The following is a 57,671-nucleotide window of genomic DNA, read 5'->3' as shown; positions in this document are numbered from 1 at the left end:
AACCAATCTTTTGCTTGCCCGCGCTGCCCAGCGACGCGGAGAGTTCGCGATGCGTGCTGCCCTCGGTGCGCGACAATCACGCCTGCTGCGCCAACTGATTACCGAGAGTCTCCTGCTGGCGGCACTCGGTGGGTTGGTAGGCATAGCAGTAGCGGAAATGGGAGTACGCGCGCTGGTAGCTTTGAGTCCACCAGCACTGCCCAGGGTTGATGCGATTCGCGTTGATACGGCGGTACTCATTTTCGCTTTCCTCATGACAACTTGCGTCGGAGTCATGGTAGGACTGATTCCTGCGCTTCAATCGGCGCGCAGCGATCCGCAAACAAGCCTGAAGCAGAGCGCGCGTCAAACCGCTGGCGGCAACCAACTCGTGCGACGCTTGCTAGTAGTCACGGAGGTTGCGCTTGCTTTGGTTCTCCTTTGCAGCGCCGGCCTGCTTTTGCGTAGCCTCGAGCACCTGTTCTCGATCGATCCTGGCTTCGATTCAACACACCTGCTTACCATGGAAGTGCAGGAGTCAGGACAACGGTACGTTCGTGACGATGCTCGCGCTCGGTTCTTCGAGCAAGCGCTCGAGGCCGTGCGCCATGTTCCCGGAGTGGAATCAGCAGCATTTGTAAACCAGGTGCCGCTGAGTGGTGATTACGAAGTGTATGGCATTGAATACGAAGCGCTGCCCCACGGACCGGAACCCGTTTTCCGGTACGGGGTGAGTCCTGACTATTTCCAAACCATGCACATTCCTCTCCGTCGCGGACGGTTTCTCACAGAACGCGACCGTGCGCAGGAACCTGTGGCTGTTCTCATCAGCGAGTCGCTCGCAAAACGCAGGTTCCACGGCCTCGATCCAATTGGACAACGTGTGCGGATGGGTCCCGATATAGCGCGTCCTAACGCGCCTTGGAGAATAATCGTTGGAGTAGTGGGCGATGTGAGGCAATTATCGCTGGGGGTCGCTGAAACAGATGCGTTCTATACCACGAACTGGGCTTGGACCGGTAACGTGCAGTCGGTAATCGTGCGGACTAGTGGTAGCGAAGGCGACCTCGCGCCTGCGGTACGAAGCGCAATCTGGTCGATTGACAAAGATGTGCCGATCACACGCATTGCGAGCATGCCGAGCCTGGTCGCGGCCAGCGAAGCAGAGCGCCGCTTCGCGTTGATGCTCTTTGAATGTTTCGCTTTGGCAGGCCTCATCCTCGCAGCGACCGGAATCTATGGTGTCCTCTCGGGCAGCGTAACGGAGCGCACGCGAGAGATCGGAGTTCGTTGCGCGCTGGGCGCATCGCGCAGCAGCATCGTTGCGTTGGTGGTGCGTCAGGGTATGACGCTCACCGGGATAGGCATAGCCATCGGTCTGATTGGCGCAGCGGCCGCGAGTCAGGTCGTCGCCGCCATGCTCTTCGGGGTGTCGCGCCTCGACCCAATCACGTACGCAGCGGTCATCGCGTTGCTCGGCAGCGTGGCACTGCTCGCATCCGGTGTTCCAGCCCGGCGGGCAGCGCAAGTGGATCCTGCAATCACCTTGCGAGCAGAGTAGGCCGACCTGCTGCAGCAGACCGGAGAGCTGTTACACTGCCCTTCGCCTTGGTTACTGCGCGTGATGATGAACATTCGGAACCGTCCTTGGCTCCGGGACTTTACGTTGTCGCAACGCCAATCGGCAATCTCGAAGACATTACGCTTCGGGCATTGCGAATCCTCCGACAGGTGGACCTGATCGCCTGCGAAGATACGCGCCATACACAAAAGCTGCTGAACCATTTTGAAATCAAGACTCCCACGCAGAGCTATCACCAGCACAACGAAGCCGCGCGCGCGAAGGAACTAGTGGAGCGAATAGCCGCGGGAGAGCGCATTGCGCTGGTTTCCGACGCTGGGATGCCCGGGATCTCCGATCCGGGAGAGCGGGTGATTCGCGCGGTGGTCGAGCGCGGACTCAACGTTGTGGCAATTCCGGGCCCGTCGGCGCTTATAGCTGCACTTGTCGCCAGCGGATTGCCCACCGAACGATTTCGCTTCGTCGGATTTCTACCGGCGCGCTCAGGAGAGCGTCGCAGTGTGCTCGAGGGTCTCGCGGATCTGACTGAAACGCTCGTTTTCTACGAGGCGCCGCATCGCATCGTCGAAATGATTCACGATCTGGACAACGCATTCGGCTCCGACCGGCGCGTGGTTATAGCGCGCGAACTCACCAAGGTTCATGAAGAGTTCTTGCGCGGCAGCGTTTCCGAACTCTCCGCCGAGCTTGCCCGACGGGACACAACTAAAGGAGAACTCACAGTCATCGTTGCCGGAAAATCCGGAAAACAGGAAGCGCCAAGTTCAAACCCAAATCTCGTCGAACGCATCACGGAGCTCATGAGGTCCAACCACCTCGACGAAAAAGATGCGCTCAAGCAAGTGGCTCGCGAGTTTGGACTTTCAAAAAGTGAAGCCTATCGAGAGTGGCAGAGAATGAAAAGATCAAGGAACAGGGGATAGAGTGCAAGGGACAGAATTCATTCCTACTTAGGAATTTTGCTGCTCTCTAATCTGTTTCCTGCAACTTCTCGGCTGCCTGGGTGTCTTTCTCTGCCTAATGTGAGAATCGCGATGCTCAATCATGGCCTGAAAATGATTAAGGCGCCAAGATGCGTCTCGCTGAAGGCATCATTTTTTCAGTAACTTACATCCGACAGTAAGAACGCATAGTTGGGAAGCAAAACTGCTGCTCGAAGTCAGAGTATTGGTGTGTCGTCCACCCATCACGATTGGGGAGCCCGTCGCGCACCTCATCCCCTTATTCCGTTAGGAATCGAATGCCGGGAGTATGAATGGCTGAAAATGTAATTGACCAGATCGTTGCCGATCTTCGGCAGCAAGCAACAACGTTGTATCCCAATCGCGGTGAGTTGCGAAACATCCGAGTAGTAGGCCATACACCCAAGAGCGATCACTTTATCTACGATCTGGTTGCGGACTTTGCCAATGGCGGAGAGCGCATGGCGGTGAAAGTGTACCGTTCCGGGAAGACTCCGCAGGCCGCTCGGAATCAGGCCACGGCCGAATACACTAATCTTCAGCGAGTGTACACGGCCTTTTCAGAGAACCAACTGCCTGGTGTTCCGCGTCCGCGAGGTAACTTCAGTGCGCTAGGCGCACTGGTCAGTGAAAAAATCCAGGGTGTGCCTCTGCAATCCATGATGATGAAGGCCGCGCTTCTCCCCGGCTACGACGACAATACGTCGCTGCGCGAAGCTGCCGGCAAAGCCGGTGAGTGGCTGCGCAACTTTCACAACCTCACTGGTGGGCCAACTCAAGTATTCGACGCACAGCAATTGCTCTCCGAACTCGAGAATCTCTGCCTGAACTGTCGCGGCGAGGGACTCGACAATGAAGCGATCCAGATGATTCTCACTGGAGCGAAAAATTCGCTTGCCAAGACCAGGAAAGCGATTCCCTCTTCAGCTGTGCTGAAAGACTTCACACCGCTCAGCGTTGTCGTTACGGAAAACGGAGTAGGCGTTAGTGACTACGGCAAGATGTCGGATCATGGAATCTCGTTCAACGATGCCGCCACCTTTCTGGCCTCGGTAGAGGCGTTGGAAAAGTACCCGTTCTGCAACCGCAACATCACCGGACCCGTGCAGGAAAGCTTCCTCGAAGCCTACGGCGCAAGTGGCGCCGATCAGGCCGTTCTGCGCGTGCTTAAAATGCGTGCGTTACTTTCGATGTTCGCTCAAGGACGCGGCGTGAAGGAGAGCGGTGTCCGCAAGAAGGTAATGTGGGCAACCGTCATGAAGCGCTTCATTCAGCAAGCTGCCAGCCGCTCGTTGGCTCCCGCTGCATAGACCGCTTCCGCATAGAGTTCGACTTCAACCAACTTTCAGAAATTCGTGCCGCGTTTCGCGGCACGACCGGAAATGAGCCCGGCACTGATGTGCCGGGACAGTAATTGTGGAATCGAGCCCCGCTAGGGGCGGCACCCCTCTTAGGCAAAAAGTTCGAACAAGCAAGTGGCGCCCTTACAGGGCTCGCGTCTCACCTCGAGCGCGCTCGGCACCGTTTGCCGGGCTCACATCTCTCGTGTCGCTAGAAGCGGCACGATTAAGAAACGAGTGCTCTGATACCATAAGGTATCGCCAGCCGCTGTCTCCACAACATTTCTCGAGCCGTCTTGTCGAGCGTTACTGCGTTTGGGGGCCAAACAGCAACGCATGGAGTCCAATGCCGTCTCAAAACCAAATCCTGTAACATCGCCTAGAGAACCTGGATCAGTCCATGGACGTTCACTTAATCGACGGCACCTATGAACTCTTCCGCCACTTCTTCGCGGTGCCTTCGGCAACGGATGCGAGCAGGCAGGAGATCGGCGCAACGCGAGGCGTGCTCGCTTCTGTTTTGTCGATGATTGAACAAGGCGCGGCTCACATTGGAGTCGCAACCGATCACGTCGTCGAGTCATTTCGGAACGAACTATATCCCGGCTATAAGACCAGCGAAGGTGTGCCTTCGGAGCTCCTCTCACAGTTTCCCATTCTGGAAGTGGCCTTGCAGGCGATGGGCGTGCTTGTGTGGCCGATGGTCTACTACGAAGCTGACGACGCGTTAGCTTCCGCCGCGTTTAACGCAGCGCAGGACGAGCGAGTGAGTCAAGTAATCATTTGTACTCCCGACAAGGATCTGGCTCAGTCTGTCGTCGGAACGCGAGTAGTCCAATGCGACCGCAGGCGCGAGATCGTGCGCGATGAAGCCGCGATCGTCGCCAAGTTCGGCGTGAGGCCGCAATCGATTCCCGATTATCTAGCCGTGGTCGGCGACAGTGCCGACGGGTATCCCGGATTGCAGGGATGGGGTACAAAAGCGGCTGCTCTCACGTTTTCTCAATACTTTCATCTGGAAGATATCCCCAAGGATTGGCGCGAATGGCATCCTTCGATCCGAAAGGCTCGTGCATTATCCGAGTCGTTGTTTGGCGCATGGAATGACGCGTTGCTGTTTCGCACTCTCGCAACATTGAGACTTGATGTCCCTGTCTTCGACTCGGTGGACGATCTTCGCTGGAAAGGGCCGAGAAAAGACTTCGAGGACTGGTGTCGCCGTATGAACTCGCCAACTCTATTCGGTCGCGCTGCTTCAGCCGTTTCAAATCACTCAACTGCTGCGGCCTCGAACGCCCGTTCGGCTAGTCCCGCCCACAGGCGGGACGCTAGCCAGTAGCCCAGGCGTTGGATTCAGCGTAACTTACAAACGAGAGCCGGATGGAATCTCGTTTCCAGCAAGTTTCGGTACCGAATTCCGATTGAAGGCCGTTGTCCTTTATCAATCGGGATATACGTGTTTCGCTCTTGAACAGTAATTTCGAACGCACGCACGTTGATTCCACAATTCACTATGGAGCAGAGAGCCAATAGAGAAACGGAATAAATCAGGATTCGGCAAGAATGAGCCGATCTGATTTCCCGATGTAGCTCTTCCTGCGAAACCAGTCTTCCATCGCGTTACGTAGCGCATCGAGTGGGACTAGTGCCCCTGCCTCGATCATCCCGTCGGAAATTGGCAATGTGTCGTCAAAGACGGCATCGTTGGTGAAGTTGCGCATCGAGAAGCTGTCGAGCCACTTCAACTCGCACGGCTTGCGCTTGCCGTCCTTCTCGTATTCCACTCGGATTCGGCGAGAGAACATGAAGCCTGATTACCCTGGAGGACATCCCTCGAGTTCTTATAACACTTCATCCCGTGGTCTCGCGGCTGTGTTCTCTGCGGCGCATGGCGTCGTGCCCGGAAACGGCGACAGAGTTTCTGCAAAGCGCTGGTGGATCGGCTGAATTTGCGTGAAAAGAGGTGGGAGGGGGTGCCAGGACCAGGGAACAGCGAATCACCTGTCCCTTGTACCCTAGAATAGATACAGATGTCCTTCACTGAACAATACGACGTGGTCGTGGTTGGCGCTGGCCACGCGGGCTGCGAGGCGGCAGTGGCGTGTGCGCGTATGGGGCTGAAGACCGCGCTCTTTACGCTGAACGCGGATCTGATCGCGCAGATGTCGTGCAATCCTGCAGTTGGCGGCATTGCCAAGGGACATCTTGTCCGCGAGGTTGACGCGCTTGGCGGCGTGATGGGGGAAGTCACGGACGCAGTCGGCATCCAGTTCCGCTTGCTGAATACTTCGCGCGGCCCGGCCGTATGGTCTCCGCGCGCGCAGTGCGACAAGCAGCAATACCGACTGAAGATGCGCGAGGTACTCGAGAGCCAGCTGAATCTCTATATCAAGCAGGCGGAAGTAGCTGAGCTCATCGTTGAGGAAGGAAACACAGCCGAGGGCGGCTGTGCCACAGGATCAAGAGTCACTACTGGAATCAAACTGCGCGATGGACGTCGCGTTCACGCTGGTGCAGTGGTCATAACAACCGGAACATTTCTCAACGGACTGATCCATTGCGGCGAGCAAACGTATCCTGCGGGACGTTCCGGCGAACCACCATCGCAATTGCTCGGGGAGTCCCTCAAGCTCCTTGGCCTGCGCGGATGCCGACTGAAGACCGGCACACCTCCCCGTCTTGATGGGCGTTCGATCGACTGGTCACGCTTCGCCGAACAGCCGGGCGACGACGATCCCACTCCGTTCAGCTTCCGCACAAAGAAGATTCAGCAGAAGCAGGTGCCGTGCCACATCGCGTTCACGACGGAAGAGACGCATCGCATCATTCGCGAGAACGTGCACCGCTCGCCGATGTATTCGGGACAGATACAGTCGATTGGCCCGCGCTATTGTCCGTCGATTGAAGACAAGATCGTCAAGTTTCCGGACAAGCTGCAGCACCAGCTCTTCCTCGAGCCCGAGGGATTGAACACGCACGAGATCTACGTGAACGGTATGTCGACATCGATGCCGATCGATGTGCAGCTCGCCGTAATTAAGTCTGTTCCCGGATTGGAAACAGCGGAGATGCTGCGGCCGGGATATGCAATCGAATACGACTCCATCGATCCCACGGAACTTGAGCGTACGCTCGAGACTAAGAAGATCGCGCGCCTGTTTCTGGCCGGGCAGATCAATGGCACTTCGGGCTACGAAGAGGCGGCCTGCCAGGGAATCATGGCGGGCATTAACGCCGCGTTGAAGGTCAAGGGCGAGAAGCCGTTCATTCTGGATCGCACAGAAGGCTACACCGCGATCCTGATCGATGATTTGATCAGCAAAGGAACGAACGAGCCGTATCGCATGTTCACTTCGCGCGCGGAGTTCCGCCTGCAATTGCGAATCGACAACGCCGACCGGCGGCTCACGCCTTACGGACGAAAGCTTGGCTTAATTTCCGACAACGCCTGGCGCGACTATCTCGCCAAGCAGGAGCGCGCGTCGGCGATGCAAAGGGTGCTCGAAACTACTAAGGCAGATCTCGAACAGGTTAGGAAGACTCTGCCAGGCAAGACTGCGGCTTTCAGCAGCGCTGCAGGACAAACCTATGCGCAATTGCTCAAGCGCCCGGAGTTGGCCATCGAGGACTTTGCGCCCTTGCTGTACGAACTGCTGCCATCGTTCTTCGAAGCCTGTAACGCGACTGAATCCCACCTTTCTTCGCAGGCTCGAAATGAACTGAAATCGATCGAGACCGAAATCAAGTACGCTGGATATTTGCAACAACAACAGCGCTCCATCGACCGGCTGAAGAAGGCCGAGGAACGCTCAATCCCAGAATGGTTCGACTACTCGCAGGTAAGCGGCCTGTCGCGAGAAATGAACGAGAAACTAACGCGAGTGCGTCCAAGGACATTGGGACACGCCAGCCGCATCCCCGGCGTCACACCGGCGGCCGTTTCGCTGATTAATGTGTACATAGAGATTCAGGCAAAGCGGATGCAAGTGAGATGAGCATTCGTTCGAAGCGACAAGACTCTCTTTTCACCACGGACTCACGGAGTACACGGAGAAGATGGGAAAACAAATTCCAATGATAGTTATCCCGTCGCGTATCGTAACTTCAAAATCATCGGAAGGAAGTTCACCCAAGGGTTTCCTCCGTGCACTCCGTGCCTCCGTGGTGAAATGGTTTTTTGCAGGTCGGACCACAAGCGCCAAGGATCATTCATGACCTCTACCCCGCCACTAGTCGGCGTCATCATGGGCAGTCGCAGCGATTATCAGGTTCTTGAACCTGCGATCGAAATCCTGCGCGAATTGCAGGTTCCGCATGAGAAACGCGTCGTCTCCGCGCATCGTACTCCCGACTGGATGTTCGAATATGCCTCGACGGCGGAGAAACGAGGGCTGCAGGTGATCATAGCCGCCGCCGGCGGGGCTGCGCATTTGCCCGGCATGGTGGCATCGAAGACTATCCTGCCCGTTTTGGGAGTCCCGGTTCCGGCAACCATGCTCAACGGAGTCGACTCGTTGCTTTCGATCGTCCAGATGCCGAAGGGCGTTCCGGTCGGCACCCTGGCTATTGGGCAGCCCGGAGCAGCGAACGCGGCTCTGCTGGCAGCGTCAATTTGTGCACTCAACAATCCTGATCTGCGCGAACGCATTCGCGCGTGGCGGCTTGCGCGGCAAAAAGAAGTGCTTACCATGGAGCTGCCTTCGTGAGCGCCATCCTTCCCGGCGCGACGATTGGCATTCTCGGCGGCGGACAGCTTGGGCGCATGACTGCAATGGCTGCACGTTCTCTCGGATATCGAGTGCAAGTGCTTGATCCTGATCGCTCGTGCCCTGCAAGCTTTGTAGTCGATAGCTGCTTTACTGCGTCGTTCGATGACGCTCATGCTGCCGCCGACCTCGCGCGTGGCTCCGACGTCGTGACGCTTGAGATTGAGCAAATTTCGCTGTCAAGTCTCGAAGAAGCGGCTCGACATGCTCCTGTGAGGCCGGAAGCAGCGGTGTTGAAAGTAGTGCAAGATCGGATTCGCCAGAAGAGCTGGCTGCAGAGCAGTGGCTTCCCGATTGGGGAATGGCGACCGATAACGAACGTTCAGGAACTTGGCGCTGCTGTTCAGCAATTCGGTAGGGACTGCTTCATCAAGTCTGCTTCGGGTGGATATGATGGCCGTAGTCAGATCCGACTGCAGCCATCCGCTACTGCCTCTTCGGCAGACGATCTTTGGAAGTTGCTTGGCTCGCGGCCCTGTGTGGTAGAGCGCGCATTGCCTCTGGAATGCGAGATCTCTGTGTTGGTTGCAAGGCGTCCGCATGGCGAAGCAGTTGTCTACTCACCGGCACTAAACCATCACGAAGATCAGATCCTCGATTGGTCGGCAATTCCCGCTTCGCTGCCGGCCGATCTATACAAGCAGGCGACCGATCTGGCGCTGCAGATTTCGCAACAGCTTCAGGTTGTCGGACTGCTGGTGATTGAGATGTTCCTGCTGAAGGATGGAAGGCTGCTGGTGAACGAACTGGCGCCGCGTCCACACAATAGTTATCACGCCAGCGAGCGAGCATGTGTCACGAGCCAGTTTGAGCAGGCAGTGCGCGCCGTTTGTGATCTGCCGCTCGGCGATGTCACTGTAATCAAGCCTGCGGCGATCTCGAACTTGCTCGGCGATGTATGGCTCGGCACGCATCCGCCGGCGTTCGATCGCGCATTGGCGATCCCAGGCGTGCGCCTGCATTTATATGAGAAGAGTGTGCCCCGTCCGGGACGAAAGATGGGACATCTTTCCGCGATTGGAGACACCCCACAACAGGCCGTGGATCGCGTGCTTAAGGCGCGAGCCGCATTGTAACGGTCGGACTGGTTACCTGGCTGTTACTACTGGAACTTGTAGGGGATAAACTTTGAGAAGAAACTAGGGTTAGTAGGCTTTAAGGAGTCCGAAATGGAGAAGAGCCCCACTCTCATAATCTCGGTTCCTGATGGAAGTTCCTCGCCGGTTGCCAAGTGCTCGGCCTGCCATCAGACGTTTCCGCTAAACACGGCCGCAACCATGGATCCCCTCGCGGGACAGCGCGAACTCAAGGGTGTGTTCGAAGCTCACGTGAAAGACAAGCACAGCTGGCGCGCTGATGGAAACGAAACAGCTGCGATGCGCCTTCGCGAAATGATGAAGGACTTCGAGTAATTCCCATACTGGGAATCCCCCTTTAAAATTACAAGCGAAGCTCTTGACGGGCACGCTCCGCCAACATCGGTAACTGATTCACGGAAGCAACCTTAATCGAACTCTGTTCCAGTGTCTGAATCGCGAATTGGATCGCGTCGTCTTCCCGATTTAGACCATCTTCAACAACGGCTGTCAAATCTGTCTTCGCGTGCTCCACGCGCGCGATTCCTTCAGACAGCGATGGATAACTAAATGCGAGAACCTTAGCCGAATCGGGTTCAGCCGCGAGTGAAACTGCATGAAAGAGTCGTATGACTCCGTTCGGACGATATCCGCAATCGATCTTCAACGGATCGCCACGATGCGTGTACTTCGCTGCCTTGACTTTCTTGTTGAGCGCATTCCACACGCCTGCGGTTTCAAATGCCATGCGCATTTCGGTGACGATTCGTTGTCGCGCGCCGAGACGCGCTTCGCGCTGCGGCTTCCCACGCTCCAGATAGGTTTGGGCTAGACGTTCGAGATCCTGCGCTGGAGATTGGGACAACATCGCGCTCGGCTGACTCAGTTGCAAGGCATTCGAGAGCGTGTCCTGCAGCCGATAGACGATTTGCTTTCTCGATTCGGCACTGCTGTGTAGTTGCCGCCGAATGTCGGATTCCAGCGCCTCGAGAATATCGACATCAGCCTGCGGATCGGCACAACGCACTCTTGCCCAATCTCGGGTGAAACGTACGTCAGCAAAATTGTCGTTGCGCCCAAGAAGCAGCACACCGATGTTGACGAACTCGTTCTTGAAAGGATCTGGAACGTAGCGCATCAGGAGAAAGTCGCATTGTGTTGAGCTTTCCATCACTCCTCAAACACAGCTTACGCCCATTGCGCGCTGCCGAATGCCTTTTGCAGGCAAGCGTAACGCGCGGCGCCGAGCAAGCCAGCATCGTCGTTGAGCACAATCTTCACCGGCATTGATTCGAGCAGTGGCCGCATGCGTCCCTTATCGAAGAATGCTTCAAGAAACTCTGGTCCTTTCATTAGGGGAATGTTCTTGGCAGCGATACTTCCTCCGATGAAAATGCCGCCGAGCGACATGAACTTGAGCGCACAGTTGCCCGCCTCAGCCCCGTAGATGCTCACGAAGATCGACATTGTCTGCTCGCAAATTGGAGCTTTCTTCTCTAGCGCAAGCTGCGAGATCACCGCTGGCGGATCTTTGCTTGCACTCATCTGCTCGCGCAGCCATGCAGCCTCTTCGGCTCGCTTAGTGTCACGAAGGAATTCGTAAATGTTCTTGATTCCCGGTCCAGCGAGTACTCGCTCGAAGCTAACCGTCTTGTGTCGCGCCAGTAGGAATTTCAGCAGCTCAATCTGGACTTCGTTGCGCGGAGCAAAGTCGCAGTGTCCGCCTTCGCAAGCGAAAGGATGTTGACGAAATCCGTCCCAGAGAAGACCAGCTTCGCCAAGTCCTGTGCCTGCGGAGATCACAGCAGTGTTGCCTTCTGCGTCCTCTGATCCCGCATAGAGTGTTGCGAAGTCTTTCGATTCGAGTGAGTCAAGACCATAAGCGTACGCCTCGAGATCGTTGATAAGACCAACTGCCTTGAGGTTGAGTTGTTTTGCAATGTCTTTCGAGTCGATCGTCCAGGGAAGATTCGAAATTTTGCTTCTCCCGCTGCGCACCGGTCCGGCCACGGCAAAGCAAGCGTTCTGCGCAGGAATGCCTTCGCGCCGCACGAAATCGCCGACAATGTCGGCGAGGCCTCTGTAGTCCTGGCTGTCATAGACCTTTTCGACTACCAGTGGAAACTTGTTGCCTTCTGGTCGAAATGCCGCAACGCGACTGTGTGTTGCTCCGATGTCTCCAGCGAGAATCATGCGATTGTCCTCCACTTGCGGCCATCGCGCTCCAGCAGGTCGTCAGTCTCTTTCGGCCCCCAACTTCCTGCAGGATAATTCGGGAACTTGCGTGGCGAGACCGCACGCCACACGTCGAGCACCGGATCTACGACGCTCCATCCAGCCTCGACCATATCGGCGCGTTGAAAGAGCGTGGGATCGCCGATCATGCAATCGTAGAGCAACACTTCATATCCGGTCTTTGGTTCCGATTTGAAATAGGTGGCGTATTCGCAGCTCATGTTTATCGAGCCTACGCGCACGGTCGATCCTGGAATCTTTGCTCCGAATGTAAGCATCATTCCTTCTTCAGGTTGGATCTGGATCACTAATTGATTGGTTCGGAGTTTGTGGCCTGCTGTGTCTTGAAAGATCTGTAGCGGCGTCTTCTTGAATTGAATCGTAATTTCGGTATGGCGTTCGGCGAGACGTTTACCAGTCCGCACGTAAAACGGAATGCCCGCCCAGCGCCAGTTGTCGATCGCAAGCTTCATGGCCACGAATGTTTCTGTACGCGATTCGGGCGAAACACCCTGTTCGGTTCGGTACGCAGGAACGCTCTGCTCTCCAACTCTGCCGGCACCATATTGCCCGCGGACAGTGTTGTGGAGAACCTCATCCGGATGAAACACCTTGATCGCATGCAAGACTTTGGCTTGTTCGTCGCGCACGGCCTCCGGCTTGAACGATGCAGGCGGTTCCATGGCAGTGAGACTTATGAGCTGCATGATGTGATTCGGCACCATATCGCGCATTGTGCCGACATTGTCGAAGTAGCCTCCGCGCCGCTCAACGCCAACCGTCTCCGCATTCGTGATCTGCACATGATCGACGTAGCGATCGTTCCATAGCGGCTCGAAGATGCTGTTGCTGAAACGGAAGACCAGCAAGTTCTGAACGGTCTCTTTGCCTAAATAATGATCGATGCGATAAATCTGATTTTCGTTAAGTACGCTCTGGATCTGCGTATTTAAGGTCTTGGCGGATTCCAAGTCGTGTCCGAACGGTTTCTCGATAATGACGCGACGCCAACTTCCGGTCTCCTCGTGCGCGAGGTGATGACGCCCCAGTTGCTGCACGATCTCGGCGAAGAACTTTGGAGCGGTTGCCAGGTAGAAGAGGTAGTTTCCCTGGGTTTCGCAATGCTTATCGATTTCGCCGAGCTGCTTGGCGAGGCAGAGATAAGTATCGTCGCTCGCGAAGTCTCCGCGTTCATAGTAGAGACGCTCATTGAACCATCTCCACGCTTCGGTGGTGTGGTCCTCCTTGTCCAGGAACTGCGTAACCTGCTCGCGAAATGCGTCTGGGCTTAAGTCGTCGAGCGATACGCCCACCACAGCGAAGTTGGCCGGCAGCAGATTGTCTTTCGCGAGGTTGTAGAGCGCAGGAACAAGCTTACGTTGGGTGAGATCGCCAGCTGCGCCGAAGACAACCATCACGCACGGGCCAGCAGGCTTATCAGTTGGATTGAACTCGTCTTCCAGGTTGGCTATCGCTGTCGTCGCCATCTAGCCTCGTCGAGAATCGGAAGAGCATTGTAACCTGCGTCGTGTGGTGCATCAGGAACTTTGAGAGTTGTTGATTCTCTCGCCCAGTGGGGCTGAAGAAGGTCTTGTTCCCAGAATTTCCTCGCTATGCCTTCGCGCCGTACGCAGTCGGAAAGCGATTGCCAAGTATCTGGTTGAGATGATGCTTCATGTGCTCGACGTAATCGGTAGCGATCCAGAGAAGTGTCACCGGAGGACGACCTGCGATGCTGCAGGACGCTTTCTCGCACGAGGCCGGCAGCTGCCCGATGACGTAGGCTAAATAGCGGTTATACGCGGACCACAGCTCTACCAGCAATTCCCAACCGGCGACGTTGGGATTCTGTACTGCAACCATCTTTTCCTGTTCGTAGCCAGGAAACTCCAGACTGCCCTGCGCCGCAGCGCGCACAAAGCGCTGATGATTATTTGCCGCTGAGTCGATCAGATGGCCAAGAATCTCTTTCTTACTCCACTTTTCAGGAGCCGGACGAAAAGTGGCGTCCACATTTCGAATTTGGCGGAGCAAAGGCTCGCAGCCCAATACCGTTTCCGACAGGTCAGCGGCAATTGCAGGAAAACTCATGCGCAAAAGCCTAGCAGAGGCTGAAGCGCTGAGCCAAAAGCTAGAAGCCCTCCCCTTGTGCTTCTACAACACGCACGCTATTCTTCTGTAGAAGCGCAAAAGGAGCATATGTCCGAGACTCGCATCGATCTTCCCCAAGGCACATTGGATCTATTGATCCTGAAAACGGTCACTCTCGAACCACTGCACGGATGGGCGATTTCCGAGCGAATTCAGCAGATTTCAAAGGAAGTCCTTCAAGTGCAGCAGGGTTCGCTCTATCCCGCATTGCACCGGCTCGAGCGTCGTGGCTGGATCAAGGCCCGCTGGGGAGCGTCGGAAAACAACCGCCGTGCGAAGTATTACGAACTTACTCGGGCAGGACGTAAACAGCTGGAAACCGAGCAGGACTCGTGGCGAAAGCTCACGACGGCTGTGGCCCACATTCTTGAGACTACATAGGAGACTGCCCGTGCTCAGCGATGTGATATTCCGTTTACGTTCTCTTTTTCAGCGCGAACGGGTGGAAGAAGAGATGAACGAAGAACTGCGCTTCCACTTCGAGCGACAAGTGGAGAAGTACGTGGCCACAGGCCTTTCCCGCGAGGAAGCGAAACGTCGTGCTCGTCTCATGATTGGCGGAGAAGACAAGGTCAAAGAAGAAGTCCGTGAAGCGCGCGGTGTTGGCTTCGTCGAAACTCTCATTCAGGACCTCGGCTATGGCGTGCGCATGCTGCGCAAGAATCCAAGCTTCACGGTTGTCGCCATCCTGACGTTAGCCCTCGGCATGGGAGCGACTACGGCGATCTTCTCCATTGTCGACGCTCTTTTACTACGTCCTCTACCCTACAACGATCCTGCCAGCCTCGTCGTCGTTTGGGAGAACAGCATCAAACATTCCCACCCTCACAACGTCGTCGCGCCCCGAATTTTCTCGATTGGCAACGTCAGAATTTGGTTTTCGAGGGCATGGCTGCAATGGCAGACACGCGCGCAAACCTCACCGGCAATGGCAACCCTGAGCAGGTTGTAGTTCAGAACGTAACGGCTGGTTTCTTCCGGGTTGTGCGTGTAAATCCCGTTTTGGGCGCCGGATTTACCGAAGAGAACTGGAAGAAAGGTAGCGACGATGTAGTAATTCTGGATTACGGCTTCTGGAAGGAACGCTTTGGCGGCGATCCTTACCTGATCGGTAAGACCATCGACATCGACGGAAAGCCCCACGTCGTCGTCGGTGTCGCTCCGAAAGATTTCACTCTCTATGTGAAGGATGGATCTCTCACAGGTGCGAAGCCGCAGATGTGGGCGCCATGGGCGGTTCCTCAATCGTTTGGCGATCGCAAACAAGGTATTGGTCGTTATCTCACGGTAGTCGCGCGCATGAAGCCAGGGGTGAAGCTGCCGCAGGCACAGGACCAGATGAACACCGTAGCCACGCGACTGCAGCAGCAGTATCCGGATACGAATACGCACTGGGGCGCCACGGTCGTTTCCATACGTGAGCAATTGTCAGGCGACCTGCGGCCTGCCCTCGTTACGCTGTTCTGCGCTGTTGCCTTCGTGCTGCTCATTGCGTGCGCGAATGTATCCAGCCTTCTGCTGGCGCGCGCGGCCAAGCGAGAGCGGGAGATCGCGATTCGGACTGCTATCGGCGCGAGCCGTTGGCGCGTTGCTCGGCAGCTGCTGACTGAGAGTCTGCTGCTCGCGATCATTGGGGGCGCCCTGGGACTGCTGTTTGCAGTTTGGGGCACTAATGCACTGCTCGCCGCGAGCCCGAAAGGCCTCTTAGGATTGAATTCTGTCTCTGTTGATGGGAAATTGCTGAGCTTTGCTGCTGCTGCAACTTTGCTTTCGAGCTTGCTATTTGGCTTCTTGCCTTCCTATGTCGCTTCGCATTCCCCTATTGCAGAAACTTTGAAAGAGGAAACGCGAAGCTCCGCGAGTGCACGACGCGGCGTTGTGCGACATGCGCTGGTTGTAGGCCAAATGGGACTGGCTCTTGTCCTGCTCGCGGGTTCGGGATTGCTCATTCGAAGCTTTATTCGCCTGGCCGGCGTCAATCCTGGATTCGAGAGCCGTAACCTGCTCACCTTCCAGGTGGCATTGCCACGAACCAAGTACGCAAAAGATGAGCTTCAAGTGGTTTTCTTCAATGAGTTCCTGAATCGAATTAGCCGCATTCCCGGTGTGCGCTCTGTAACCATGGAGAATTACCCTCCACTTACTGGACTAGGAGCGGCCACCGGCGTCCACATTCTCGGCCAGCCTCAGCTTTCGAAATCCGAGGGTCCCGTTTCGGGAGTCAGAGTTGTCGGTCCAGATTATTTCCACACAATGGGGATTCCTATTCTGGCCGGACGAACTTTCAATGACGCAGAGCTGCATCAGACACGTCGTGTTGTGATCGTGAATCAGGCATTTGTCGATAAGCATCTGCCGGGAGAAAACCCGCTGGGCAAGAGAGTAGTGATCTATATGCGCGACGAGAAGGTCGACGATGAGAATCCGTCGGAGATCATCGGCGTCTGCGGCTCCGTTCGCCAGATGAGCCCTGGCGAAGAGCCCAAGCCGAATGCATACTGGCCAATGCCAGAGCTGCCCTACTCGCGCATGACTGTCCTGACAAGAACGTCAAATGATCCGTTGTCTCTGGTGCCTCCCATTCGACGTGAACTGCGGCAAATGGATTCGGAATTGCCAATGGCTTCCATCGCTAGTATGGATCAGCTTCTGGCCGATTCCTTGTCGCGTTCTCGTTTCATGATGTTTGTGCTCGGAGTGTTTGCCGCAATCGCGTTAGTGCTCACCGTCGTGGGAATCTATGGTGTCATCGCGTACAGCGTGGCCCAGCGCACGCACGAGATTGGAATTCGTATGGCCCTCGGAGCACAACGCAGAAACGTCCTTAGCCTCGTGCTCGGAGAGGGAACGCGACTTACATTGATCGGCGTCGGTATTGGGATCGTTGCGGCTGTTGCCTTGACGCGACTGATGGGTAGCCTGCTTTATGGAATCAGCTCTACCGACCCACTTACCTTCGCCGCTGTCATTCTGACGCTCGCAGCGGTCGCTTTTCTAGCAACCTTCGTTCCCGCACGCCATGCAACACGAGTGAGCCCGGTGGTTGCGTTGAGATATGAGTGATGCCTGCTAAGGAGTTAAGACCGGAGCGAACACGAAGGTCACAAAGGCAAAGAGAAGGTCACGGAGAGATGCGTCGTGACCTTTTGCGTTTCCCTCGTGACCTTCGTGTTCGCCTCTTGGTCTTCACCAGATCGCGCAGCGTTGATCTGCTGGGCGAACCATCGGATCGCTCTCTTTGCATGAGAACGCTTTCTGGAATTCGGGCATGTTGCTCATGGGCCCGATGACACGATACTTGCCGATCGGATGCGGATCGGTGAGCACCATCTGCCGCTGTGTCTCCGGACGAATCTCATCTCCTCGGGCCTGACCCCAGGCGATGAAGTACTGTTGTTCAGGCGTGAATCCATCGACATTTTCGGGACGTGGTTTGCCCTCCATCGATTTCTCGAGAGCGAGGTAACCGAGACGTAGTCCGCCTAAATCCCCAATGCTCTCGCCAAGCACTAGCTTGCCGTTGTGGTGCATTCCGCCTTCAATGGAGTAGCTGTTGAATTGATCAACGACGCACTGTGCGCGTGTCTGGAATGTTCTGTAATCGGCAGGCGTCCACCAATCGTGAAGCCGTCCGACCTCATCGAACTGCGCGCCTTGATCGTCGAAGCCATGGGAGATCTCGTGCCCGATGATCGGTCCGATTGAACCGTAGTTCACCGCGTCGTTGGCTTTCACGTCGAAGAGCGGCGGCACAAGAATGCCGGCGGGGAAAACGATCTCGTTCAGTAGCGGATTGTAGTAAGCATTCGAGGTTGGTGGCGTCATGCCCCAGCGGCCGCGATCGATTGGCTTACCGATCAGATCGAGATCGTCCCGGACAAGGAACTTCGACGCTTCGATCACATTCCCCATATAGGAAGTGCGGGTGATCTTTACGCTGGAATAATCCTTCCACTTATCGGGATAGCCGATCTTCGGATTGAAGGTCGACAGCTTGAGCAGCGCCTTTTGTTTTGTTTCGGGACTCATCCACGTGAGCTGCTCGATATCGTCATGCAAGGCAGCAAGAATATTCTTTACTATCTCTTGCACACGAGTCTTAGCTTCAGGCGGAAAGACCTTTTCCACGTACTTCTTGCCAAGCGCCTCACCAAGCAGACTGTCTTCAGACTCCGCACAGCGTTTCCAGAGTGGCTTCATCTCCTGTGCGCCGTTCAGGTACTTCTGATTGAAGGCGAAATCTTCGTCGACGAACTTTGAAGAGAGATAAGGCGATGCAGTGCGCAAGACGTGCCAAGTGAGATAGGTCTTCCAGTCGGCAATAGGAGTATTTGCGAGCTGCCTGTCGACTTCAGCGAGAAACTTAGGTTCTCCGACGTTGAAGGGAACCTTGCTGTCAACTTTCAGATCGGAGAAGTAACGCTGCCATTGAAGGTTTGGACTGAGCATCTGCGCATCGGCCACCGTCATCTTGTGATCTGTCGCCTTGGGATCGCGTAGTTCGACGTTGGTCAGCGATGCTCCGGCAAGTGCGGTCTCCATCTTCATCACGGTTTGCGCAGTCGCATTTGCCTCTGCGGCGTTTGACCCAGCAAGCTGGAAAACCATAGCAACGTGTTCCAGATACTTTTGGCGTGTTTCCTTCGACTTCTCGTCGTCTTTGAAGTAGTAGTCGCGATCGGGCAGACCGAGTCCGGACGCTTCGAAGTCGGCGATCACGTTTGTAGGTTCGTGCCGGTCGGGATTCGATCCGAATGCAAAGGGCGCGAACAGAGCCTCTTCGTTGAGGTGAGTAATGACCTTTTGCAGATCGGCACGGGACTTCATTGACTTGATTAAGTTGAGATCAGGTCGTATCGGCTCAATTCCCCGTTGCTCGATGGCCTTCTCGTCCATGCACGCGCCGTAGTAGTCGCTGACTAATTGATCGGTTGAGCCAGGCTTTGTCTTCTCTGATTGCTTGGCAGTCTCTTCGAGAATGCCGTGTAAGACATCTTTGTTGGTCTCGCCCGATTCCCAACGTCGACTCCAGCGCACCATGCTTGGTGGAATTGGGTTCTGTTTACGCCACGCGCCATTCGCGTAATCAAAGAAGTTGACGCAAGGGTTGACCGATTTGTCTATGTCGCCGACATATACGCCTCGGAGGGCTGAATCATCGGCAGCAAACAGCGCCATCGAGAAGAGCGCGACGACGGTTACAGGATTGAGTAGACGCATTTGGGCTCCTATGCGCTCGTCTGAGGTTTAGGCAGTGGCGCAGTATTTCATCTTTTAGACGTGCCATTCTGTGGCAGGCTAGCGTGCTCCGAACGACAGGACATCACAAACGCACAACAATGCGAGATCCGGGCACCGCGACTCGTCAGGCGCTTCGTTTTTCCACCTTCGCCCACGTATCTTTGAGGGCGACTGTACGGTTGAACACTGGGGCGCCAGGTTTGGAGTCAGGATCCACGCAGAAGTAACCCAGTCGCTCGAATTGATATCGAGCACCGGAACCAGCATTCGCGAGTGATGGTTCGAGCTTGGCATCGCGAATGACTTCGAGCGAGTTCTGGTTCAGGTTCGCCGTCCAGTCTTTGCCTTCTTCGACTTCGTTGGGATTTTCTTTCAGAAATAGATTGTCGTAAACGCGCACCTCAGCATTGATTGCATGGGCAGCCGACACCCAGTGGATCGTGGACTTCACTTTGCGTCCGTCAGGGGCATTGCCGCCGCGTGTCGCCGGATCATACGTACAGTGAATTTCGACGACTTCGCCACTCGCGTCCTTCACCACGTTCGTGCAGGTGACAAAGTATCCATATCGCAATCGCACTTCACGCCCCGGTGAGAGCCGGTAAAAGTGCTTTGGCGGATTCTCGCGGAAGTCGTCGCGCTCAATGTAGAGGACACGCGAGAGCGGGACTTTGCGCGTGCCGGCGCTGGCGTCTTCCGGGTTGTTGATCGCGTCCATCTGCTCGACTTGCCCTTCCGGATAGTTTTCGATCACCAGCTTCAAGGGGCGCAGCACAGCCATCACGCGCGGCACACGTTTGTTGAGATCCTCACGGAGAAAATGCTCGAGCATCGCCAGCTCGATAATTCCGTTTGTCTTTGACACGCCGATTGAGTTACAGAAGTTCCTCAGCGCTTCAGGTGTATATCCGCGGCGGCGGACTCCGGAGAGCGTGGGCATGCGAGGATCGTCCCATCCGCGCACGTGGCTGTCGTTCACGAGCTGCAGGAGCTTGCGCTTACTCAGGAGCGTATAGGTTAGGTTGAGGCGATCAAATTCGATCTGCTGCGATGGAAAGATGCCAAGCTGCTCGATAAACCAGTTGTAAAGCGGTCTATGATCCTCGAACTCCAAGGTGCAAATCGAGTGCGTGACCTTCTCCAGCGAATCCGACTGGCCGTGCGCAAAATCGTAGAGCGGATAGATGCACCACTTGCTGCCGGTACGGTGATGGTCGGCGTGGAGGATGCGATACATCACTGGATCGCGGATGTTCAGGTTGGGAGACGCCATATCGATCTTCGCGCGGAGCGTGCGCAATCCATTCGGGAATTCTCCCTTACGCATGCGCTCGAAGAGATCAAGGTTCTCCTCGACGGAACGGTTCCGAAATGGACTATTCTTCCCCGACTCGGTTAGAGTTCCGCGCGTCTTGCGGATCTCGTCAGGGCTGAGATCATCAACATACGCTCTACCGGCTTTGATCAGTTGCACGGCCCACGCATAGAGCTGGTCGAAGTAGTCGGAGGCATAGAACATCCGATCTTCCCAGTCAAAGCCGAGCCAGCGCACGTCGCGAATGATGGAATCTACATACTCCTGCTCTTCTTTTTCCGGATTGGTGTCGTCGAAGCGGAGATTGGTCTTGCCGCCAAACTCGGCTGCCAGGCCGAAGTTTAAGCAGATCGCTTTTGCATGGCCGAGATGCAGATAGCCGTTGGGCTCGGGAGGAAAGCGCGTTTGTACCTTCCCGCCGAACTTGTTGGTCTCGAGATCCTGAACAATGATGTCCCGAATGAAGTTCGACTGAGGGGCTGGAGCGGCTGGTGTTGCGGCCGCGGCTTCGGTTGCTGGATTCGCAGGGGTCATTATTCAATACACGGCATTAAACGCGCGGATTGCCCGGCGCGAAAGGGTCCTATATTCATTATGCCGTACTCAGCGCGCTCTGCGGGGCTAGGAGGGCTTTCCGCTGCTTTCTGTGAGTGCAAGGCGGTTGAAGTCCAGAGGCTCGTTGCCGGATTCGGATTGCTTCCACTCTGGAGACTGGAGCGGGCGGGTCAGGTGCTCTACGAATTCCAGCTCCGGGAGTACGTCGCCGGCAGATGCTCCAAGCTGTTCGAACCTTCGAGCTGCCGGAAAAGCGCTTCTTTCGATGGAGCCGATGACCTGATTGTAAGTAGCTACCGTGCGATCAATGTTGTCTCCCAACTTGGAGAGATGGGTTCCGAGCGTGACCAGCCGGGAATAGAGCAAACGACCAATGGCGCTGATTTCTTCGGCGTTCTTGGCGAGTTTGTCTTCGCGCCAGCCACAATGCACAGCCTTCAGCAAAGCGATCAGCGTGAGTGGTGTCGCAAGCAGGACTTTACTCTGCGCAGCGTCATCTAGCAGCGTGGCGTCCGCCTGGAGCGCGGCGCTTAGTAGCGCCTCGCTGGGCATGAAAGCTACAACGAAATCGGGTGAGTTGGGAAACTGCTGCCAGTACGCCTTCGAGGCCAGATCATCGACGTGCTTGCGAACTTGCGCCGCGTGCTGTTCCAGATGAGCGCGAACTTCCTGCTCCTGATCGGCGTTGGCGGCCTTGGTGAAGGCATCCAGTGACACTTTGGCATCGACGGCGATAACCCGACCGTTCGGCATATGCACGACTAGATCGGGACGCAGTCGGTTGCCGTCGTCATCGGAGAATGTCTTCTGCGATTCGAAGTGACAATGCTCGATCATGCCTGCGAATTCGACTACGCGACGCAACTGCACTTCGCCCCAGTTGCCACGCACCGTGGGACGCTCCAAGGCCCGCGAAAGGCGTCGCGTTTCATCAGAAAGGCGATGCTGGAGATCTACAAGCGACGTGATCTGCTGTCCGAGGGCAGCCTCGGCTTGCTTGCGCTCAACATCGCTGGAGCGAATTTGCTCATCGAGCGTCTTGAGCGAAGAACTCGCGGTCGCGAGCAGAGCTTCGATGGCTTCCTTCTTCATGCCCAGATCGCCGGAGGCCATCTTCTGCTCCTGCTCGAACTGATTTCTTGCAAGTTTCAGAAACTCGGCCGTGTTTTCTTTGAGCGCTCTTGCGGCGAGCAGATCAAAGGATTCGGACAAGCGCTGCTCGCTCTGTTGCACCAGCGCCAACTTGTCGATAGCCGCTTGGCGTTCGGCCGTGAGCTCCGCCTTTACCGCGGCTAATTCATTTGAGCGGGCAACCAACGCCGCGTCCTTTTCGGCGAGCACCGCGGCACCTCTTTGATACTCAGACTGAGTCTCCGCAAGGCGCCTCTCCAGGTTCTGGATGCGCTCCGCAGCCACCGCCATCCTGCTGCGCAGGAAGAGATAAGCGCTGGCAATACCAACGAATAGTGCAACCGCACTGGCGAAAAGCAGTCCCATTCGGCACCCACTCCGAGGCGAATCTTAGACGAAAATACCACGAAAGCATGGCGACATTGCAAAGAATTTCCCTGTGGAATTAAGGGAATCAAGGCTGCGAACGGAAAACGAGACACGAATTGCACGGATTTAACGGATTACACGGTTGGGCGGGGAAGCTGGGAAAATAAACATGTGCGGAACAGATTTCCGGAGTGCAGGTGCGGTTCCTACTAGATCCGTCGGTTCCGTGAAATCCTGGAAATCCGTGTCTTGTTTTTGCAGCGAAAAAAGCTGCTACGTAAACCGAGATGGTAGAAATTCGTCCATATCAAGTGACGGGAGCTCATCGAACCAGATGAATATGGTGCAGGCGGCAGCCCCTGCGGGAGCGAAAACCGAGGCAGAGTCGCCCTTCGCCGATTTCGACGAATTCATACGCCTTTACCAGCAGCGGGTGTATCGCCTCGTGCTGGCGCAGACGAGCGAACCTGACCTGGCGGAAGAGCTTACGCAGGAATGTTTTATCCGTGCCTTTCAGAAGCAGAAGGGTTTTCGCGGGGATTGCCAGGTGTTTACGTGGCTGGCGCGGATCGCGATCAACCTCGTGCGGGACCATTTCCGCAACCGCCGCTTTGCACTTTGGCGGAAACTGATTCGCTTCGATGCTTCCGAGCCGGAGCAGAGCCAGGCGGAGCAAGTTCCCGATCCAGCATCGACTCCCGAGGAGCATTTGCTGCGGCGCGAGCGCCTGGAACGCGTCTCGCAGCGGATTCAGCGGCTCACCACGCCGCAACGAGAGGCCCTGCTGTTAAGCGCGGTAGAGGGCATGTCGATAGAAGAAATTTCGCGGGTAACAAACCGCAGGCCGGGCACGGTCAAGTCGCATCTGCACCGGGCGATGATGAACTTGCGCAATTGGCGGGAAGGGGAACAGCAGTGATTTCCATTCATCTCAGTGACGAAGAACTTACAGCGGCCGCGGCTGGCGAACGTAGTCCGCGGACGGCGGGTCATCTAGAGATTTGCCCGCAGTGCTGGGAACAGATGTCGATCTATCGCGAGAGGCTCGCGAGCTTGAAGCAGGATGTTTGCTACAGCGGCGGCCGTTCAGCCATCGACTGGGGACGACAGTCACGCAACATTCAGCAGAGAATTTTGGAGGCACAGATCAGGAAGACTGCTGGACGCAATGTCAGCTTTGCGCTGGCAACCTCGGCGCTGGCGGTTATCCTGGCAGTTTTTCTGCTATTGAATTTCAGGGGTACTACGGCGACACGGGACGTTTCTACTGTCATCTCTGATGCAGCATTGATCAGCGACATCGAAGCTCACCTCAACCAGGATCTGCCCGAGGCATTGCAGCCCGCCAGCCTGCTGGTTGGAGAAATGGGCGGACTCGAGATCGAAAGCACGAATCACAACGTTTCGCACGAACGCACAAGGACTCAACAACCATGAAAACACTCTCTTACTGTTTAAGCTTGCTCCTACTGACAATCGGCATCGCAGCGGCGCAAAGCGACAATACGCCACCGCCCGACAAAGGCCCTCATGGGCGCGGGATGCGAATGCCTGGCATGGTCGGAATGCCGGGATTGGGACACGACTGGTGGCGCAATTCCGAGATTGCCCAGGCCATCAATCTCAGTGACACGCAGAAGGAAAAGCTCAATCAGATCTTCGGAAATCATCGCCCCAACTTAATTAAAGCGAAGGGAAACGTCGAGATAGAGGAAGGAAAGTTGAGCGATCTGTTGGAGCAAGATAAGCCAGATCAGAACGCCGTGCTTCAGCAACTGCAGGCGCTTCAGACTGCGCGCAACGCGATGGAAAATGAGTTTACGCTCATGTCACTGCATTTCCGTAATGAGCTCACGCCTGATCAATGGAAGAAGCTGCAATCGGTCACGAGAGAAAGAATGGGAAAAATGTTCAGGATGCATCACGGCGATGGTCCCGGCGCTCCACCCCCACCGCAGTAACTCAAGTTTGCACTGCCCCTTGGCCCTGCCTTGCAAGCAGGGCCGTTTTTATTTCGGGGAAGGGAGAATAGCCAATAGGAGAATAGCCAATAGAAGCACTGGAGGTGGGTTCCAAGCAGTCGTTGCTTTTCGCCTCCTGATTTGCAGAGGGCTTCCGAGGTTCCGTTCTATTCCACCCACTCCATTGATCTCGTCACAGCCTTTTTCCAATTGCGGTAAAGAGTTTCGCGATTGGCAGACTCCATCTGCGGCTTCCAGCGACGATCAACCGACCAGGTGGCACGAAGTTCGTCGAGGTCTTTGAAGAATCCGACAGCGAGTCCGGCGGCGAAGGCAGCGCCTAAAGCAGTGGTCTCCTTCACATGCGGCAGCACGACTTCCCGATTCAGGATGTCTGCCTGGAATTGCATGAGCAGATCGTTCCCAACCATGCCTCCGTCAACGCGAACGACATCGACTGGCTTTCCGCTGTCGTATTCCATGGCCTCTACGACTTCGCGCGTCTGAAATGCGGTTGCTTCAAGGACGGCGCGAGCGATGTGTCCTTTGTTCGCGTAACGCGTGAGGCCGGCGATCACGCCGCGAGCGTTGGCCTTCCAATACGGTGCAAATAGTCCAGAGAATGCAGGCACGAAGTAGACCCCGCCATTGTCGTTCACAGTGCGCGCAAGGGTCTCTATATCGCCGCTGGATTGGATTAAGCCGAGGTTATCGCGCATCCACTGCACCAGGGCGCCGGTGATGGCCACGCTGCCTTCGAGCGCATAGTTCGGCTGCTCTTTCCCGAATTGATAGGCAACGGTTGTGAGAAGTCCATGCTTCGAGAGTACCGGTTCCTTGCCAGTGTTCAGCAAGAGAAAGCATCCCGTACCGTAAGTGTTCTTCGCTTCTCCAGGATGAAAGCATGTTTGGCCCACAAGCGCGGCTTGTTGATCTCCAAGAACTCCGGCGAGCGGAACTCCGTCCAGCGCATGGAGACACACCGCGCCGTATTTCTCCGAGCTGCTACGAACCTCCGGCAGGATTTGCTTCGGGATCTCGAAAGTCTGGAGTAGTTCGTCGTCCCAGCTGCAGGTCCGGAGGTTCAGCAGTTGCGTGCGGCTGCCGTTCGTCACATCCGTGAAGTGTGCTCCTCCGTAGGTGCCACCGGTGAGGCGCCATGCCAGAAAGCTATCGATCGTCCCAAAGAGGATCTCTCCCGCCATGGCGCGACTGCGTAATCCGGGAACATTGTCGAGCAGCCAACGGATCTTCAGGCTACTGAAGTAGGTGGAGATCGGCAGACCCGTCTTGTGTCGAACTGAGTCTCCGGTGGCTGCAAACTGCGGAAGGTACTGTTCAGTGCGAGTGTCCTGCCAGACAATTGCATTCGCAACGGGAGCACCCGTTTTCCGATCCCAAAGCACGGTGGTTTCACGTTGGTTGGTAATACCGATCGCGGCAAAGTCCTTGGCTCCAAGTGCGCGCTCTGCCATAGACTCTTCAATCACTTGAAGCGTGCGGCGCCAAATTTCTTCCGCGTCATGTTCCACCCATCCTGGACGAGGATAGATCTGCTCATGCTCGCGCTGCGCAGAGACGACGATCCGTCCGGAGCGGTCGAAGACGATGAAACGTGTGCTGGTGGTTCCCTGGTCGATGGCGCCGATGTAGGCAGACATAGTGGGACAGAATACAACCACCATGCTGTGAGAAAGAATGCCTCCTGGGGGCGGGGAGGGCGGCTAATTTGCTTCTTGCGCGAGTCGCTGGAGTAGTCCGAGCGGCGCCGGTACCACGGCCCCCCGCGGCTTCTTGTAAAAAGCCCAGAGCAAGGAAGGCTGGACGTACTTTACCGCTCCTGTTGAATCGAGTGGACGGGAGCCAAGGAGGAGGAGGGCTTCAAATCTGGTTCCGTTCGTAAATTCGATGTTGGCCTGCGCGCAGACTGGAACGGAATCGGGGTGTCTCCGCGGTGTGGCGCAGTTGTTTACATCCCAACGCAGTCGGGAGTATGCGCCTGCCGCTCGCGGTATCCAGTAGCCAGCAGATTGATGCGGAAGAGAGGAATCGAGCATCGACACCGGAGCGTTCTTCGCGTAGTTGATGATCTCCTGCTCCTCGCCCGAACGATCTTTGGGGATCGCTTCAAACGCTGCTCCAGCTGCGCTGTTTTCAGGAAGAGGCGCAGCCGCTGGCGTCGGTGGTGGAGCGCTCGCGTAAGTGGGTGCCGCGACGCTTGCTTCTGCGGAGTTCGATTGACCGTTGGCCTGGCGCAACATGAATATGCCAACGGCAATCGCCACCACAGTTACAAGCAAGAGTGCCTGGTCTCGACTCACACACAAATTATTGTGCTGTTTGTGAGCTAGCGGAAGTTACTAACGGGAATAGTCATGTATGCCGGGTACCCTGCTGGAAACTGTCCTTTTGGACGCACATCCAGACCGAGTGCCCGCCTAACATATTGAAAATCCGGCGATATGGCCACGCTTTCTGTCGACAGATACCGCCTCTTCGGGAACAACCATCAGCTTGAGGCGCTCGCGACAGCACCGCCGGAGCGCTCTTTTTGTTCGTCGATAGCGGCCAACATGGCTTCATCTTCGGAGAACTTGAACCAAGAGATTCCCTTGGCGCGCGCTTCCTCTTCCTCAGCTTTGGCCAGGTGCTCGAGATCGGCCTTGTCGACAACGCGAACGCCTTTGGACTCGACGGATCGTCTTATCTCTGCCGGAGTGGCTGATTCCCTTTCGGGAAAGCTCTCCAGATACTTAAGTACGTGAACGGCGCCAACCTCTGCATCATGGCGTGCAATGCCAACCAGTCCTTCGCTGGCTTTACGCGCCCAGCCAACAACGTAAACACCTTCCATCGCGCAGTCTCGGTCTTTGTCATAGACCTCATAAGCCGCGCGCAGTGGATCGCTCGTATCGAGATTAATGAGATAGCCTTCAGGTCCGCAAGGTAATCCGACGCTCGGATCGGCGGCATCGCCGATCGCGAAGATCATCGTGTCTACTTCCAGGTCGGCATTGCGCTCTGTAGCTTTGCAGGCCATGTTGCCATCGCGTTGCATGAGAACGTTCTCGCTGACTCGAAGCCGATTAATCCGGCTCGTGGCGTCTGTATGAATTGAAGACGGTGAGCTTAAGAACCGAAACAGCAGACGTCCTGGACCGGGACGTTCAGATGCAGGCTTTGACAGAATGGGAAACGTGTCTTCAGACACTTTGTTGATGTCCTGACCGACTGCAGCCAGTTGTGGCTGAATTCGCTGCAGCTCCTGCAGGAAGGCTTCGCGGTCGAGATACTTCTCTACAAAAGCGAACTCTTTCTGATCGAACTTTGCCTCGAATGGGCCGCGTCGCGCGACAACAATGACTTCCTCCGGTTTATCCACAGCATCGACTAGCAACCAGTGTGCGAGATCGACGGCGACGTTCCCCATCCCGATCACGGCGACTCGCTTGCCCGTGGAGAAGTCCTGCGACGCAAACGGCGGTAACTGGTTGTAGAAATACACGAAGTCTTTGGCGGAATAGACGCCGCGAGCGGAACTGCCCTCCAGGCCGAGCTTCTTGGTTCCTTGTGCGCCTACGGCAAAAACAATGGCTGAAGGATTGAACTCCTGAAGTTCATCGATGCAGAGGCAGCCCTGTTCTGCTATGCACACGTGCCCGAAGTAGTGGACATTGGGCAAAGAGAGAACCTTCGCGAACTGTTTACGCAGTCCGACCTTCATCTTGTCTTTTGTGGGATAGATTCCGTATTCGGCTAGGCCGCCGGGTTTGATATCGCGATTAAGGATGACAACCTGATGACCAGCTTGCGCGATTTTTTGTGCTGCAAAGAGCCCTGCCGGTCCCGCGCCTACGACGAATACCGTCTTCATTCGTGGGTTTTCCTCGGTTCAGCCTACCTGTCGATCTGCTCGAAAGAGTCTTGCTTTGACAGGTATTCTCACCGATGTTGAGTGCATTTTCCAGCAGGATACCGGATATCACCTGCGTTCCATCGCCAGCCGCAGGCCAAAGGCAACCAGAACTGCGCCAGTAAATGCCTCCAATTTACGCCTGACCGATGGCCGCGTGAGAATCGCGCTCATTCGATCCAGCAGCATCGCGTAGCTGCACAGCCACATCAATCCCATCAGGACGTGAATGGTTGCGAGGAACAGAGACTTGCGAAGAACGTTCTCGCCGGGCGCGATGAACTGCGGCAAAAAGGTGAGGTAGAAGATCGCTACTTTCGGATTCAGGAGGTTCGTGAACAGTCCTTCAATGAAGCTGAACCAGACGCCACGTCTTTGCTCGGCTTTGAATGCAACGCTCTGTTCAGCGAACGGCTTACGTGCCGCCCACAACGCTCGAGCACCGATGTACATAAGGTATCCCGCGCCAGCCAGCTTCACCCACTCATAGAGGCGAGCCGATTCACGCAGAACAACCGAAAGTCCCAACGCCGAGGCGGTAGCGTGGCATAGGCAGCCAAGACAAATGCCAAAGGTTGTGAAGAATGCGGCCGTGCGTCCCCGAGTAATTGCGTTTTTTGTGACGAGACCGGTATCGGCTCCAGGGATGATGGTCAGCAGCGCAGCAATGCCAAGGAAGGCGACGAAGCGAGAGTCCATGAAATTCCTTGTCTGATTACCTAACGATGGATAGTCAGAATCCTGAATCAGCTTCTTTGTATTGTTACAGAGCCCTTTAGATTGACCTTCAGAAGACTCGGAAAAGAAGACAGGAACACCGAAAATAAGAGGCAAGAGTGCAAATACAACCGAAAAATCGTTCGAATTCTGCCCAAAACCTGAAGAATTCCCGTTCCCCGGCAGGGATCTAACAGGGATCTGACTCATTTTCCGGCCATTCCACTCAGGACAAGACAGTTAACGCCAATTCCTTTGGGATTCGAAAAATTATCAGGGAATTATCAGAGAACTATCCGTTCCAATTTGGGAAGGGTTTCGGCGAAGCTACTCTAGCAGTCAAGAGGCTGGCTATGGCTCTGGAACCTCCGCCTCAAGTCTGTTTCGGCTTCCAGGTATCCAGAAACTTCACAATCACCTGCGGATCGGTGCTCCTGGCCGACTCGAACTCTCCGGTCGTGTATAAAGCGTGTCCCTTGCTGTCCAGAACAGCGAGCGATGGTACGCCCTTCTCGATCGGAATGTTGTACTTCTTCACCAAGTCCTGGTTTTTGTCGTTGCGACCGATGTCCACGTGCACGACGTGATAGTTCTTGTCGATGACGGGTTGAATCGCTGCCTGATGAAAACGGTAGTCGAGGGCAAAGCAGTCAAAGCACCAATTCGCGCCAAAGACCAGGAGGACGTGTTTATGGTCCTTGCCCGCTGCAGCCAGTGCCTCGGCGATCTCCTTCTTCGCATCCGCGTTGTCCGGATAAAGCTCGCGGAGCTTTGAGGACACCTGGTCCTTGGTAAAGGATTGAGCATGCAGTGCGGCAGCAAGACCGCCGAGCATTAGGACCAAAACAACGGCGATACGAGTGGTACGCATACCAACACTATGACGCGCTTAGTGGGCAATAAGCAACAAGGTAGAGACGTAGCATGCTGCGTCTCCTCCAAGGCGGTCATCCCGTTATACTAACTTGTTCCACATCAACAGCGATTTTCCTCTGTTGTGGCCAGCGAAATGAGCAGCAGCACGTCTACACCGGCGAACAACGTCTGGAGCCTTAAATTCAAGGCTTTGCCTGCCTTCCGCAGCGGAGAGCTCTGGTACTACTTCGGACCGGCATTCGTCGCCAGCGTCGCGTATATCGATCCCGGCAACTTCGCTACCAACATCGAGGGCGGGACACGATTCGGCTATTCCCTGCTCTGGGTGCTGCTGTGGTCGAATGCCATGGCAATACTCATTCAATACCTCTCGGCAAAGCTTGGAATTGCCACAGGGCTTACCCTGCCTCAGAACTGCCGTGCCAACTTCTCTCGCGGGATGACTCTGTTTCTGTGGGTCGCAGCCGAGTTGGCGGCGTTAGCTACTGACTTGGCTGAATTTCTCGGAGCTGCTCTCGGCTTTTATTTGCTCGTCGGACCTACGATGCTGGCGCATGGCTTGGAAAAGTCTACCGTGCTCATGCTGGCGGCGCTTGCCACTGCAGTTCTCGTCTTCCTGATTCTCGCGCTGGAACTATACGGATTTAGGAAGCTCGAAGTCGGCATCATGATATTCGTGTTTGGTATCGCTGCCTGCTATGCCATTGAGATCTTCCTGGCAAAACCAAACTGGGCACAGGTCGGCTATCACATTCTTGTGCCGGAGATTGGGTCAGAAAGCATTTACATCGCAGTCGGCATGCTCGGCGCGACGGTGATGCCGCATGTGGTCTATCTGCACTCTGCGTTGGTGCAGGGTCGCGCACGCAAGGCGCTCGAAGGATGCCCGACGAGTCAACGGCTGCAGCGCCTGAAACACCTGCAGTTCGAGATCATCGACGTGTTCGCCGCTATGAACGGCGCCTGGCTGATTAATACGGCCATGATCGTAATGGCCGCTGCGGTGTTCTTCACCCATGGCCAGCGTGTCGCCTCCATCGAAGAAGCCCACCAGACCCTCGCGCCACTACTCGGTGGAGTTTCGGCGATGGCCTTTGCACTGGCTTTATTGTTGTCAGGTCTTTCGTCCTCAACGGTAGGAACGATGGCAGGTCAGGTAATCATCGAAGGCTTCCTGAACATTCGTTTCAGCGTCTTCCTGCGCCGGTTTATTACGATGATTCCGGCGTTGGTCGTGATTGCCATGAAACTGGATCCGCTGAAAATCCTGGTCCTCTCACAGGTTGGATTGAGTTTTGCGCTGCCGTTCGCACTTGTGCCGCTGATCATGCTCACGCGCCGCACAAAGGTCATGGGAGAACTGGCAAATGGGCGGACTACAAACGTGCTCGCTTACGCCTCGGTGACGGTGATCATCAGCCTGAACATGTTGCTGCTGTATCAGATTTTTGGCGGGAAGTTTTGATGCCTTTTCACCACGGAGACACGGAGTCACGGAGAACAGCCGGGTGAAACCACGAAGGACACGAAGGATCACGAAGTATTCGGAATGGAAACTGCAACTCTTTATTCCTGTCATCCTGAGTCCCGCCGCGGCGGACGAAGGATCTCCCGGAATGTCTCAGGCTTCTATGCCACTTGCTGGCTCTTTCACCAGAATTCTTGGCCGAAGAGCCAGGATATAGCATTCAAGACTGACGCATCGCGGGAGATCCTTCGTGCCCTTTGTGGTTTCACCCCGGCCTTCCTCTGTGACTCCGTGTCTCCGTGGTGAAAAATGAGGTTTAGGAACATCTAATTGTCAGGTGACTTATGAATTCATTTGGAGCGCGCAGCGCTCTGCGCGTCGGCAGTCGGCAATTCGAGATTTACCGCATTAACGTGCTCGACAAGCAGGGCGGCTCGACGCAGCACCTTCCCTATTGCATGCGCGTCTTGCTGGAGAATCTGCTGCGGACCGAGAACGGAAAATCCGTCACGCAGGACGATATTCGTTTCCTGGCGCAGTGGCAGGCGTCGGCTGCGCCTTCGCGCGAGATCGCATTTACACCCGCGCGGGTGCTGATGCAGGACTTTACTGGCGTACCTGCGGTCGTTGACCTGGCAGCGATGCGCGATGCGATGAAGAAGCTGGGAGGCGATCCGAATGCGATCAATCCGCTTCAACCTGCCGAACTGGTGATCGACCATTCCGTGCAAGTCGACGAATTCGGAACACCAAACGCGTTTCATACGAATGCGCTGCTCGAATTCCAGCGCAATCGCGAGCGGTATGCGTTTCTCCGCTGGGGTCAATCGGCATTCAACAACTTCTCGGTCGTGCCGCCGGACATGGGCATCGTGCACCAGATCAATTTGGAGTACCTCGCTCGCGTTGTCTTTCCGCAAGTAGTCGACGGGGCGCTGCAAGCGTATCCCGACACGCTGGTCGGCACCGATTCCCACACCACCATGGTGAACGGCTTGGGCGTACTCGGCTGGGGTGTGGGTGGAATCGAAGCCGAGGCCGCGATGTTAGGACAGCCTGTATCAATGCTGCTTCCTCAAGTCGTCGGCTTCAGGCTCACAGGCAAGCTCAAGGAAGGCTCGACGGCTACTGATCTCGTGCTGACCGTCACGCAGATGCTTCGCAAGACCGGTGTTGTGGGCAAGTTCGTCGAGTTCTTCGGCGAAGGCCTCTCCGAACTGCCTTTAGCCGATCGCGCGACGATCGCCAACATGGCGCCCGAGTACGGCGCAACCTGCGGCATCTTTCCAGTCGATATGGAGACGCTGCGCTACCTGCGCATGACCGGGCGTAGTGACGAGCAAATAGCTCTGGTTGATGCCTACTGCAAAGAACAGGGCCTGTTCCATACCAAAGACTCGCCGCACGCAACCTATTCGGAAGTGGTGGAACTTGATCTCTCAACCGTGGAGCCGAGCGTCGCCGGACCACGCCGCCCGCAGGATCGCGTTCGCCTGTCGCAAACGGCGGAGAACTTCAAACACGAGTTGCCGTCACTGCTCGGACCGGCGGCAACGAAGTCCGCAGCGCGTCAGGTGATGCGCTGGGAAGGTGAGGGCGGAAATCCCGTTGGCAATGGCAACAGCGCGAATGGCCACAAGGAAGACGTTGCTGAAGCTGTGGGGGATAAGCATCACATGGACGTGAGCCAATATCTCGACCACGGCTCAGTCGTAATCGCTGCCATCACGAGCTGCACAAATACGTCAAATCCATACGTGATGATGGCTGCCGGACTGTTGGCCAAGAAAGCGGTCGAGCGCGGACTCTCGACACCACCGTGGGTAAAGACCTCGGTTGCTCCCGGATCGCGCGTGGTGACGGAGTACTACAAGAAGGCCGGATTGATGGAGTTCCTCGACCGTCTCCGCTTCAGCATCGCCGGCTACGGATGCACAACCTGCATCGGCAACTCGGGCCCGCTGCCCGCCGACGTCTCCAAGGCCATCGAGGATCATCAGTTGGTGGTCGCCTCCGTGCTGTCTGGCAATCGCAACTTTGAAGGACGCATCAACTCCGAGGTTCGCGCCAACTACCTGATGTCGCCGCCGCTAGTGGTGGCCTATGCGCTGGCAGGACGCATCGATCACGATCTGCTCACCGAGCCGCTGGGGAAAGACCGCCAGGGCAAGGAAGTCTATCTACGCGATATCTGGCCGAGTCATAAGGAAGTCGATGAGGTCGTGCGCAAGTGCATCGACTCGGAAATGTTTCGCAGCAACTACGCGAACATCAGCGAAGGCGATGAGCACTGGAAGAGACTGAGAGTCCCCAAAGGGGACACGTATGCCTGGGAGAAGGATTCGACCTACATTAAGAAGGCTCCATACTTCGACGACATGCCGGTAAAGCCCGCTCCCGTCAAAGACATCGTTGGAGCCCGAGTGCTCGCGTGGCTGGGCGACAGTGTCACCACAGACCACATCTCTCCGGCCGGATCGATTAAGCAAAACGGCCCTGCCGGAAAGTATCTGATCGAGCATGGCGTAAAGCCGCACGACTTCAACTCGTATGGTTCCCGTCGCGGGAATCACGAGGTGATGGTGCGCGGCACCTTCGCTAACGTTCGCCTGCGTAACAAGCTCGCTCCCGGCACTGAAGGAGGCGTGACCCGCTATCTTCCGACGAATGAAGTGATTTCGATCTTCGACGCTTCGATGAAGTACCAGTCCGCCGGTGCGCCGCTGATCATCCTCGCCGGAAAAGAGTACGGATCGGGATCCTCACGCGACTGGGCCGCGAAGGGGCCAAAACTGCTCGGAGTTCATGCCGTAATTGCACAGAGCTATGAGCGCATCCACCGCTCTAACCTGGTTGGAATGGGAATACTTCCCCTGCAATTCCTTTCCGAAGAGGATCCGGAGGCGCTGGGTCTCAACGGCGAAGAGATGTACGCGATTACCGGATTGCGCGAACTACTTGATTCGAAGTTCGCGTCGGGGCGTCATGTGAGCGTCCACGCGCAGCGAGGGGATGGCACGGTAAAAGAATTCGAAGCTACGGTGCGCATCGATACGCCACAGGAGATCTTGTATTACCAGCATGGCGGGATTTTGCAATTCGTCTTGCGGCAGTTGCTGGCAGGTTGGGAGAAGCCGAAGGTGGTCAGTCGAGGGATGAGTACCGTGGCTGATCCGAGCACGGGGAGCAGCACTACTTGAGCCGCGGCTCTGCGTTTCATTTATTACATCCTCGCAGTTTGCCCAACGGACGAAATTGCGCACCCGCAAAGCTAGCAAACGCCGCGTAACAAACCGTCCGTTTGTAGCGGTTTAAGCGTAAAATTTAAATGGTGACTCGCAGAGTTGAACCGAGTTAATCCACAGACACCCTTGATAAGACGTTGACAATATTGGGCTAAACAGTATCATTCGTTACGCCATACGGGGAATTCGGCATCGAACAAAGGGAGAAAGGGGCAAGACCATGGCAGACAGAAAACCATTCATCGGAGGCCTCAAGGTTGACAAGGAATTGCAGGGGCTGCTGGAGGCGTCGCGCAAGACACCGGTAACTGAAGAGGAATTGCGCGAACAAAGGATCAGCTTCGCCTACGGCAATGCCCCTGCCAATGCGAAGAGCATTACAAAAGACAGCGTCCGCAAGGCATCGCAACACATCCTGCTAACCAAATAGACAGCTTAATGGCCCGCGTTTCCAACCGTGGGCCATTTCCTACATGTCCGTACGCGAGAAAGACAATCCGGACCTCTACAATCGAATACAAGAGCAAAATCTGCTTCGCCAATACGACCTACTCACAAATTGCATTGAGATAGGACTTGAAAAGGGCATTGAGGCATTCGACAAATACACCCTTTGGGCATTGAACTACGCTGCCGTAGCGAACATAGCTCAGTTTGGCGGGCGCTTTCGGGAGGAGCTCATTTACGTCAGCGACCACGTTCCACCTCGATACGAACAAGTACCACACGTAATGGATTTGTTTTTTTCCTTCATCCATGAGAACTGGACGGTTGAAGGCATTGGCGATCATCCGACCGGCCTGGCGGCTTATGCATTATGGAGACTCAACTGGATTCATCCCTTCGTAGAAGGGAATGGCAGGACAGCCAGAGCGGCCTGCTATTACTTGACGTGTCTCAAACAGGGGCGAGTTCTTCCTGGTAAGAAAATCGTTCCGGAACGCATACGAGAAAACCGCGATCCCTATTATGCTGCGCTAAAGGCGGCAGACAGGAAATGGGACGAAGGGCAGATCGATGTTTCCCTCATGGCAGATTACCTCGCGCGCCTGCTCAAGGGTCAACTCTCCGAAAAATAAATTCAAAACTGAGACACTACCGGATGTTCGGCAAATGTTCTGACCTGGGGAGGCGTATCTTTTCTAGGTTCGTATGCAATTGTCGTCAAATCACAGCTGAGGTCGGCGTGCCACAAGGGTTAAATCCCCACGCCGTATTCCGTCCCGTTGAACGTGCGGTCTTCGCCAGCGTGGCTGAAGCTCTCGTAGGGCATGCGCTTGGCGAGGCGCTGCTTGCGCAGTTCGTTTCCAAGATAGAGGGCGCCGGCCACGACACCGAGTCCGATGCCTGTCCACATGAGTATCAAGAGTGGGCGACGGAGATTGAAACTCATATTAGTGGCGCTTCCCTTCGTCCTTTCAGGAACTACCCTCGTCACGAATTCAAGCCGTCTCACAAGTGCTAGAGCCATCACTTATAGGATGCTCTCACATGGTCCACGTTTGCCGAATTTGTTCAGAAGACGAGATTACCAAAGTGAGACGCCGGGTACTAGCTTGAAGGTGTGGGATGGTGTTGCACCATGCACCGTACTAGCAACACACTGCGTGGTCTCCCAATCGGCTTGGAGGAGACGCAGCATGCTGCGTCTCTACCGTCGTAACTAAGCCGGCAGAGAATGGCTCTCGCTGCTCGCATCTGGGGTCGCGCGAATCTCCTTAACGCGCTCACCGACCGCGTATTTCAGCTTCTCGATACCTTCACCGGTAACGGCTGAGATCGCCATGAATGGCAGCTTTTGGCGTGAACAGAAGCGCTTGAGCTTGGCCAGCTTGTCGAGATTGGCGGTGTCGATCTTGGTGGCGACTACGATCATCGGCTTCTGCTCCAGTCCCGCTCCCCAGCTCTCGAGTTCGTTCATGATGACTTTGAAATCCTCGACGGGATCGGGACGCCCGCTTGCATCCGACACATCGATGAGGTGCAAAAGGAGCCGCGTGCGTTCGATGTGACGCAGGAATTGTGTTCCCAGTCCATGGCCAGAACTCGCGCCTTCGATCAGGCCAGGAATGTCGGCAACAACGTAGCTGTCGTCGTCCGGAGGTTTCCCGGTGGTTACGACTCCGAGATTCGGCTCGAGGGTGGTGAAGGGGTAATCCGCGATCTTCGGCCGCGCTGCCGAAATACGTGAGATCAGCGTCGACTTGCCGGCGTTGGGATATCCAACCAGACCGACATCGGCGAGCAGCTTCAGTTCCAGCCGGTAATTGCGCTCTTCGCCGGGACGACCGAGTTCGTGCTCACGCGGAGCCTGGTGAGTGGGAGTAGCGAAATGCTGATTGCCGCGTCCGCCGCGTCCGCCGCGAGCAATTACCAAGCGCTCATCGGGACGTGAGAAATCGTGAATGCGCTCGCCGCTGTCGGAGTCATAGAGAATCGTCCCCACGGGAACTTTCAGGATGACGTCGTCCCCTTCTTGTCCCGTGCGATTCGATCCCTCGCCGTGTCGCCCGCGTTCCCCTTTGTACTCGGGATTGAAGCGGAAATGAACGAGGGTGTTATGGCGCTCACTCGATTCCATGACGACATCGCCACCGTGTCCGCCGTCGCCGCCTGAAGGTCCACCCCGCGGGACAAACTTCTCCCGACGAAAGGCCATGCAGCCGTTCCCGCCGTCTCCGGCTTTTACCCGAATTTTGGCTTCATCGATGAACATTATGAAACTGTCATCCTGAGGCCCTCTATTAGCCGAAGGATCTCCGGCGATGCATCGGACTTATATGGAATTTCCGGCTCTTCGGCGAGGACCCTTGGCCAAAGAGCCAGGACGCAGCAATTAAGTTCGAGACATTCCGGGAGATCCTTCGGCCAACAGAGGGCCTCAGCATGACAGATGCTGAAAATGGGCATTTCACGAGCAGCCACCGAAACAACAAAGCCCCGAAGCTCGGGGCCTTGCTTCTGTGATTTTGAAATCGACCGCTCAAAAACGAAGCCTTTAGCCAGCAGCTACGCTTCCGCCGGTTCCACGAGCACGAAACGGCCCATGTTGCCGCGATCGACGAAGCGAATTACGCCGTCAACCTTGGCAAACAGCGTATCGTCCTTACCGCGACCGACATTCTTGCCGGGCTTCAAACGCGTGCCGCGCTGGCGCACGATGATCGAGCCGCCCGTCACTAACTGTCCGCCGAAAGCCTTTACTCCAAGCCGCTGCGCATTTGAGTCCCGGCCGTTCTTGGAACTACCTAAACCTTTTTTGTGTGCCATTGATTTCTCTCAGTTCAAATCTTTGCCGCGAACGATTTGCGGCTCGAAACTATTTCTTCTTCGGAGCCTTCGCGCGTGCGCGTGCTGCGGCCTTACCGGAACGCGACTTGCTGCCCTTCGACGCCTTGCCTTCGGCTCCGGCGCGAGCCTTCTTGCCTGCTTTTTGCTCCGTCTGCTTGCTGGCCATCTCTTTCTTCTCCTTTTTCGGCTTGGATGCCGGCAATTCAGGAGCGGTGAACTTCTGTCCGTCGAAAGAGATTTCCGTAATGCGGACAGCGGTGTAGGCCTGTCGATGTCCCTGGAGCTTCTTATATTGCTTCTTGCGCTTGAAATGGAAGACCAGGATTTTGTCGCCGCGGCCTTCCTCGACTACGCTGCCAACCACGCGCGCGCCGCTCTGCGGCTTCACGATGGCGCCGGGCTGGCCGGATACGGCTAGAACATCGGTGAATTCGACGCTACCGTTCTCAACCGGCTTCTGGTCAACTTTGATTACGTCTCCGGGTGCGACGCGAAACTGCCTTCCCCCGGCGCGGATCACCGCGTACATAGGCTTTTCCTTCTTTGTAGAAGTTGCTTGCTGATTCCTACCAGCCGCTCAGAAGGCGACCACCCTCAGACGAGGATGCTTAGGACAGACAAACCTAGTAATTCTAACGTGCTGGCGGGAATTGGGTCAAACTGGGGAACGGCGAACACGAAGGTCACGAAGGATACACAGGAGGTCACGAAGGTTTTTTGGGGAGCTTCACTTCCAGCTATAGCCGTTTACTACACGCCGAATGCCATCCTTCAGATGTTCTACGTGGAAGTTGATTAGCAGCCCGAGCGGCTTGTTGTTCAAGCGCAAGTATGAGAGCAGTTGGGCTTTGTGAACAGGAGCGATGGCTTCGACACACTTGAGCTCAACGATCACAAGATTTTCAACAAGCAAATCAACTCGATAACCGAGTTCTAGACGCACTCCCTCGTAGACCGCCGGAAAGCCAACCTGCGACCGAACTGACAAGCCCGCGCGTTGCAGCTCATACGAAAGAAAAGCCTCATACGCACTTTCAAGCAAGCCTGGCCCCACTGCAGAATGGACCTTCATCGCGGCACTGATGATCTCGCGACTAATCGAATGCGGACTCCGCGCCGTCCTGGGAGCGGTACTCATCGTGACCTCTTCCGTTGCCTTCGTGACCTTCGTGTTCGCCGTTCCCCGGCCTCACCCCAAGCTCGAAGCCCGCGATCCTATCAGGCTCCGTACACGAGCCACGAAAGCATCAACGCCCACCTTGCCCTCATCGCCCTTGCCCCGAACCCGCACGCTAACCTCTCCAGCTTCAGCCTCCTTATCACCTACCACGAGCAGGAACGGCACCTTCTGCAACGTGTGTTCGCGGATTTTGGCGTTCATCTTTTCGTTGCGGGCATCGACGTGAACACGTACTCCGGCTGCCTTGAGCTTCTCAGCCACTTGCTCGGCGTAGGAAGCGTGGCGCTCGGAAATTGGGATCATCACTACCTGCGTCGGCGAGAGCCAAACCGGGAAATTGCCGGCGTAGTGTTCGATCAGCACTCCGAAGAAGCGCTCGATCGAACCGTAGAGTGCGCGATGGACCATCAGTGGCTGCTTGCGGGAGCCGTCTTCGGCTACGTATTCGAGCTTAAAGCGTTCGGGAAGTGTGAAGTCGAACTGCACGGTCGAGAGCTGCCAGAGGCGGCCGATGGCGTCCACCAGCTTTACGTCGATCTTCGGGCCGTAGAATGCAGCCTCTCCGGGAATCGTCTTGTAAGGGATGTTGCGGCGCTGCATTGCTTTTTCCAGCGAGGCAATTGCGCGCTCCCAGTTTTCTTTCGATCCGATGTACTTACTGGTGTCGTTCGGATCCCAGATCGAGAGTTCGACTTCGTATTTGTCGAAGCCGTAGGTGTTGAGTACCGTCAACGCAAAATCGATGCAGCCCACGATCTCGTCTTCGATCTGCTCGGGCGTGCAGAAGATGTGCGCATCATCCTGCGTGAAGCCACGCACCCGCAGCAGACCGTGCATCACTCCGGAACGCTCGTAGCGGTATACCGAGCCCAGTTCACCGAGGCGCACCGGCAAATCACGATAGGAGCGCAGCGTGTTCTGGTAGATCAGGACGTGTCCCGGGCAATTCATTGGCTTGAGCTGATACTCGGCGTCATCGAGTTCCATCGGCGTGAACATGTTCTGTGCGTAATAGCCCTGGTGACCGCTGGTCTTCCAGAGATCGACACGCATCACGTGCGGCGTGTATACCAGCGAGTAGCCGCGCTTCAGGTACTCCGCGCGCATCCAGTCTTCCATCTCCTTGCGGATGATGCCGCCTTTCGGATGCCAGAAGATCAGGCCCGGTCCAGCCAGCTCCTGAATGGAAAAGAGATCGAGCTGCTGTCCCAGCACGCGATGATCGCGCTTCTTCGCTTCCTCGATCGCGTTGAGATACTGCTCGAGATCTTTCTTCGCGTAAAAGGAGGTTCCATAGATCCGCTGCAGTTGCGGGTTCTTCTCGTCGTTGAGCCAATAAGCTCCAGCCAGGTTCAGCAGCTTGAAAGCCTTGATCCTTCCCGTACTGGGAATGTGAGGCCCGCGGCAGAAGTCGACGAACTTGCCGTTGCGATAGAACGAAACCTGGTTCTCGCCCTCGGTGTGCTTCTGGATGAAGTGAACTTTCATCCAGTCGTTCTCCGCTTCGTACTGATGAATCGCCTTGTCTCGCGGCACGTACTCGCGGACAAATTTCTCATCGCGCTCCACCACATCCTGCATGCGCTGCTCGATTCGCTGCAGGTCCTCGGGAGTGAATGGCGTTGGACGGTAGAAGTCGTAGAAAAAGCCGGATTCAGTCGGGGGGCCGTGACCAAGCTTCGTCTCAGGAAACAACTCAGTAACGGCGGTGGCCAAGACATGAGCCGAGGAATGGCGAAATACTTCGAGCGACTCGGGATCTTTCTCCGTCAGAATCCGCACTTCAGCGTCCTCTTCAATCGGCCGGTTCAGATCGACAACTTTGCCGTTCACCTTGGCGGCGAGAGCTGCATCAGCCAAGCGCGGAGAGATTGATTTGGCGACATCGTATGCGGTGGTGCCGCGAGGGAGTTCGCGCGAGGATCCGTCGGGCAGAGTGATCTTCAGGGTTTGAGAATCTTGAGCAACTTCGGGCATAAGAATGCGACCTAGCCTTTGGGCGGTAAACGTTCAGGATAACGCAATTGGAGACTGCTTTTAGGGCAGAGCCGCAGCCGAGGGCGGCTGTGCCACAAGGTTAAAAACAACCTGCTGCGCTTTTTACTTATTGTGCTGTGAGAGCGACAAAACGTTTCCGTCCGGATCCTTGAACCAGGCAACGCGAGCCTCGCCCGGAAAAGTACAGATCGCGTTCTTGTCCTGCGGCATTCCCGGATATCGTTCGAAGGCGACCCCTCGCCGGACGAGTTCGGCAACAGCCGATTCAATATCCTCCACTTCCCATCCCAAGATGGTGAACTGTGCCGGCGTGAACTGTTTGAGTTTGCTGATCCGCAACATCGTTCCGTGGGCATCGAATACGAGGGCGAATCCGTCATCCTTCACAAAACGAAAGCCCAGGGTCTTGCTATAGAAGGCCTTTGCCTTTTCTGGCTGAGTGGTGATCGCGAAGCCGATTAGCTTCGACAACTTGAAGGTCGAGGCTTTCTTAGTCTTAGGAGAGGGCATAAGAGACTCCCCGAATCAGGGTGGGGAGTGTATCACTTGCTTGGTGCCGGGAGGGGGGGTCGAACCCCCACGAGGGGTAAACCTCGGCGGATTTTGAGTCCGCTGCGTCTGCCAGTTCCGCCATCCCGGCTGATGGTAGGCACAATCAGGTTAGCACGCGGTAAGCGTTAACGTGGATCCGGCCGCCCCGGCCGGGTTTTGACGTTATGGCTCTGCTGGCAGCCAAGAATTCCTGGTTGGCATTCAAGACCAACACCCGGGTGAGGTCGCCCGGATCCACGTTCGCTATCTCGCCGGCACAATCACGAAATCTATCTTGAGCTCATCCTTCACCTTCACGGTCCCACCTGCCGCGCTCACAGGCTTAATGCCAAATTGGGATTGCTTGACGGTCGCCTGGCCCGAATATGTTTGCCCTGCGCGGTCATAAAGTTCCAGGCGCACTTCTGCGGTTACGGGATTCACGTGTCCGTGAAGTCTCAAGTTGCCAGTCACGTGCCACTTACCGTCCTCGAGCTTCTTAACCATTACCGACTCGAATCGAATCTCGGGAAACTTCGTGCTCTCCAGGACTTTCTCCTGCATGTCCTTCTGGACAGCCGCCTGATCCTTTTCGGGAAGGACTTGCAGCTTCGCCGCCTCTACGCGAAACCAAATGTGGCCATCGCCGGAGTCGTCGATCGCACCTTCGGCAATCGGTGCGCTGACCTCATGCTCGTGTCCGGCAGCGGAAAAGAGTCCGCTCTTTCCCACATGGATCGTGATCTTGCTGTGGGCGGTATCGATGCCTCGATCTTTGGCGAGAAGAATCGGAGAAACCAGCAGCGTTAACCCAATGGCAATAAAAGCCTTCTTCATAGGTTCTGCAGCTCCAGCGTCGTAACTCAAAGTACATCGTACATTCGTGCCAGGCGGACGCAACTTTCACACTGGCGGCGCGTTTCACTCACAAGTAGAGTTCAGCAGAGGTTGAGCTCTTCGAGGAGAGACATGCGTAACTTTAGATTAGAAGCAGCGGCCGCGAGCATCCTGGCTAGCCTGCTCATGTTCGGCGGTGCTGCAAGCGCACAATCCACCGGCACTTCAGCAACGACTCCCACCCCAGCTAACCAATCTGATATCAACAGCGACCGTCGCGATTTGCGCAAAGATAAGCGCGATCTTCGCCACGATCGCCGTGATATCGCAAACGACAAACAGGACATCCGCGGCGACCGCAAGGACCTGCGGCAAGACCAGAAAGACATTACGAATGACCGGCGAGACCGCAATCAGGATGTTCGCGAACTGAACGCAGATCGCCGCGACCGCAACAAGAACGAGGCCCAGCTGGACAAGGCCCAAGCCAAGTACCGCAGGGATCTGAAGAACGGCGATACCGACGATCTAGCCAAGGACAAAGCGAGAATCGCGAAGGATCGCAGTGAAGTCAGAGGAGACAACAAGGAAATCACTGGCGACAAGCGCGACGTTCGCCACGATCAGGCTGACATCAACCATGACCGTGCCGACATCCACAGCGATCGCAAAGATGTGCGGAGCGATTACCGAGATGTCCGTCACGATCGCAAGGACGTGCGTGCGGACAAGAGAGACATCCATCGTGACCGCAAGGATCTGAGAAAAGATAAACGCGGAAAATAGTTGTAGACGTGCTGAAAATCGCGAGCCTTCGGGCTCGCGATTTTTTTCAGTCTAACTATCATCTTGAGAATAGAAGAGAGGCGAACACGAAGGTCACGAAGGCAACTGCGAAGGTCACGAAGAAACAACCACGTTCTTTGTGACCCCTTCTTTTGCCTTCGTGACTTTCGTGTTCGCCTCTCAAGGAACTCTATACATACCTTCTCGGAACTCGCTTGCCGATATTGCACAGAACTTCGTAGGCGATGGTTTGAGTGCCTGCTGCTAAGTCTGCGGCCGTGATCCTTCGCCCATTCTGCTCGCCGATCAGCACGACTTCATCGCCGATCTGAGCTCCGGAAATTTTGGTTATGTCGACCGTGGTCACATCCATGGAAACCTTCCCCACGATTGGCGCGAAGTCGCCACGTATCAGAACTTGTCCGCGGTTTGAAAGAGCGCGGCTCAAGCCATCCCCATATCCAACCGCCAGCGTGGCGATGCGCGAGGGAGCCTTGGCTACGGAGGTAAGGTTATATCCGACTCCCTGGCCTGCCTCGATGTCTCGGATGTCGATGATGCGAGTCTTCCAGGAGAGCACCGGCTTCACTCGCGGTTGCTGCGTCTCTGCAGCTACTCCAAGTGCGGTAACGAACGGCAGGTAATAGCCATACAGAGAGATACCCGGCCGAACCAACGCGGTTGAATCACGTAGGCCGTGCCATGACTCCTTGCGAGCAACGACGGCCGCGCTGTTCGCAAGGTGTAAACATGCAGGCCGGATATGCGCTGCTGCGAGTTGTTCAAGGGCACGCTGGTATGCGGTGAGTTGAGCCTCGACGTCGGGCGCATCGACCACCTCCGCCGATGCAAGGTGCGAATGCAATCCTTCAATGCAGATTGATTTCGCCTTGCGCGCAGCCTCCAGGACATATCCCAGATTCGCAGCGGAAACGCCTTGGCGGGCCATTCCCGTATCGACTTCGATGTGCACCGGGAATCGATCTTTGCGTAATTTGTCTGCGGCCCTATTCAACTCGGAAATCTGTTCGGCGCTCCACACCGCTGGCGTGAGGCTGTGCTCAACCACCGCTTCACCTTCACCTCGCCAGATTCCGCTCATGAGAAGGATGCGTCCGGCGATGCCTGCGCGACGCAGCTCAATTCCTTCATCGGCAGATGTGACTCCGAACCACGAGGCGCCAGCGGCCTCCAAGGCACGCGCGCACTCAACGCCGCCGTGTCCATAGGCATCGCACTTCACAACGGCGCAGACGGCCGCGTGCGGAGCAACGAAATCACGGATCAGCTTGTAGTTGGTGACGAGAGTTGGGAGCGAGACTTCGGCCCATGTGGGTCGGGTCGGCATGAGTTCAGTCTAGCAAGTGGACTTTCCTGGTTCTCTACGGAAGGCAGAATCAAAAACAACGGCAAAATCTCACGCAGATAGACGCAGATTTGAGGGATGCACGCGGAGTTGTTACAGGTGTTTCGTGGTACGGCTTAGACGCATTGCCTTTTTTTCTCTCAAAGAATCCGCGTTTATCCGTTAAATCCGCGTGAATCTGCGTGAGCCTTTGCCGTTGCTTTTGCTTCTAATCTTCATCTAGCTTCTTTAGCCGACGGGTTTCGGCCAGCAGTCCCATATTGTGACTGAGGTTCTGGAGTGTCACGATGCCGACTAGCTTCTGCTGATCGACTACCGGAATCATGGTCAATCCGCGGATTGTGATTTTGCGAAAGGCAGTCGCCAGTGACTCGCCCTTCTGGCAGACTTCGAGCACGCGGTTCATTACGGACTGTACGTAACCGTTCCCCTCTGACCGGATGGCGTCGAGGATCTTTTGTCGCGTAATCGTGCCTACGAGATCGCCGCTGCGCACGACGGGAAAGTCGTCCTGGAGCGTGTGTAGCGCTTTCTCGAGGGCGTCCTGCAGGGTGTCCGCGGGGGAGAGCACAGCAAAGTCGGTGAGCATGATCTCCTCCATGCGCACGCTGGAGACTACCGACTGGAACAACAGGCTGCGGTCTTCAAGATGAGCGGCGATGAAGACACAGAAACCGATAAGCATCGCCCAGATGTTTCCCGCGATGAAGCCCATGACCGTGAGCAGCATCGCGAAGCCCTGACCGTAGCTCACGGACTTGCGCGTGGCTTCTTCCCAAGCATTCGGAACATCTTTGCTGGCGTTCTGCGCCAGCCAAACCCGCAATACCCTGCCGGCCGCCAGCGGATAGGCAGGAACGAGATTCAGCAATGCCAGCAAGACGTTAATCCAGACCAGACTGCGGGAGAGATGTCCCGAATGGATGTAGGGGAACACGAACAACTTTTGCTGAGCCAAGGTAACGACGAACGCCGCCGCAATTCCGGCGACAATCAAATTAGCCGCCGGTCCTGCTAGAGCTCCGCGCGCTTCTTGCGCAACGGAAGTCTTGCTGCCGCCAGCATGTTCGGAGGTTTCTCCCAATACCACTCCTCCGATCGGCAGCAGGACAAGACGCTGTAACCGGTCCCGTTTCACCGGCGTGAAAAGCGCGCGCGCCACCTCCTGAACCACGACAGCAGCCAGCACGATAAAGAACAAGGCGATGCCACGAACGGCATCCATTCCTGCCTTTGTCGTCTGCGTTATGAGGAGGGCCAGCAGCAGGAAAAACGTGAGGTGCAGACGCACTTCAATACCAAAAAACCTGCCTACCGGGATGGACCAAGCGCGAATCAATGATCTGAAAAGTATTCTCTGAGCCAATCCTTCATTGTAAAGAAATTGACTCCAATTCTGTACATTGAATGAATCTATGCGCGTGATAGCTGGGCGGTATCGCAGCCGAAGGCTGGTCGCTCCTTCTGGCTCGAACACGCGTCCGACTTCCGACCGATTGCGCGAAACCCTGTTCAACGTTGTTTCAGCAGGGATTCCCGACAGCGTATGGCTAGATCTTTTCGCAGGCTCCGGCGCCGTGGGAATCGAGGCCCTGAGCCGCGGGGCGCGCCAAGTGTACTTCGTCGAAAGTGCTGCACGCGCCGCGAAGACCATCCGCGCGAACCTTCGAACTCTATCTATCATCGAAGGCTTCGAGGTTCAGGAGCGAGACGCGATGCAAGCGCTACGTGCGCTCGATGCGGCCGCCGTAGTGTGCGACTTCTGCTTTGTCGATCCTCCTTACGCTGAGAACATGGCCTACGAACTGAGCCTGGGCTTTCTATCTCAATCTCGACTCCTGACGCCCAAGAGCGTGGTGATTGCGGAGCACGACAAGCACTCCGATCTGTTGGATAGGTACGGAGCGCTGCAGAGATTTCGACGATTGCAGCAGGGAGATGCGGTGTTGAGCTTTTACCGGCTGGGGTGAAGAGGAATATTCAGTTGTCAGTTCACAGTAGTCAGTAAGAGCTCGGATCGTGGTTGCGATGCGCCTTTTTTTACTGACAACTGACTACTGTGAACTGACAAACTCCTACATGAGCAATTCGCGCGTCGTGTTCGCGATGGGATGCTGCATCACGTCGAGCTCGTTCTTCACCATGTTGAGCCCGCAGACGCAGTCTTCGAAGCGTTCGGCAAGTTTGCCGAATAACGGCGCGGCATTGGCATATTCGAACAGATCAAACTTGGAGACGATGTAATAGCTCTCTTTACCTGCCTTGATGAAATCAATCAGGCTCTCGAGCCGCTGACGGCGCAGCCGGGTCTGGTTGATGCTGTCCGGGAACATGCCGGCGAAGAACAGGGTGTAGTCGCCGATGTGCTTGCGGACGGCGCGCTCGCGGTCGAAGGAAGGCGCAGCGCCGAAGATGGGATCGGACTCGAGCAGCAATTCGCCGACATCGGAAATCGGCCGCCCGGCGGCATTGCGGATCTTGTAAAGCTCCTCCGCCTGGCAGAAATTCGTCAGCATTTCAGAGATGTAGTCGGTTAGACCAGCATCCCGCAATCCGATGGTCGAGGCAAAAGTCTGGGCCACCAGTACGCCGAAAAAATCCTGTAACACCTTCGATCCTGAGTTCACCTGCACTCCTCCTGCGTTCCGCCGGTTACCTGAAGTACGATTCGCGGCTACGGTTGGACGCTTTCAAAGAAGTACTTGCTTATATCAACACTACTTACATCGACAGGTTTCCCGACGCAACAACAATTCGTTCACGTACTAAAGTTTGTTAGCACTGTGACCACGAGAGTGCGAATGCAACATCGTCCCGCGAAGTGCTAGAGCAAATGTGAGTTGCGGAGACGAAGTGCATTTAGAATGGCGAGCCATCAAACTATGTCACGTACTAATTACTCAAGTGGTACACCTTGGGAGCCCGTAATCGGCTATTCGCGCGCGGTGAAGATTGGCCGGCAAATCTGGCTCTCCGGCACCACGGCGACGAATGAACGTGGAGAGATTGTTGGCCTCGGCGATGCGCCGGCTCAAGCGCGCCAGACAATCCGCAACATCGAACGCGCGTTACAGAAGGCTGGGGCCTCGCTCAGGGACGTGGTGCGCACGCGCATGTTCGTCGTGCGCCACGAAGATGCTGAGGCGGTGACGCTGGTTCATGGCGAGTTCTTCAGCAATATTCGTCCCGCCACATCTCTGCTGGTGATTCAGGCGCTGCTCGATCCCCGCATGCTAGTTGAGATCGAAGCGGAAGCCATACTTCCCGAAAATTCGGAGGCAAAAGGATGAAGTGTCTGCAAGCGCTGTTCTTGTTGCTCGCCGTTACAGGTATTGCTCAAACCACTCCCAACACAACCGGCACCATGGGCACTCATGCTACGTCTGAGGCGAAGACGATTGTCATACGCGCCGGTACGCTCATCGACGGAACCAGCGCGCAGCCGAAAAAGAATCAAGTAATCGTGATTCGCAGCAATCGCATCGTCAGCGTGGGCGATGCCGGTTCGGCGCAGGCTCCCTCGGACGCGCAAACTATCGATCTGAGTCAGGCGACGGTGCTGCCGGGGCTGATCGATACACACACGCACATCTTCCTGCAGGGCGAGGATCCCGCCGAAGGCGGATACGATGTGCAGTTGCTGAAGTATCCAGCGTCGTTCCGCGCAGCTCGCGCGACAGTGGCGTGTCGACGCGCGCTCGACGAGGGCTTCACCACGCTTCGAGACCTTGAAACCGAAGGCGCTGGATACGGTGATGTTGGCATTAGGCAAGCTATCGAAGGCGGATACATTCCTGGACCGCGACTCTTCGTTGTCACTCGCGCGATATCGACAACAGGCGGATATCCGCTGGAAGGCTATGCGCCGGAGATTGTCGTTCCCAAAGGAGCGCAGTTGATCGACGGTCCTGTGGAAGCACGCAAAGCTGCGCGCGAGCAACTCGACAATGGCGCGGACTGGATCAAGGTCTATATGACCCATCGTTCATGGGTGGATGACAAAGGCAGCCTCGTCTCGCAGCCCACTCTGACTCTGGATGAGATCAAGGCAATCGTAGACGAGACTCACGGATGGCACCGGAAAGTCGCATGCCACGCCTACAACGGCGTCGGACTGCAACGCGCGCTCGATGGCGGATGCGATTCCATCGAGCACGGCCTCGAGATCACCGACGCGCAGATCGCGCAGATGGTAAAGCAAGGCACCTGGTTCGTGCCGACGATGTCCGTCTATTACTCCCACTGGGCGGCGGAGAACACCGATGATGGGCGCCGCGATCGTAAGCGAGCCGCAGTCCATGGCACCTCGTTTAACAAAGCCTTGAAGGCGGGAGTCAAGATGGCCTTCGGCACCGACGCCGGCGGATTCTCCTGGAACGAACCCATCGCACAGGAATTCGCCCGCGAAGTCGAATTCGGCATGACTCCGATGCAGGCCATTCAAAGCGCCACTTCCCGCGCTGCGGAGTTGCTCGACAAGCAAGGCAAGCTGGGAGTGATTGCACCGGGCGCTTACGCAGATGTAATCGCGGTGAGTGAAGATCCGCTGCGCGACGTGAATGCACTTAAGAATGTCACCTTCGTCATGAAGGATGGAGAGGTGTACAAGTCGGCGACCGCGAGTCGGTGATACATTTCGGAAATGGCGGCTAGAAAACTCCGGATTGGCGTGCTCTTCGGCGGTCGTAGTGGCGAGCACGAGGTCTCACTGCTCTCGGCAGCGTCTGTTCTCAAGGCGATCGATCGCACTAAGTACGATGTCGTTCCCATCGCCATCAGCAAGGAAGGACGCTGGCTTACTTCAGGCGAATCGCAAAAACTGCTGAGCGGCTACGGAGCGCAAGAGAATCCGCGGCATCTTCGCGCGGGCGATCCTGAAAGCACACCCGGCGCAGCTCTTCTAGCGCGCGGCGATTCCGTCATCGTGCCTCCTGAGCCCGGAGGACAGCGTCACTCGCTAATTCCTTTCGAAAGCGGAGCTGCGCCGGAACATCGTCCAGCACACCAGGCCATCGATGTCGACGTAATCTTCCCGGTGCTTCACGGAACCTTCGGAGAGGATGGGACTATCCAGGGCCTTCTCGAACTCGCCGGTATCCCTTACGTCGGCGCTGGCGTACTCGGCTCCGCCGCAGGCATGGATAAAGATGTGATGAAGCGTCTGTTTGCCGCGGCCGGACTGCCTATCGTGAAGCATGTGACCGTGCTTCGCAGCCAATGGGAGAAGGAGCCGAAGAAAGTTACAAAAGAGATCGAGTCGAAGTTGAAGTATCCGGTCTTCGTAAAGCCCGCCAATCTTGGCTCCTCGGTGGGCATTTCGAAGGCGCACGACCGCAAAGAACTCGGCCCGGCCATCGATCTGGCGGCGAGCTTCGATCGCAAGATCATCATTGAGCAGGGGGTTGGAGGAAAGATGAAAAAGGCCCGCGAGATCGAGTGTTCCGTATTGGGAAATGACCAGCCAAAGGCCAGCGTTGCCGGCGAGATCGTCCCGGTAAAGGAGTTCTATGACTACGCGGCCAAGTATCTCGACGAGGGCTCGGAGCTGCTGATACCAGCCAGGCTTTCGAAGAAATTGGCGAAGCAGGTGCAGCAGATGGCAATTGACGCCTTTAAAGCCGTCGACTGCGCGGGACTCGCGCGGGTTGATTTCCTGCTCGATCCCACCAGTGAAAAGCTCTACTTGAATGAGATCAACACTATGCCTGGTTTTACCGCCATCAGCATGTATCCGAAGTTGTGGACGGCGAGTGGATTGGAATATTCCAAACTAATCGATCAATTGATTCAGCTGGCGCTTGAGCGCCACGATGAGAAGGCTCGCAACAGTTATAACCGCTAGAGTAAGCATGAGGTCAGGATTCTGTCAGTCGATTCCTTCCGCTGAACACTCTCCATGGACTGTCATCCCTCGCTCCGCAGCCACACTGATAATCTCAACGAATTTTTCAACGCGGAGCGGGGGATCTGCTGTTGTTCGTGAATGCTGGAATTCTCGTGAGCGCAGAAGACAGCAGATCCCCCGCGCAAAGAACGCGCAAGGGATGACAGTCTTGGAGGGGTTTGGTTGAGAATGATCAAATGACCTTACCTCTTACCGGAAACAAAGGCATTTCCCGCAATCAGATATCTCAACGGCATGTCGTGTGACTTCGTAATCCCGATACGCGCGGTCTCGCGAATTTCCCTCGGTCGCCAACCGTCCTCAACAATTTTGAGCGGCGACTCTGTTCTATAGAGCTCTTGCCCATTGAGTCCTTGACGCGTAATTCTCAGCGCCTGACATACGCGTCCAGGACCACTCGTCAGCATTCTCAGTCCCGAAACGGAATGCAGACGTTCCGGATCTAAGCCACGAGCTTCAGCCATCTGCTCTAATCCTTCCAATGGCTCAATAGCCCGCAGCAGCACACAGCCAGCCTGTCCTTCGGGCATGCAGGAAAAATTCAGGCAATAGTGCACGCCGTAAATGAAATACACATACGTATGGCCCGGTGGTCCAAAAATCACTTGGTTCCGTTCGGTCTTTCCGGCAGCCGAGTGCGCCGCGAGATCGCCTTCACCGAGATAGACCTCAACTTCCACAATCCTGCCGGAGAGTCTGTTCTTCGCACTACCGGACACTGTACGGACGAGAATTTTGCCCAGCAACTCTCGTGCTACGATTCGTGGGTCACGCGCATAAAACCGCTGCGGCAGGACGCGTTCGCTGTTTCCGGGCATTTACGTCTTAGATTACCTGCAACCATAGCAGCAGTATTCGGCTCACAATTAGGGTGACCTGCCACTCGCGTCGATGACGATTTCAGGAGGAGAGAGATGAAAGGCAAAATTGCTTTCAGTCTTGCAACCGTATTTGCGCTCGCGATGTCGTTGAGCGCGGCCACATTGCCTGCGGGAACCAACGTGACGGTACGCACCGGAGCTACTCTGTCCTCGAAGACAGCGAGAGCCGGCAAAACGATCCCATGTTCGGTGGCTCGCGACGTCGTTCTGCACGGCCATAAGTTAGCCAAGGTTGGCGATCCAGCTAAGTGCCGGGTAACTGGCGTTAAGCACAGCGGACGGCTCCATGCTCCTGGCCTGCTGTCGATACGGCTCGCCGAAGTTAACGGCCAAGCCGTTGCCACAGGCACACACACTTTCAAGGGCAAGAGCCACACCAAGAGCAACGTCACTAAGATCGGCGGCGGAGCTGCTGCCGGTGCGTTGATCGGAGGCCTCGCCGGCGGAGGAAAAGGAGCCCTGATTGGAACCGCCGCAGGCGGCGCTGCTGGTACCGGCGTCGCAGTCGCTACGGGTAAGGAGGAGGTTGTAGTACCGGCTGAGACGGCAATGACGTTCACGATTCGGGGAGCTTCCAAGCAGAATCGCTAGTTGAACTGAATTCATGAAAATGCCCGGCCCACATCGGCTGGGCGTTTTTGGGATATGCAGCGCCGTGACTTACGAAGCAACCTGAGAACTCTGCTTTTCCCAGTTCTGAAATGCTCCGCGACTTGAGTTGCGGAAGCCGTCGATCAGTTCGCGGACGCGGCTTCGCCTTGCAATTAGTTGTTCAACAAGACGCTCGAGCTCGTCGACTGTTGATCCGTACCACTCCGGCGGAACCGTCTCCGCGATCTCCCACAGAATGCTCGGCTCAATGTTCTCGATGCGCGAAAGCCAGGGCTCGAAGGAATCCCATCCTCGCACCCCGGCATAGACCTCGTTGCGCGGATACACGCCGCGCAGTGGCGAATCAGGATAGTTCCACTCGCCGGCATTGAAGCAGTAGCCCTGGTCGACGAAGGTCGCCGTGTACTTCTTATCGCGAGTCTTCTTCCAGAAAACCGCCTGACGGCCGTTTGCGTTACAGGTCCACTTATCGAGAGCCAGCATGCCAGCGAAAGCGTCGAGATTGCGCACGCGATCGAGTGCCGAAGCGGGCAGGTAGTCGTAGACCTGCCCTTCCAGCGGCCCCAGAACAAAGCGGGCGCCCAAGGCGAGGCCATGTTGGCAGGGAACGCTAGAGGAGCCCACGCGAATTCGCAAGTCAGGAGTGTTCTCGATCAGCCACGAGCTAATCTCAAGAACTTCCATAATGGGAACCGGTAAGCCAACTCGCTCAGCAATTCGTGTGGCCAGTAGTTCATTGGCCAGGACGCGAATGTGCTGGGGATTGTTTTGGAACTTTACGACGTAGTAATGGCCATCCTCGGCAAACATCAAGTGGCTTTGGGCGCCCCCGCGCATCGGGCGCAGATGTTGTTTGACCTGGATCACCGGTGAGGGATGATACCGCGAATTCTGAGTCTATTCGGTGCCCGCAAGCTCCGCCGTATAGCCTTTGATGAACTCCTCCACACTTCGCACGTATACGTCAGCAAAATCCACTACCGGCCGGCGCTTTTGGATGAGTTTCATGGCTTCCTTCAGCTCCCATCCCACGGCGCGCAGGACGGCCAGAGTCATCATGGGAGCGCGGTGAACTCCCGCAGCACAGTGAATGAACACTTTGGTATTGGGATGCTCCAGAGCGTCCAGGGCGAAGTCCACTCCCCGCTGTAGCAGCTCCGGCGGCTTGAACTGAAAGTCGTCGTCGGTCGGATTCCATAGGACATTGATTCCGTGGGGTACGCCAAGATGGCGATCGTCGAACTCAATCTGCATGTTGATGACGTGCGTGACGCCAGCCTCCGCCACTTCGATCATCTTAAGTTCGTTCCAGATACCTCCCCCAACCGCAATGCGGTCGGTTATCCAGGTCATGTCCATGGATTCAAGCTTACAACACGTAGCTCGAAGCTCGAGCGATTGCGGCTGACGGAAGTAACGAGCTCTTTCCGTCGAGCGGAGGGAATCCGTCCCAGGCTATCTTTTCCATCCTCACTCCGATGACTCGCAAGAATTCTTCCGGGCCCGAATTGATTTCATATTATGAAAATTATAATTTCTTGGCCTTGAAATGGCTCGAAGAGCTTGCTGCCCAATCGGGCGGCTTAGTGTTTTTTTTTGAGGATAAGCTCTACAAGATGTACCGCGACAAATCCTGGTCCTTGGCGATATCCGCAACCATCTTCCTGACATAGTCGGCGTCGACGAGAACTTTGTCTTTGTGGTCCTTCGCCATCTCCGGGGCGGCAAAGCTGATTTCGTCAAGAACGCGCTCCATAATCGTATGCAGCCGGCGGGCACCAATATTTTCCGTCGATTCGTTGACCCTGAAGGCGAAATTCGCGATCTCATCCAGCGCATCACGGGTAAATTCGAGTTTCAGACCTTCAGTCTCGAGCAAAGCTGTGTACTGCTTCACCAGCGACGACTTCGGCTCGGTGAGAATCTTGATAAAGTCCTCGATCGTCAGGGACTGCAGCTCGACCCGAATCGGGAATCGTCCTTGCAGCTCTGGAATCAGATCGCTCGGCTTGGAGACGTGGAAGGCCCCTGCGGCGATAAAGAGGATGTGGTCCGTACGCACCATGCCGTAACGGGTGTTGACCGTCGTGCCTTCGACGATTGGCAGAATGTCGCGCTGCACACCTTCTCGCGAGACATCAGGACCATGGCCGCCCTCTCGGCCGGCAATCTTGTCGATCTCGTCAAGAAAGACGATGCCTGACTGTTCCACGCGCTCGACCGCGGTCCGCGTGACCTGATCCATGTCGATAAGGCGCTGCTCCTCTTCCTGGATCAGGTATTCGAAGGCTTCGCTGACCTTCATTTTGCGCTTCTTTGTGCGCTGGCCGAAGATGTTGGGCAGCATGTCCTTGATGTTGATATCCATCTCCTCAACGCCTTGGTTGGAGATGATTTCGAAAGCGGGCATCGAGCGTTCGCGCACATCGAGTTCGACAGTGCGTTCGTCTAGTTTGCCCTCACGAAGCTGCTGACGGAGCTTTTCGCGGGTGCGCGATTGCGAGTCGCCACCACCGCGCTCACCGTCGCCGGTTCCCAAAGCAAGGCCTGCAGCCGGTGCGGGAGATTGAGTCGGCGGAAGCAGTAGATCCAGCAGGCGTTCCTCGGCGTTGAGTTCAGCCTTGTCTTCAACTTCTTCGAGCCGCTCTTCCCGGACCATATCGATAGCGATCTCGACCAGGTCACGGACGATCGATTCCACGTCGCGTCCGACGTAGCCGACTTCGGTGAACTTCGACGCTTCCACCTTCAGGAATGGGGAGTTCGCTAGACGAGCCAGGCGGCGGGCGATTTCGGTTTTTCCCACGCCGGTGGGGCCGATCATGATGATGTTCTTCGGCATGATCTCTTCCGCCAATTCAGGCGAGAGCTTCTGCCGGCGCATACGATTGCGCAATGCAATGGCCACCGCGCGCTTGGCGGCGTTCTGGCCAACAACGTACTTATCGAGTTCGGAAACGATCTCGCGAGGCGTAAGGTCGTCGAGCGCGAGTTCCTGCTCTTCCTGGGTTCCAGGGAGGTAAATCGCCACTTCTTGTGCTTCTCCTATATCTCAAGTGTAAAGCAAACAGGGGGCAAAGGCTGCTTTTAGCAGCTGACGGACTCTTTACTAAATGAAAAGACTCCCTCGGGGGCTGAAGCCAGTTGTTCAGGCTGCGCTAACGGCACGGCTGCGCTGCGCTGAAGCCGTACCCCTTCAATAAACGTTTCTCTGCGAAGCTAATTTGGACAAGGTTGCAGCATGCTGCGATGCGTCAAAGCCCAGCAGCGCGCTAACTGGCGAACTCGCTTCGGTGGCGGCTGTAGAAGAAGTAGATGGCAAGTCCAATGATTAGCCAGCAGAAGAAACGCAACCAGGTCAGGATTGGCAGTCCCGCCATGAGTAACAGACAGAAAACAACACTCATCAGGGGAGCCAGCGGCCCGCCCGGAGCGCGAAACCCGCGACGCCGTTCCGGCTCGCGGTAACGCAGAATCAATACCCCGATTGATACCAGGGCGAATGCGAAGAGCGTGCCGATGTTGGACAGGTCCGAAGCCGTACCGATGTCCAGCAGCCCAGCGGGAAGACCCACAACGAATCCTGCCACCCAAGTCGAAAATGCCGGAGTACGAAAGCGGGGATGCACGTTGCTGAAGAGCTTTGGCAGGAGACCATCCCGCGACATGGAAAACCACACCCGCGCCTGTCCAAGCTGAAATACCAGGATCGAAGAGATCATTCCCATCATGGCACCGAACAAGACGACCAGGCGAATCCAGCGAAGGACGCTGCCACCAGGCATCAAAGAAAGCTTCTTCAGCGCATTCACGACCGGTGCGGCATCATCCATCACAGACTGCCACGGCACCAGGCCAGTGAGAGTGACGGCCACTCCAACGTAGAGCAGCGTGCAGACTACGAGCGTAGCGATAATTCCGAACGGTATATCGCGCTGGGGGTTGCGTGCTTCCTCCGCAGCCGTCGATACAGAATCGAATCCTATGTACGTAAAAAAGATGATGGAGCCGCCGGTCAGCACTCCGGACCATCCATTAGGGAAGAACGGATGGTAGTGCGAAGGATTGATGAAATGCGCGCCCGCAATAACAAAGGCTAGAATTGCCGAAATCTTCAAGATAACCATTACATTGTTGGTTTCGGCGGACTCGCGAATACCGCGCACCAACACAATCGTGATCAACATCACGATCAGGAACGCCGGAACATTGAAACCCAGATGCCACCCAGGCTCGTAGATCTTGTTGCCCGCCAAGTCACTCAGACCTCCGGGAAGGTACGCGGGAGTAATCCATTTTGCGGTGGGGTGAATCCCAAACCAATCGAACAAATCCACAAAGTGCGCTGAGAATCCAATGCAAACTGCGATGTTGCTGACCGCGTACTCGAGAATTAGGTCCCAGCCGATGATCCACGCGACTAGCTCTCCGATAGTTGCGTAGGTGTACGTGTAAGCGCTTCCCGCAATGGGAATCATGGACGCCAGCTCGGCGTAGCACAGGGCTGTAAATGCGCACACAATCGCAACGAGGACAAGTGAGAGCGCTAGTGCAGGGCCGGCTCCTGGGCGCCCAAAAGTCGCCGAGTGACGGATCAGGAAATCGAGCAGCGGAGCATTCAGGATGGAGGACGTGTCGAATTTTTGTCCTGCGATAGCGGTCCCGATCACAGTGAAAATGCCAGAACCGATGACAGCGCCAATTCCAAGCGCAGTTAGCGACCAGGGACCAAGCGTCTTCTTAAGGCGATGCTCCGGTTCTTCGGAGTTGGCGATTAATTTGTCGATGGACTTCTTGGCGAAAAGTTGGCTGGGCAGGGCTAGGCTCCCGGTTGCGGGATAGAGATGCGCACACCGATTTCAACGGAAGTTGCTGAGCAGGTCAAGCGAAACTGACCTGCTCAGAAAAATGTGCCAGATCGGCAAAACTTCAAAGCTCCCTCCTCGGCGCGCGCAACCAGCCTGAATTCGGAGCAAATTCTCGATTCTTTCCTGAATAATCACAGAAAATCCGCGAAAAATGCGCTTTTTCCTCTTGACACGGAGAAGCAATTAGTCGCATGGTATCGAACGGATCATGCAAAAACCCGCATGGATACAGGCGAAAACGCTTTTCTTCTCAGCCACGGTGCGATAAGATAACGCTCGATTCGCAATCCAATTTTCGACTCAAATCCCGCTAAGGAGGATTCATGGCATCAGGCATGACCAAGACAGCCCTCGTCCGCAACATGGCCGAGAAACTTGAAATCAACAACAAACAGGCAGCGGCATTCCTTCAGCATCTCGCTGATACCGCCATCAAGGAAACCAAGAAGAACGGCGTGTTCGTGATTCCCGGACTTGGTCGTTTGGTGAAGGCCGAGCGCAAGGCGCGTATGGGCCGCAACCCCCAAACCGGCG

General features: G+C 55.9%; 54 protein-coding genes and 1 tRNA gene (2 of these 55 cut by a window edge). 25 read left to right on the top strand and 30 right to left on the bottom strand.

What is annotated here, in order from left to right; genetic code table 11:
• The 4 genes from VNX88_01615 to VNX88_01600 form a co-directional block, all read left to right on the top strand.
• Positions 1-1,540: the 3' portion of an ABC transporter permease gene (locus tag VNX88_01615; protein HWY67326.1), read on the top strand. It extends 1,127 nt beyond the left edge of the window; 1,540 of the gene's 2,667 nt are visible here — the last part of the coding sequence; the start codon falls outside the window, past its left edge; its stop codon occupies positions 1,538-1,540.
• 86 nt (positions 1,541-1,626) lie between these two features.
• On the top strand, positions 1,627-2,484 hold the full coding sequence (rsmI, locus tag VNX88_01610) for a 16S rRNA (cytidine(1402)-2'-O)-methyltransferase (protein HWY67325.1): 858 nt from the start codon (positions 1,627-1,629) through the stop codon (positions 2,482-2,484).
• A 332-nt stretch (positions 2,485-2,816) separates the two neighbouring features.
• Positions 2,817-3,833 (top strand): hypothetical protein, encoded by a 1,017-nt coding sequence (locus VNX88_01605; GenBank protein ID HWY67324.1) that lies wholly within the window; start codon positions 2,817-2,819, stop codon positions 3,831-3,833.
• A 430-nt stretch (positions 3,834-4,263) separates the two neighbouring features.
• On the top strand, positions 4,264-5,202 hold the full coding sequence (locus VNX88_01600; protein HWY67323.1) for a 5'-3' exonuclease H3TH domain-containing protein: 939 nt from the start codon (positions 4,264-4,266) through the stop codon (positions 5,200-5,202).
• Between the two features lie 208 nt (positions 5,203-5,410).
• Here VNX88_01600 and VNX88_01595 read toward each other — a convergent pair whose 3' ends face one another.
• Positions 5,411-5,668, bottom strand: coding sequence for a hypothetical protein (locus tag VNX88_01595; GenBank protein HWY67322.1), 258 nt, complete (start codon positions 5,666-5,668; stop codon positions 5,411-5,413).
• A 225-nt stretch (positions 5,669-5,893) separates the two neighbouring features.
• Here VNX88_01595 and mnmG point away from each other — a divergent pair, with 225 nt between their 5' ends.
• The 4 genes from mnmG (at position 5,894) to VNX88_01575 (ending at position 10,041) form a co-directional block, all read left to right on the top strand.
• Positions 5,894-7,858, top strand: a complete 1,965-nt coding sequence (gene mnmG / locus VNX88_01590; GenBank protein ID HWY67321.1) for a tRNA uridine-5-carboxymethylaminomethyl(34) synthesis enzyme MnmG — start codon at positions 5,894-5,896, stop codon at positions 7,856-7,858.
• Positions 7,859-8,074: 216 nt separating this feature from the next.
• Positions 8,075-8,569, top strand: coding sequence for a 5-(carboxyamino)imidazole ribonucleotide mutase (purE, locus tag VNX88_01585; protein ID HWY67320.1), 495 nt, complete (start codon positions 8,075-8,077; stop codon positions 8,567-8,569).
• Positions 8,566-9,705: a 5-(carboxyamino)imidazole ribonucleotide synthase gene (gene purK / locus VNX88_01580; GenBank protein HWY67319.1), complete on the top strand. Its 1,140-nt coding sequence runs from the start codon at positions 8,566-8,568 to the stop codon at positions 9,703-9,705. The genes purE and purK overlap by 4 nt, the downstream gene beginning before the upstream one ends.
• 93 nt (positions 9,706-9,798) lie before the next feature.
• Positions 9,799-10,041, top strand: a complete 243-nt coding sequence (locus tag VNX88_01575; GenBank protein HWY67318.1) for a hypothetical protein — start codon at positions 9,799-9,801, stop codon at positions 10,039-10,041.
• Between the two features lie 28 nt (positions 10,042-10,069).
• On the opposite strand, the gene VNX88_01570 is transcribed toward VNX88_01575, so the two are convergent.
• The 4 genes from VNX88_01570 to VNX88_01555 all read right to left on the bottom strand — a co-directional run bounded on the left by VNX88_01570 (position 10,070) and on the right by VNX88_01555 (position 14,031).
• Complete coding sequence (locus tag VNX88_01570) at positions 10,070-10,876, bottom strand: DUF3037 domain-containing protein (GenBank protein ID HWY67317.1); 807 nt, start codon at positions 10,874-10,876, stop codon at positions 10,070-10,072.
• Positions 10,877-10,893: 17 nt separating this feature from the next.
• Positions 10,894-11,898 carry a glucokinase gene (glk, locus tag VNX88_01565; GenBank protein ID HWY67316.1) on the bottom strand — a complete coding sequence of 335 codons (1,005 nt, stop codon included), beginning with the start codon at positions 11,896-11,898 and terminating at the stop codon, positions 10,894-10,896.
• On the bottom strand, positions 11,895-13,427 hold the full coding sequence (gene zwf, locus VNX88_01560) for a glucose-6-phosphate dehydrogenase (protein ID HWY67315.1): 1,533 nt from the start codon (positions 13,425-13,427) through the stop codon (positions 11,895-11,897). The genes glk and zwf overlap by 4 nt, the downstream gene beginning before the upstream one ends.
• A gap of 124 nt (positions 13,428-13,551) precedes the next feature.
• Complete coding sequence (locus VNX88_01555) at positions 13,552-14,031, bottom strand: DinB family protein (protein HWY67314.1); 480 nt, start codon at positions 14,029-14,031, stop codon at positions 13,552-13,554.
• Between the two features lie 108 nt (positions 14,032-14,139).
• Here VNX88_01555 and VNX88_01550 point away from each other — a divergent pair, with 108 nt between their 5' ends.
• Genes VNX88_01550 through VNX88_01540 form a run of 3 tightly spaced genes read left to right on the top strand, consistent with a single transcriptional unit; the run spans position 14,140 to position 17,154 of the window.
• Complete coding sequence (locus VNX88_01550) at positions 14,140-14,472, top strand: PadR family transcriptional regulator (protein ID HWY67313.1); 333 nt, start codon at positions 14,140-14,142, stop codon at positions 14,470-14,472.
• Entirely contained in the window at positions 14,363-15,043 is a 681-nt protein-coding gene (locus tag VNX88_01545; protein HWY67312.1) for a permease prefix domain 1-containing protein, read from the top strand. Before VNX88_01550 ends, VNX88_01545 begins: the two co-directional genes overlap by 110 nt.
• Positions 14,965-17,154 carry an ABC transporter permease gene (locus tag VNX88_01540; GenBank protein ID HWY67311.1) on the top strand — a complete coding sequence of 730 codons (2,190 nt, stop codon included), beginning with the start codon at positions 14,965-14,967 and terminating at the stop codon, positions 17,152-17,154. Before VNX88_01545 ends, VNX88_01540 begins: the two co-directional genes overlap by 79 nt.
• A 123-nt stretch (positions 17,155-17,277) precedes the next feature.
• Here VNX88_01540 and VNX88_01535 read toward each other — a convergent pair whose 3' ends face one another.
• From VNX88_01535 to rmuC, 3 genes are all read right to left on the bottom strand, one after another.
• Positions 17,278-19,311, bottom strand: coding sequence for a M13 family metallopeptidase (locus VNX88_01535; GenBank protein ID HWY67310.1), 2,034 nt, complete (start codon positions 19,309-19,311; stop codon positions 17,278-17,280).
• A 145-nt stretch (positions 19,312-19,456) separates the two neighbouring features.
• Entirely contained in the window at positions 19,457-21,181 is a 1,725-nt protein-coding gene (locus VNX88_01530) for a glutamine--tRNA ligase/YqeY domain fusion protein (GenBank protein ID HWY67309.1), read from the bottom strand.
• A gap of 87 nt (positions 21,182-21,268) precedes the next feature.
• A complete protein-coding gene (gene rmuC, locus VNX88_01525; protein ID HWY67308.1) occupies positions 21,269-22,699 on the bottom strand; it encodes a DNA recombination protein RmuC in 1,431 nt (476 codons plus the stop codon).
• Positions 22,700-23,036: 337 nt separating this feature from the next.
• On the opposite strand from rmuC, the gene VNX88_01520 reads away from it, so the two are divergent.
• The 3 genes from VNX88_01520 to VNX88_01510 are packed head-to-tail and all read left to right on the top strand — an operon-like array spanning position 23,037 to position 24,663.
• On the top strand, positions 23,037-23,621 hold the full coding sequence (locus VNX88_01520) for a sigma-70 family RNA polymerase sigma factor (protein HWY67307.1): 585 nt from the start codon (positions 23,037-23,039) through the stop codon (positions 23,619-23,621).
• Positions 23,618-24,139 carry a hypothetical protein gene (locus tag VNX88_01515; GenBank protein ID HWY67306.1) on the top strand — a complete coding sequence of 174 codons (522 nt, stop codon included), beginning with the start codon at positions 23,618-23,620 and terminating at the stop codon, positions 24,137-24,139. The genes VNX88_01520 and VNX88_01515 overlap by 4 nt, the downstream gene beginning before the upstream one ends.
• Positions 24,136-24,663, top strand: a complete 528-nt coding sequence (locus VNX88_01510) for a periplasmic heavy metal sensor (protein ID HWY67305.1) — start codon at positions 24,136-24,138, stop codon at positions 24,661-24,663. The genes VNX88_01515 and VNX88_01510 overlap by 4 nt, the downstream gene beginning before the upstream one ends.
• 167 nt (positions 24,664-24,830) lie before the next feature.
• Here the strand turns inward: VNX88_01510 and glpK are convergent, their stop codons facing one another.
• The 5 genes from glpK to VNX88_01485 all read right to left on the bottom strand — a co-directional run bounded on the left by glpK (position 24,831) and on the right by VNX88_01485 (position 30,164).
• Positions 24,831-26,324, bottom strand: coding sequence for a glycerol kinase GlpK (gene glpK / locus VNX88_01505; protein ID HWY67304.1), 1,494 nt, complete (start codon positions 26,322-26,324; stop codon positions 24,831-24,833).
• A 63-nt stretch (positions 26,325-26,387) separates the two neighbouring features.
• Positions 26,388-26,984: a hypothetical protein gene (locus VNX88_01500; GenBank protein ID HWY67303.1), complete on the bottom strand. Its 597-nt coding sequence runs from the start codon at positions 26,982-26,984 to the stop codon at positions 26,388-26,390.
• A 188-nt stretch (positions 26,985-27,172) separates the two neighbouring features.
• A complete protein-coding gene (locus VNX88_01495; GenBank protein ID HWY67302.1) occupies positions 27,173-28,537 on the bottom strand; it encodes an FAD-dependent oxidoreductase in 1,365 nt (454 codons plus the stop codon).
• Positions 28,538-28,645: 108 nt separating this feature from the next.
• A complete protein-coding gene (locus tag VNX88_01490; GenBank protein HWY67301.1) occupies positions 28,646-29,275 on the bottom strand; it encodes a LysE family translocator in 630 nt (209 codons plus the stop codon).
• A gap of 391 nt (positions 29,276-29,666) precedes the next feature.
• Positions 29,667-30,164, bottom strand: coding sequence for a thioredoxin family protein (locus VNX88_01485; protein HWY67300.1), 498 nt, complete (start codon positions 30,162-30,164; stop codon positions 29,667-29,669).
• Positions 30,165-30,302: 138 nt separating this feature from the next.
• On the opposite strand from VNX88_01485, the gene VNX88_01480 reads away from it, so the two are divergent.
• From VNX88_01480 to VNX88_01465, 4 genes are all read left to right on the top strand, one after another.
• The gene (locus VNX88_01480) at positions 30,303-31,634 is read left to right on the top strand and encodes an Nramp family divalent metal transporter (protein HWY67299.1); all 1,332 of its coding nucleotides are present in this window, start codon (positions 30,303-30,305) and stop codon (positions 31,632-31,634) included.
• A 347-nt stretch (positions 31,635-31,981) separates the two neighbouring features.
• On the top strand, positions 31,982-34,837 hold the full coding sequence (gene acnA / locus VNX88_01475; protein HWY67298.1) for an aconitate hydratase AcnA: 2,856 nt from the start codon (positions 31,982-31,984) through the stop codon (positions 34,835-34,837).
• 265 nt (positions 34,838-35,102) lie between these two features.
• Entirely contained in the window at positions 35,103-35,312 is a 210-nt protein-coding gene (locus VNX88_01470; protein HWY67297.1) for a hypothetical protein, read from the top strand.
• Positions 35,313-35,355: 43 nt separating this feature from the next.
• Entirely contained in the window at positions 35,356-35,961 is a 606-nt protein-coding gene (locus tag VNX88_01465) for a Fic family protein (GenBank protein HWY67296.1), read from the top strand.
• A gap of 119 nt (positions 35,962-36,080) precedes the next feature.
• Here VNX88_01465 and VNX88_01460 read toward each other — a convergent pair whose 3' ends face one another.
• From VNX88_01460 to VNX88_01420, 9 genes are all read right to left on the bottom strand, one after another.
• Entirely contained in the window at positions 36,081-36,275 is a 195-nt protein-coding gene (locus tag VNX88_01460) for a hypothetical protein (GenBank protein ID HWY67295.1), read from the bottom strand.
• 270 nt (positions 36,276-36,545) lie between these two features.
• Positions 36,546-37,598 (bottom strand): GTPase ObgE, encoded by a 1,053-nt coding sequence (gene obgE / locus VNX88_01455; GenBank protein ID HWY67294.1) that lies wholly within the window; start codon positions 37,596-37,598, stop codon positions 36,546-36,548.
• Between the two features lie 293 nt (positions 37,599-37,891).
• A complete protein-coding gene (rpmA, locus tag VNX88_01450; GenBank protein ID HWY67293.1) occupies positions 37,892-38,152 on the bottom strand; it encodes a 50S ribosomal protein L27 in 261 nt (86 codons plus the stop codon).
• 49 nt (positions 38,153-38,201) lie between these two features.
• Positions 38,202-38,702 (bottom strand): 50S ribosomal protein L21, encoded by a 501-nt coding sequence (gene rplU, locus VNX88_01445; GenBank protein HWY67292.1) that lies wholly within the window; start codon positions 38,700-38,702, stop codon positions 38,202-38,204.
• 198 nt (positions 38,703-38,900) lie between these two features.
• Complete coding sequence (locus tag VNX88_01440) at positions 38,901-39,311, bottom strand: GxxExxY protein (protein ID HWY67291.1); 411 nt, start codon at positions 39,309-39,311, stop codon at positions 38,901-38,903.
• 51 nt (positions 39,312-39,362) lie between these two features.
• Positions 39,363-41,330: a threonine--tRNA ligase gene (gene thrS / locus VNX88_01435; protein HWY67290.1), complete on the bottom strand. Its 1,968-nt coding sequence runs from the start codon at positions 41,328-41,330 to the stop codon at positions 39,363-39,365.
• Between the two features lie 123 nt (positions 41,331-41,453).
• On the bottom strand, positions 41,454-41,861 hold the full coding sequence (locus VNX88_01430; protein HWY67289.1) for a VOC family protein: 408 nt from the start codon (positions 41,859-41,861) through the stop codon (positions 41,454-41,456).
• A 41-nt stretch (positions 41,862-41,902) separates the two neighbouring features.
• A tRNA-Leu gene (locus VNX88_01425) sits at positions 41,903-41,991 on the bottom strand.
• A 155-nt stretch (positions 41,992-42,146) separates the two neighbouring features.
• Positions 42,147-42,719 carry a YceI family protein gene (locus VNX88_01420; GenBank protein ID HWY67288.1) on the bottom strand — a complete coding sequence of 191 codons (573 nt, stop codon included), beginning with the start codon at positions 42,717-42,719 and terminating at the stop codon, positions 42,147-42,149.
• A 132-nt stretch (positions 42,720-42,851) separates the two neighbouring features.
• On the opposite strand from VNX88_01420, the gene VNX88_01415 reads away from it, so the two are divergent.
• Positions 42,852-43,505 (top strand): hypothetical protein, encoded by a 654-nt coding sequence (locus VNX88_01415; GenBank protein ID HWY67287.1) that lies wholly within the window; start codon positions 42,852-42,854, stop codon positions 43,503-43,505.
• 190 nt (positions 43,506-43,695) lie between these two features.
• Here VNX88_01415 and alr read toward each other — a convergent pair whose 3' ends face one another.
• Both alr and VNX88_01405 read right to left on the bottom strand, forming a co-directional pair.
• Positions 43,696-44,853 carry an alanine racemase gene (alr, locus tag VNX88_01410; protein ID HWY67286.1) on the bottom strand — a complete coding sequence of 386 codons (1,158 nt, stop codon included), beginning with the start codon at positions 44,851-44,853 and terminating at the stop codon, positions 43,696-43,698.
• 226 nt (positions 44,854-45,079) lie between these two features.
• A complete protein-coding gene (locus VNX88_01405; GenBank protein ID HWY67285.1) occupies positions 45,080-46,210 on the bottom strand; it encodes a CBS domain-containing protein in 1,131 nt (376 codons plus the stop codon).
• 76 nt (positions 46,211-46,286) lie between these two features.
• On the opposite strand from VNX88_01405, the gene rsmD reads away from it, so the two are divergent.
• On the top strand, positions 46,287-46,841 hold the full coding sequence (gene rsmD, locus VNX88_01400; GenBank protein HWY67284.1) for a 16S rRNA (guanine(966)-N(2))-methyltransferase RsmD: 555 nt from the start codon (positions 46,287-46,289) through the stop codon (positions 46,839-46,841).
• Positions 46,842-46,946: 105 nt separating this feature from the next.
• On the opposite strand, the gene VNX88_01395 is transcribed toward rsmD, so the two are convergent.
• Positions 46,947-47,498 carry a hypothetical protein gene (locus VNX88_01395; GenBank protein ID HWY67283.1) on the bottom strand — a complete coding sequence of 184 codons (552 nt, stop codon included), beginning with the start codon at positions 47,496-47,498 and terminating at the stop codon, positions 46,947-46,949.
• 255 nt (positions 47,499-47,753) lie between these two features.
• Between VNX88_01395 and VNX88_01390 the strand changes: the two genes are divergently transcribed.
• From VNX88_01390 to VNX88_01380, 3 genes are read left to right on the top strand one after another with little or no spacing between them, the layout of a single operon-like run.
• On the top strand, positions 47,754-48,161 hold the full coding sequence (locus tag VNX88_01390; protein ID HWY67282.1) for a RidA family protein: 408 nt from the start codon (positions 47,754-47,756) through the stop codon (positions 48,159-48,161).
• Complete coding sequence (locus VNX88_01385; protein ID HWY67281.1) at positions 48,158-49,501, top strand: amidohydrolase family protein; 1,344 nt, start codon at positions 48,158-48,160, stop codon at positions 49,499-49,501. Before VNX88_01390 ends, VNX88_01385 begins: the two co-directional genes overlap by 4 nt.
• A 12-nt stretch (positions 49,502-49,513) precedes the next feature.
• The gene (locus VNX88_01380) at positions 49,514-50,713 is read left to right on the top strand and encodes a D-alanine--D-alanine ligase family protein (GenBank protein HWY67280.1); all 1,200 of its coding nucleotides are present in this window, start codon (positions 49,514-49,516) and stop codon (positions 50,711-50,713) included.
• A gap of 245 nt (positions 50,714-50,958) precedes the next feature.
• Here the strand turns inward: VNX88_01380 and VNX88_01375 are convergent, their stop codons facing one another.
• Complete coding sequence (locus VNX88_01375) at positions 50,959-51,594, bottom strand: DNA-3-methyladenine glycosylase (protein HWY67279.1); 636 nt, start codon at positions 51,592-51,594, stop codon at positions 50,959-50,961.
• 96 nt (positions 51,595-51,690) lie between these two features.
• On the opposite strand from VNX88_01375, the gene VNX88_01370 reads away from it, so the two are divergent.
• Positions 51,691-52,248, top strand: a complete 558-nt coding sequence (locus tag VNX88_01370) for a hypothetical protein (GenBank protein HWY67278.1) — start codon at positions 51,691-51,693, stop codon at positions 52,246-52,248.
• A gap of 69 nt (positions 52,249-52,317) precedes the next feature.
• On the opposite strand, the gene VNX88_01365 is transcribed toward VNX88_01370, so the two are convergent.
• The 4 genes from VNX88_01365 to VNX88_01350 form a co-directional block, all read right to left on the bottom strand.
• Positions 52,318-53,106, bottom strand: coding sequence for a HipA family kinase (locus VNX88_01365; protein HWY67277.1), 789 nt, complete (start codon positions 53,104-53,106; stop codon positions 52,318-52,320).
• A 60-nt stretch (positions 53,107-53,166) separates the two neighbouring features.
• Entirely contained in the window at positions 53,167-53,622 is a 456-nt protein-coding gene (locus tag VNX88_01360; protein ID HWY67276.1) for a dual specificity protein phosphatase, read from the bottom strand.
• A 256-nt stretch (positions 53,623-53,878) separates the two neighbouring features.
• Positions 53,879-55,300 carry an ATP-dependent protease ATPase subunit HslU gene (gene hslU, locus VNX88_01355; protein ID HWY67275.1) on the bottom strand — a complete coding sequence of 474 codons (1,422 nt, stop codon included), beginning with the start codon at positions 55,298-55,300 and terminating at the stop codon, positions 53,879-53,881.
• 241 nt (positions 55,301-55,541) lie between these two features.
• Positions 55,542-57,044 carry an amino acid permease gene (locus tag VNX88_01350; protein HWY67274.1) on the bottom strand — a complete coding sequence of 501 codons (1,503 nt, stop codon included), beginning with the start codon at positions 57,042-57,044 and terminating at the stop codon, positions 55,542-55,544.
• 416 nt (positions 57,045-57,460) lie between these two features.
• On the opposite strand from VNX88_01350, the gene VNX88_01345 reads away from it, so the two are divergent.
• Positions 57,461-57,671: the 5' portion of an HU family DNA-binding protein gene (locus tag VNX88_01345; protein ID HWY67273.1), read on the top strand. The gene runs 86 nt beyond the window's last position; the window shows 211 of its 297 coding nt (coding positions 1-211); the start codon lies at positions 57,461-57,463; the stop codon falls past the right edge of the window.

The organism is Terriglobales bacterium (genome assembly GCA_035567895.1).
Taxonomy (GTDB): Bacteria; Acidobacteriota; Terriglobia; order Terriglobales; family Acidobacteriaceae; genus Gp1-AA112.
Note: the sequence above shows the minus strand (reverse complement) of the source record. Positions and strands in the feature narration are given on the sequence as shown.

Coding starts and splice junctions, on each gene's coding strand:
- VNX88_01605 (HWY67324.1), top strand. CDS start 2,817: ATGGCTGAAAATGTAATTGACCAGATCGTTGCCGATCTTCGGCAGCAA.
- VNX88_01600 (HWY67323.1), top strand. CDS start 4,264: ATGGACGTTCACTTAATCGACGGCACCTATGAACTCTTCCGCCACTTC.
- VNX88_01595 (HWY67322.1), bottom strand. CDS start 5,668: ATGTTCTCTCGCCGAATCCGAGTGGAATACGAGAAGGACGGCAAGCGC.
- mnmG (HWY67321.1), top strand. CDS start 5,894: ATGTCCTTCACTGAACAATACGACGTGGTCGTGGTTGGCGCTGGCCAC.
- purE (HWY67320.1), top strand. CDS start 8,075: ATGACCTCTACCCCGCCACTAGTCGGCGTCATCATGGGCAGTCGCAGC.
- VNX88_01575 (HWY67318.1), top strand. CDS start 9,799: ATGGAGAAGAGCCCCACTCTCATAATCTCGGTTCCTGATGGAAGTTCC.
- VNX88_01570 (HWY67317.1), bottom strand. CDS start 10,876: ATGGAAAGCTCAACACAATGCGACTTTCTCCTGATGCGCTACGTTCCA.
- glk (HWY67316.1), bottom strand. CDS start 11,898: ATGATTCTCGCTGGAGACATCGGAGCAACACACAGTCGCGTTGCGGCA.
- zwf (HWY67315.1), bottom strand. CDS start 13,427: ATGGCGACGACAGCGATAGCCAACCTGGAAGACGAGTTCAATCCAACT.
- VNX88_01555 (HWY67314.1), bottom strand. CDS start 14,031: ATGAGTTTTCCTGCAATTGCCGCTGACCTGTCGGAAACGGTATTGGGC.
- VNX88_01550 (HWY67313.1), top strand. CDS start 14,140: ATGTCCGAGACTCGCATCGATCTTCCCCAAGGCACATTGGATCTATTG.
- VNX88_01535 (HWY67310.1), bottom strand. CDS start 19,311: ATGCGTCTACTCAATCCTGTAACCGTCGTCGCGCTCTTCTCGATGGCG.
- VNX88_01530 (HWY67309.1), bottom strand. CDS start 21,181: ATGACCCCTGCGAATCCAGCAACCGAAGCCGCGGCCGCAACACCAGCC.
- rmuC (HWY67308.1), bottom strand. CDS start 22,699: ATGGGACTGCTTTTCGCCAGTGCGGTTGCACTATTCGTTGGTATTGCC.
- VNX88_01520 (HWY67307.1), top strand. CDS start 23,037: ATGAATATGGTGCAGGCGGCAGCCCCTGCGGGAGCGAAAACCGAGGCA.
- VNX88_01510 (HWY67305.1), top strand. CDS start 24,136: ATGAAAACACTCTCTTACTGTTTAAGCTTGCTCCTACTGACAATCGGC.
- glpK (HWY67304.1), bottom strand. CDS start 26,324: ATGTCTGCCTACATCGGCGCCATCGACCAGGGAACCACCAGCACACGT.
- VNX88_01495 (HWY67302.1), bottom strand. CDS start 28,537: ATGAAGACGGTATTCGTCGTAGGCGCGGGACCGGCAGGGCTCTTTGCA.
- VNX88_01490 (HWY67301.1), bottom strand. CDS start 29,275: ATGGACTCTCGCTTCGTCGCCTTCCTTGGCATTGCTGCGCTGCTGACC.
- VNX88_01485 (HWY67300.1), bottom strand. CDS start 30,164: ATGCGTACCACTCGTATCGCCGTTGTTTTGGTCCTAATGCTCGGCGGT.
- VNX88_01480 (HWY67299.1), top strand. CDS start 30,303: ATGAGCAGCAGCACGTCTACACCGGCGAACAACGTCTGGAGCCTTAAA.
- acnA (HWY67298.1), top strand. CDS start 31,982: ATGAATTCATTTGGAGCGCGCAGCGCTCTGCGCGTCGGCAGTCGGCAA.
- VNX88_01470 (HWY67297.1), top strand. CDS start 35,103: ATGGCAGACAGAAAACCATTCATCGGAGGCCTCAAGGTTGACAAGGAA.
- VNX88_01465 (HWY67296.1), top strand. CDS start 35,356: ATGTCCGTACGCGAGAAAGACAATCCGGACCTCTACAATCGAATACAA.
- VNX88_01460 (HWY67295.1), bottom strand. CDS start 36,275: ATGAGTTTCAATCTCCGTCGCCCACTCTTGATACTCATGTGGACAGGC.
- obgE (HWY67294.1), bottom strand. CDS start 37,598: ATGTTCATCGATGAAGCCAAAATTCGGGTAAAAGCCGGAGACGGCGGG.
- rpmA (HWY67293.1), bottom strand. CDS start 38,152: ATGGCACACAAAAAAGGTTTAGGTAGTTCCAAGAACGGCCGGGACTCA.
- rplU (HWY67292.1), bottom strand. CDS start 38,702: ATGTACGCGGTGATCCGCGCCGGGGGAAGGCAGTTTCGCGTCGCACCC.
- VNX88_01440 (HWY67291.1), bottom strand. CDS start 39,311: ATGAGTACCGCTCCCAGGACGGCGCGGAGTCCGCATTCGATTAGTCGC.
- thrS (HWY67290.1), bottom strand. CDS start 41,330: ATGCCCGAAGTTGCTCAAGATTCTCAAACCCTGAAGATCACTCTGCCC.
- VNX88_01430 (HWY67289.1), bottom strand. CDS start 41,861: ATGCCCTCTCCTAAGACTAAGAAAGCCTCGACCTTCAAGTTGTCGAAG.
- VNX88_01420 (HWY67288.1), bottom strand. CDS start 42,719: ATGAAGAAGGCTTTTATTGCCATTGGGTTAACGCTGCTGGTTTCTCCG.
- VNX88_01415 (HWY67287.1), top strand. CDS start 42,852: ATGCGTAACTTTAGATTAGAAGCAGCGGCCGCGAGCATCCTGGCTAGC.
- alr (HWY67286.1), bottom strand. CDS start 44,853: ATGCCGACCCGACCCACATGGGCCGAAGTCTCGCTCCCAACTCTCGTC.
- rsmD (HWY67284.1), top strand. CDS start 46,287: ATGCGCGTGATAGCTGGGCGGTATCGCAGCCGAAGGCTGGTCGCTCCT.
- VNX88_01390 (HWY67282.1), top strand. CDS start 47,754: ATGTCACGTACTAATTACTCAAGTGGTACACCTTGGGAGCCCGTAATC.
- VNX88_01385 (HWY67281.1), top strand. CDS start 48,158: ATGAAGTGTCTGCAAGCGCTGTTCTTGTTGCTCGCCGTTACAGGTATT.
- VNX88_01380 (HWY67280.1), top strand. CDS start 49,514: ATGGCGGCTAGAAAACTCCGGATTGGCGTGCTCTTCGGCGGTCGTAGT.
- VNX88_01375 (HWY67279.1), bottom strand. CDS start 51,594: ATGCCCGGAAACAGCGAACGCGTCCTGCCGCAGCGGTTTTATGCGCGT.
- VNX88_01370 (HWY67278.1), top strand. CDS start 51,691: ATGAAAGGCAAAATTGCTTTCAGTCTTGCAACCGTATTTGCGCTCGCG.
- VNX88_01365 (HWY67277.1), bottom strand. CDS start 53,106: ATGCGCGGGGGCGCCCAAAGCCACTTGATGTTTGCCGAGGATGGCCAT.
- VNX88_01360 (HWY67276.1), bottom strand. CDS start 53,622: ATGACCTGGATAACCGACCGCATTGCGGTTGGGGGAGGTATCTGGAAC.